Source organism: Streptomyces sp. NPDC058401, from assembly GCF_042722885.1.
In the GTDB taxonomy this organism is placed as follows: Bacteria; Actinomycetota; Actinomycetes; order Streptomycetales; family Streptomycetaceae; genus Streptomyces.
This window is the reverse complement of sequence record NZ_JBHXKA010000027.1, coordinates 1-55748: the sequence shown is the minus strand read 5'-3', so window position 1 is coordinate 55748 and position 55748 is coordinate 1. Positions and strand designations below refer to the sequence as shown.

General features: G+C 73.0%; 54 protein-coding genes (1 of these 54 running past the window's edge). 35 read left to right on the top strand and 19 right to left on the bottom strand.

Translation table 11 applies throughout. From position 1 onward, the window contains the following. On the top strand, positions 1-59 hold the 3' portion of the coding sequence (locus ACFWNV_RS13075; protein WP_383944973.1) for a DEAD/DEAH box helicase. Its footprint begins 2803 nt before the window's first position; 59 of the gene's 2862 nt are visible here — the last part of the coding sequence; its start codon lies off the left edge, out of view; its stop codon occupies positions 57-59. 90 nt (positions 60-149) lie between these two features. Next, entirely contained in the window at positions 150-800 is a 651-nt protein-coding gene (locus ACFWNV_RS13070) for a helix-turn-helix domain-containing protein (protein WP_383944970.1), read from the top strand. A 48-nt stretch (positions 801-848) separates the two neighbouring features. Here the strand turns inward: ACFWNV_RS13070 and ACFWNV_RS13065 are convergent, their stop codons facing one another. From ACFWNV_RS13065 to ACFWNV_RS13050, 4 genes are all read right to left on the bottom strand, one after another. Continuing rightward, positions 849-1811 carry an RluA family pseudouridine synthase gene (locus ACFWNV_RS13065; RefSeq protein WP_383944967.1) on the bottom strand — a complete coding sequence of 321 codons (963 nt, stop codon included), beginning with the start codon at positions 1809-1811 and terminating at the stop codon, positions 849-851. A 38-nt stretch (positions 1812-1849) separates the two neighbouring features. After that, positions 1850-3394, bottom strand: coding sequence for a serine hydrolase (locus ACFWNV_RS13060; protein ID WP_383944964.1), 1545 nt, complete (start codon positions 3392-3394; stop codon positions 1850-1852). Between the two features lie 186 nt (positions 3395-3580). Then, positions 3581-4429, bottom strand: coding sequence for a siderophore-interacting protein (locus ACFWNV_RS13055; RefSeq protein ID WP_383944961.1), 849 nt, complete (start codon positions 4427-4429; stop codon positions 3581-3583). A 61-nt stretch (positions 4430-4490) separates the two neighbouring features. After that, the gene (locus tag ACFWNV_RS13050) at positions 4491-5396 is read right to left on the bottom strand and encodes a 5'-3' exonuclease H3TH domain-containing protein (protein ID WP_383945023.1); all 906 of its coding nucleotides are present in this window, start codon (positions 5394-5396) and stop codon (positions 4491-4493) included. Positions 5397-5612: 216 nt separating this feature from the next. Here ACFWNV_RS13050 and ACFWNV_RS13045 point away from each other — a divergent pair, with 216 nt between their 5' ends. Next, positions 5613-6266: a helix-turn-helix domain-containing protein gene (locus ACFWNV_RS13045; protein ID WP_383944959.1), complete on the top strand. Its 654-nt coding sequence runs from the start codon at positions 5613-5615 to the stop codon at positions 6264-6266. A gap of 4 nt (positions 6267-6270) precedes the next feature. Then, positions 6271-6990, top strand: a complete 720-nt coding sequence (locus ACFWNV_RS13040) for a helical backbone metal receptor (RefSeq protein ID WP_383944957.1) — start codon at positions 6271-6273, stop codon at positions 6988-6990. Between the two features lie 56 nt (positions 6991-7046). Here ACFWNV_RS13040 and ACFWNV_RS13035 read toward each other — a convergent pair whose 3' ends face one another. Then, a complete protein-coding gene (locus ACFWNV_RS13035) occupies positions 7047-8180 on the bottom strand; it encodes a TDT family transporter (RefSeq protein WP_383944954.1) in 1134 nt (377 codons plus the stop codon). A 70-nt stretch (positions 8181-8250) separates the two neighbouring features. On the opposite strand from ACFWNV_RS13035, the gene ACFWNV_RS13030 reads away from it, so the two are divergent. Next, positions 8251-9192, top strand: coding sequence for a LysR family transcriptional regulator (locus ACFWNV_RS13030; protein ID WP_383944951.1), 942 nt, complete (start codon positions 8251-8253; stop codon positions 9190-9192). A gap of 152 nt (positions 9193-9344) precedes the next feature. Here ACFWNV_RS13030 and ACFWNV_RS13025 read toward each other — a convergent pair whose 3' ends face one another. The 3 genes from ACFWNV_RS13025 to ACFWNV_RS13015 form a co-directional block, all read right to left on the bottom strand. Further along, entirely contained in the window at positions 9345-10064 is a 720-nt protein-coding gene (locus tag ACFWNV_RS13025) for a gamma-glutamyl-gamma-aminobutyrate hydrolase family protein (RefSeq protein WP_383944949.1), read from the bottom strand. 31 nt (positions 10065-10095) lie between these two features. Beyond that, positions 10096-11583, bottom strand: a complete 1488-nt coding sequence (eat, locus tag ACFWNV_RS13020) for an ethanolamine permease (protein ID WP_383944946.1) — start codon at positions 11581-11583, stop codon at positions 10096-10098. Positions 11584-11797: 214 nt separating this feature from the next. Then, complete coding sequence (locus ACFWNV_RS13015; RefSeq protein WP_383944943.1) at positions 11798-12544, bottom strand: FadR/GntR family transcriptional regulator; 747 nt, start codon at positions 12542-12544, stop codon at positions 11798-11800. Positions 12545-12621: 77 nt separating this feature from the next. Between ACFWNV_RS13015 and ACFWNV_RS13010 the strand changes: the two genes are divergently transcribed. The 4 genes from ACFWNV_RS13010 (at position 12622) to ACFWNV_RS12995 (ending at position 17694) form a co-directional block, all read left to right on the top strand. Further along, on the top strand, positions 12622-14001 hold the full coding sequence (locus tag ACFWNV_RS13010; RefSeq protein ID WP_383944940.1) for a glutamine synthetase family protein: 1380 nt from the start codon (positions 12622-12624) through the stop codon (positions 13999-14001). A gap of 101 nt (positions 14002-14102) precedes the next feature. Next, on the top strand, positions 14103-15467 hold the full coding sequence (locus tag ACFWNV_RS13005; RefSeq protein WP_383944937.1) for an aldehyde dehydrogenase family protein: 1365 nt from the start codon (positions 14103-14105) through the stop codon (positions 15465-15467). 5 nt (positions 15468-15472) lie between these two features. Beyond that, complete coding sequence (locus tag ACFWNV_RS13000; RefSeq protein WP_351384580.1) at positions 15473-16267, top strand: 3-oxoacyl-ACP reductase; 795 nt, start codon at positions 15473-15475, stop codon at positions 16265-16267. 131 nt (positions 16268-16398) lie between these two features. Further along, positions 16399-17694 (top strand): haloacid dehalogenase-like hydrolase, encoded by a 1296-nt coding sequence (locus tag ACFWNV_RS12995; RefSeq protein ID WP_383944933.1) that lies wholly within the window; start codon positions 16399-16401, stop codon positions 17692-17694. Between the two features lie 41 nt (positions 17695-17735). Here the strand turns inward: ACFWNV_RS12995 and ACFWNV_RS12990 are convergent, their stop codons facing one another. After that, positions 17736-18938 (bottom strand): amino acid deaminase/aldolase, encoded by a 1203-nt coding sequence (locus ACFWNV_RS12990; protein ID WP_383944930.1) that lies wholly within the window; start codon positions 18936-18938, stop codon positions 17736-17738. Positions 18939-19201: 263 nt separating this feature from the next. Here ACFWNV_RS12990 and ACFWNV_RS12985 point away from each other — a divergent pair, with 263 nt between their 5' ends. The 3 genes from ACFWNV_RS12985 to ACFWNV_RS12975 are packed head-to-tail and all read left to right on the top strand — an operon-like array spanning position 19202 to position 22068. Then, positions 19202-20119: a hypothetical protein gene (locus tag ACFWNV_RS12985; protein ID WP_383944927.1), complete on the top strand. Its 918-nt coding sequence runs from the start codon at positions 19202-19204 to the stop codon at positions 20117-20119. After that, a complete protein-coding gene (mycP, locus tag ACFWNV_RS12980; protein ID WP_383944924.1) occupies positions 20116-21300 on the top strand; it encodes a type VII secretion-associated serine protease mycosin in 1185 nt (394 codons plus the stop codon). The genes ACFWNV_RS12985 and mycP overlap by 4 nt, the downstream gene beginning before the upstream one ends. 12 nt (positions 21301-21312) lie before the next feature. Beyond that, positions 21313-22068, top strand: coding sequence for an SseB family protein (locus ACFWNV_RS12975; protein ID WP_383944921.1), 756 nt, complete (start codon positions 21313-21315; stop codon positions 22066-22068). 82 nt (positions 22069-22150) lie between these two features. Here the strand turns inward: ACFWNV_RS12975 and ACFWNV_RS12970 are convergent, their stop codons facing one another. Continuing rightward, positions 22151-22522, bottom strand: a complete 372-nt coding sequence (locus ACFWNV_RS12970; protein WP_327251874.1) for a DUF1844 domain-containing protein — start codon at positions 22520-22522, stop codon at positions 22151-22153. A gap of 324 nt (positions 22523-22846) precedes the next feature. On the opposite strand from ACFWNV_RS12970, the gene infC reads away from it, so the two are divergent. The 9 genes from infC (at position 22847) to ACFWNV_RS12925 (ending at position 33182) form a co-directional block, all read left to right on the top strand. After that, the gene (gene infC, locus ACFWNV_RS12965; protein WP_383944917.1) at positions 22847-23629 is read left to right on the top strand and encodes a translation initiation factor IF-3; all 783 of its coding nucleotides are present in this window, start codon (positions 22847-22849) and stop codon (positions 23627-23629) included. A gap of 104 nt (positions 23630-23733) precedes the next feature. Next, a complete protein-coding gene (rpmI, locus tag ACFWNV_RS12960) occupies positions 23734-23928 on the top strand; it encodes a 50S ribosomal protein L35 (protein WP_215021864.1) in 195 nt (64 codons plus the stop codon). A 103-nt stretch (positions 23929-24031) separates the two neighbouring features. Next, positions 24032-24418 carry a 50S ribosomal protein L20 gene (rplT, locus tag ACFWNV_RS12955; protein ID WP_112446980.1) on the top strand — a complete coding sequence of 129 codons (387 nt, stop codon included), beginning with the start codon at positions 24032-24034 and terminating at the stop codon, positions 24416-24418. Between the two features lie 138 nt (positions 24419-24556). After that, on the top strand, positions 24557-25417 hold the full coding sequence (locus ACFWNV_RS12950; RefSeq protein ID WP_383944913.1) for a TrmH family RNA methyltransferase: 861 nt from the start codon (positions 24557-24559) through the stop codon (positions 25415-25417). A gap of 56 nt (positions 25418-25473) precedes the next feature. Continuing rightward, positions 25474-26778 (top strand): ATP-binding protein, encoded by a 1305-nt coding sequence (locus tag ACFWNV_RS12945; RefSeq protein ID WP_383944910.1) that lies wholly within the window; start codon positions 25474-25476, stop codon positions 26776-26778. 151 nt (positions 26779-26929) lie between these two features. Continuing rightward, positions 26930-28057, top strand: a complete 1128-nt coding sequence (pheS, locus tag ACFWNV_RS12940) for a phenylalanine--tRNA ligase subunit alpha (protein ID WP_243334093.1) — start codon at positions 26930-26932, stop codon at positions 28055-28057. Then, on the top strand, positions 28057-30585 hold the full coding sequence (gene pheT, locus ACFWNV_RS12935) for a phenylalanine--tRNA ligase subunit beta (protein ID WP_383944907.1): 2529 nt from the start codon (positions 28057-28059) through the stop codon (positions 30583-30585). Before pheS ends, pheT begins: the two co-directional genes overlap by 1 nt. Before the next feature lie 627 nt (positions 30586-31212). Next, a complete protein-coding gene (locus ACFWNV_RS12930; RefSeq protein WP_383944904.1) occupies positions 31213-32550 on the top strand; it encodes a transcriptional regulator in 1338 nt (445 codons plus the stop codon). Positions 32551-32660: 110 nt separating this feature from the next. Beyond that, positions 32661-33182, top strand: a complete 522-nt coding sequence (locus ACFWNV_RS12925; RefSeq protein ID WP_383944901.1) for an NUDIX hydrolase — start codon at positions 32661-32663, stop codon at positions 33180-33182. Between the two features lie 50 nt (positions 33183-33232). Here ACFWNV_RS12925 and ACFWNV_RS12920 read toward each other — a convergent pair whose 3' ends face one another. Next, complete coding sequence (locus tag ACFWNV_RS12920; protein WP_383944898.1) at positions 33233-34129, bottom strand: 3-hydroxybutyryl-CoA dehydrogenase; 897 nt, start codon at positions 34127-34129, stop codon at positions 33233-33235. Between the two features lie 151 nt (positions 34130-34280). Here ACFWNV_RS12920 and ACFWNV_RS12915 point away from each other — a divergent pair, with 151 nt between their 5' ends. Then, the gene (locus tag ACFWNV_RS12915; RefSeq protein ID WP_383944896.1) at positions 34281-35567 is read left to right on the top strand and encodes a glycoside hydrolase family 10 protein; all 1287 of its coding nucleotides are present in this window, start codon (positions 34281-34283) and stop codon (positions 35565-35567) included. An 82-nt stretch (positions 35568-35649) separates the two neighbouring features. Here the strand turns inward: ACFWNV_RS12915 and ACFWNV_RS12910 are convergent, their stop codons facing one another. Both ACFWNV_RS12910 and ACFWNV_RS12905 read right to left on the bottom strand, forming a co-directional pair. Beyond that, positions 35650-35847 (bottom strand): DUF1918 domain-containing protein, encoded by a 198-nt coding sequence (locus tag ACFWNV_RS12910; RefSeq protein WP_383944893.1) that lies wholly within the window; start codon positions 35845-35847, stop codon positions 35650-35652. A 50-nt stretch (positions 35848-35897) separates the two neighbouring features. Further along, on the bottom strand, positions 35898-36860 hold the full coding sequence (locus tag ACFWNV_RS12905) for a DMT family transporter (RefSeq protein WP_383944891.1): 963 nt from the start codon (positions 36858-36860) through the stop codon (positions 35898-35900). On the opposite strand from ACFWNV_RS12905, the gene ACFWNV_RS12900 reads away from it, so the two are divergent. Both ACFWNV_RS12900 and ACFWNV_RS12895 read left to right on the top strand, forming a co-directional pair. Continuing rightward, the gene (locus ACFWNV_RS12900) at positions 36859-38292 is read left to right on the top strand and encodes a PLP-dependent aminotransferase family protein (protein WP_383944888.1); all 1434 of its coding nucleotides are present in this window, start codon (positions 36859-36861) and stop codon (positions 38290-38292) included. The genes ACFWNV_RS12905 and ACFWNV_RS12900 overlap by 2 nt on opposite strands. 47 nt (positions 38293-38339) lie before the next feature. Next, entirely contained in the window at positions 38340-39113 is a 774-nt protein-coding gene (locus tag ACFWNV_RS12895; protein WP_383944885.1) for an N-acetyltransferase, read from the top strand. A 19-nt stretch (positions 39114-39132) separates the two neighbouring features. Here ACFWNV_RS12895 and ACFWNV_RS12890 read toward each other — a convergent pair whose 3' ends face one another. Continuing rightward, on the bottom strand, positions 39133-39714 hold the full coding sequence (locus ACFWNV_RS12890) for a chitin binding peritrophin-A domain-containing protein (RefSeq protein ID WP_383944882.1): 582 nt from the start codon (positions 39712-39714) through the stop codon (positions 39133-39135). 159 nt (positions 39715-39873) lie between these two features. Between ACFWNV_RS12890 and ACFWNV_RS12885 the strand changes: the two genes are divergently transcribed. Further along, positions 39874-40335 carry a hypothetical protein gene (locus ACFWNV_RS12885; protein ID WP_383944880.1) on the top strand — a complete coding sequence of 154 codons (462 nt, stop codon included), beginning with the start codon at positions 39874-39876 and terminating at the stop codon, positions 40333-40335. Positions 40336-40372: 37 nt separating this feature from the next. Here ACFWNV_RS12885 and ACFWNV_RS12880 read toward each other — a convergent pair whose 3' ends face one another. After that, positions 40373-41152 carry a LysR family substrate-binding domain-containing protein gene (locus ACFWNV_RS12880; protein ID WP_383944877.1) on the bottom strand — a complete coding sequence of 260 codons (780 nt, stop codon included), beginning with the start codon at positions 41150-41152 and terminating at the stop codon, positions 40373-40375. Between the two features lie 37 nt (positions 41153-41189). Here ACFWNV_RS12880 and ACFWNV_RS12875 point away from each other — a divergent pair, with 37 nt between their 5' ends. The 3 genes from ACFWNV_RS12875 to ACFWNV_RS12865 are packed head-to-tail and all read left to right on the top strand — an operon-like array spanning position 41190 to position 42496. Continuing rightward, positions 41190-41615, top strand: a complete 426-nt coding sequence (locus ACFWNV_RS12875; protein ID WP_383944874.1) for a DUF5997 family protein — start codon at positions 41190-41192, stop codon at positions 41613-41615. Positions 41616-41638: 23 nt separating this feature from the next. Then, the gene (locus tag ACFWNV_RS12870; RefSeq protein ID WP_383944872.1) at positions 41639-42070 is read left to right on the top strand and encodes a helix-turn-helix domain-containing protein; all 432 of its coding nucleotides are present in this window, start codon (positions 41639-41641) and stop codon (positions 42068-42070) included. A 9-nt stretch (positions 42071-42079) separates the two neighbouring features. Then, positions 42080-42496, top strand: coding sequence for a VOC family protein (locus ACFWNV_RS12865; RefSeq protein ID WP_383944869.1), 417 nt, complete (start codon positions 42080-42082; stop codon positions 42494-42496). A 109-nt stretch (positions 42497-42605) separates the two neighbouring features. Here ACFWNV_RS12865 and ACFWNV_RS12860 read toward each other — a convergent pair whose 3' ends face one another. Next, positions 42606-43310, bottom strand: coding sequence for a DUF6215 domain-containing protein (locus tag ACFWNV_RS12860; protein ID WP_383944866.1), 705 nt, complete (start codon positions 43308-43310; stop codon positions 42606-42608). A gap of 159 nt (positions 43311-43469) precedes the next feature. Between ACFWNV_RS12860 and argC the strand changes: the two genes are divergently transcribed. The 5 genes from argC (at position 43470) to ACFWNV_RS12835 (ending at position 48476) form a co-directional block, all read left to right on the top strand. Then, positions 43470-44498 carry an N-acetyl-gamma-glutamyl-phosphate reductase gene (argC, locus tag ACFWNV_RS12855; RefSeq protein ID WP_383944863.1) on the top strand — a complete coding sequence of 343 codons (1029 nt, stop codon included), beginning with the start codon at positions 43470-43472 and terminating at the stop codon, positions 44496-44498. Positions 44499-44586: 88 nt separating this feature from the next. Then, positions 44587-45759 (top strand): bifunctional glutamate N-acetyltransferase/amino-acid acetyltransferase ArgJ, encoded by a 1173-nt coding sequence (gene argJ / locus ACFWNV_RS12850; RefSeq protein ID WP_383944860.1) that lies wholly within the window; start codon positions 44587-44589, stop codon positions 45757-45759. Beyond that, positions 45756-46706 carry an acetylglutamate kinase gene (gene argB, locus ACFWNV_RS12845; protein WP_383944857.1) on the top strand — a complete coding sequence of 317 codons (951 nt, stop codon included), beginning with the start codon at positions 45756-45758 and terminating at the stop codon, positions 46704-46706. The genes argJ and argB overlap by 4 nt, the downstream gene beginning before the upstream one ends. Then, entirely contained in the window at positions 46703-47917 is a 1215-nt protein-coding gene (locus ACFWNV_RS12840) for an acetylornithine transaminase (RefSeq protein WP_383944854.1), read from the top strand. Before argB ends, ACFWNV_RS12840 begins: the two co-directional genes overlap by 4 nt. A gap of 22 nt (positions 47918-47939) precedes the next feature. Continuing rightward, positions 47940-48476, top strand: coding sequence for an arginine repressor (locus tag ACFWNV_RS12835; protein WP_250744663.1), 537 nt, complete (start codon positions 47940-47942; stop codon positions 48474-48476). Between the two features lie 7 nt (positions 48477-48483). Here the strand turns inward: ACFWNV_RS12835 and ACFWNV_RS12830 are convergent, their stop codons facing one another. The 3 genes from ACFWNV_RS12830 to ACFWNV_RS12820 are packed head-to-tail and all read right to left on the bottom strand — an operon-like array spanning position 48484 to position 52771. Beyond that, complete coding sequence (locus tag ACFWNV_RS12830) at positions 48484-49179, bottom strand: L,D-transpeptidase (RefSeq protein ID WP_383945021.1); 696 nt, start codon at positions 49177-49179, stop codon at positions 48484-48486. 6 nt (positions 49180-49185) lie between these two features. Beyond that, entirely contained in the window at positions 49186-49767 is a 582-nt protein-coding gene (locus tag ACFWNV_RS12825) for a pyridoxamine 5'-phosphate oxidase family protein (protein WP_383944851.1), read from the bottom strand. 43 nt (positions 49768-49810) lie between these two features. Beyond that, a complete protein-coding gene (locus ACFWNV_RS12820) occupies positions 49811-52771 on the bottom strand; it encodes a hypothetical protein (protein WP_383944848.1) in 2961 nt (986 codons plus the stop codon). Between the two features lie 119 nt (positions 52772-52890). On the opposite strand from ACFWNV_RS12820, the gene ACFWNV_RS12815 reads away from it, so the two are divergent. Then, positions 52891-54084, top strand: coding sequence for an argininosuccinate synthase (locus tag ACFWNV_RS12815; protein ID WP_383944846.1), 1194 nt, complete (start codon positions 52891-52893; stop codon positions 54082-54084). A gap of 108 nt (positions 54085-54192) precedes the next feature. Further along, positions 54193-55623: an argininosuccinate lyase gene (gene argH, locus ACFWNV_RS12810; protein ID WP_383944843.1), complete on the top strand. Its 1431-nt coding sequence runs from the start codon at positions 54193-54195 to the stop codon at positions 55621-55623. Positions 55624-55748: the final 125 nt, after the last annotated feature.

The following is a 55748-nucleotide window of genomic DNA, read 5'->3' as shown; positions in this document are numbered from 1 at the left end:
CGCGCAAGGCGGTGGACGCGCTGCTGCGCGGTGTGGTGGCGTACAGCTCGGTGGGATAGCCGCAGTTGTAGGTTCCTCCAGGAGCGGTCATGGCCGGATCTCATCTCTTGCCATGATCGCTTCGGCATGTCCTGTGAGAAAATCAGGCCATGACTGGGGCAGCGGACGAGGGGCCGAGACGGGTCGGTCGGCCGCGCGCCGATCAGCTGAGACCGGCGAGCGGACGGCCGCCGCGCGAGGAACTCCTCTACGCGGCGGCCGAGTTGTTCACGGTCAAGGGGTACGCGGCCACCACCACGCGGGCCGTGGCCGAACGGGCGGGAATGCGCCAGGCCACGATGTACCACTACTTCGGCGGCAAGGAGGAACTCCTCGCCGAACTCCTGGAGTCCACGGTCGCACCCTCCCTGGAGCTGGCCCGCCGGCTGGTCCGGGACGCGGAACGCTCCGCGGGACGCCGGCTCTGGGAGCTGTGCCGCTCGGACGTGATGCTGCTGTGCGGGGGGCCGTACAACCTGGGCGCCCTCTACCTGTTGCCGGAGGTCGCCGGTGCGCGCTTCGCCCGCTTCCGCCGGATGCGCCAGGAACTCAAGGACATCTACCGGGAGTTGCTCGACGGAACGTGCGTCGGAGCCGAACTCGCCGATGACCGTGCCGGGTTGGTGCTCCGCAACGACCTCGTCTTCGGCCTCATCGAAGGCGTCATGCTGATCCACCGCTCCGATCCCGCGCGCCCGGTCGCCGCCTTCGCAGAGGCCACCGCCGACGCGGCGCTGCGGATCGCGGGCGTCGACCTCTGAGCGGAGCCCTCAAGCGGATTCCTCAAACAGATCCTTCATGCGGATCCCTCAGGCGGATCCCTCTTCCCAGCCGGGCCGGTCCTCCCAGGCCCGCAGGGTGCGGCCGCTCTCGATGCGGTGCGCGATCCCGGTGACGGGATCGGTGAACTCCAGGGTGCGGGCCAGGAGCTGGAGCGGACGCCGGTAGTCGTCGGGCGCCGGATCGCGGACCACCGGGTAGACCGGGTCGCCCAGGATCGGCAGGCCCAGGCTGTTCATGTGCACCCGCAGCTGGTGGGTGCGCCCGGTGTGCGGGGTCAGCCGGTAGCGCCCGGTGTCCCCCTTGACCGCGAGGAGTTCGGCCAGGGTCTCGGCGTTCGGCTCGGCGCCCGCGACCTCCGTCGCCGCCATCACCCCGCGGACCTTCTCGATGTGGCTGCGCAGGGTCCGGGGGAACTCCACCGCCGGGTCGTGGGGCGCGAGCGCCTCGTACTCCTTGCGGATCCGCCGCTCCTGGAACATCAGCTGGTAGGCGCCCCGGTCCTCGGGGCGGATGCTGAACAGCACCAGCCCGGCGGTCATCCGGTCCAGCCGGTGCGCGGGGCTCAGCGCGGGCAGGCCGAGCTCCACCCGGAGCCGGGCCAGGGCCGTCTGGAAGACGTGGCTGCCGCGCGGGGTGGTGGCCAGGAAGTGCGGCTTGTCGGCCACCAGCAGGTGCTCGTCGCGGTAGACGACCCCGATCGGGAAGGGCACCACCGGCTCGGGCGGCATGTCCCGGTGGAACCACAGGAAGCCGCCGGGCTCGTACGGGTCCTGCGGCCGCAGCACCCGGCCGCCGGGGCCCAGCACCCGGCCTTCGCGCAGCAGGCGGGCCATGGACTCCTCGCCGCGCGTGCCCTCGTAGCGTGCCGTGAGGTAGGAGCCGAGGTCCGGCCAGGTCCCGTCCGGGTCGGGGGGCAGCCGCATGCGGACCGGGTCGATGCCGGAGACCTGGGGCAGGGGCGCGTCGGGGATGTGGGATCTGCGCTTCACCGGGTACAGGCTATGCGGCCGGGTCGACCCTCACGGCACTAGCCGCCGGTGAAGGTCCCCAGGTGGTCGCCGTCCAGGTACTCGATGCGGACCGTGCGGTCGGCGGGGGAGAAGAACACCCCGGTGCGGCCGACGGCGTTCTCCCCGGCGGTCTCGTAGCTGAAGGTGTCCCCGTCGTAGTGGGTGAGGGGGAAGACCATCGGCTCCGGGCCGAGGGACAGGGTCAGTTTGCCCTCGCTCGTGGCCGCCACGGTCGCCTTGCCGTAGTAGGGGTTCTCGTAGGTGCCGGTGTACGCGGAGTCCTCCGCGGCCGGCTTCGCACCGGTGGGCGGGCGGGCGTAGTCGGTGGGGGAGCGGCCCTCCTCGTCGATCCGGGCGTAGAGGGCGCCGGTCAGGGCCAGCCAGTCGGTGGTCGCCTTCCCGTGTTCGGCGGTGTCGAAGAAGTCGGCGGCGACGGCGTCGGGGAGGCCGACGGGGGCGCCGTTGGTGAGGACGACGATGCCGAGCTTCTCCAGCGGGAGCATGCTGACGCTGGTGTTGGCGCCGAGCGCGAAGGCGCCGGAGTGGCTCAGGCGCAGGCGGCCCGCGTCGTCGTAGCCGACGTTCCAGCCCAGCCCGTAGAAGCCGGTGCGTCCGGTGGGGGAGGCGGGCGGCTGCGAGACGATCTCGGGGAGGTGGGTACGGGCGAGGGTGTCGGCGGGGATGATGCGCTTGCCGTCGAGGGTGCCGCCGGAGAGCTGGAGCCGCAGCCAGCGGGACATGTCGCGGGCGGTGCTGCTCACCCCGCCGGCCGGGGACTGGGCGTCGGGATCGCGGACGAAGCGGGGGCTCCAGGTGCCGTCCGCGTTCTTCACGTGGGTGGCCGCGTGGTCGGGGGAGTCGACGAAGGCCTTGAACTCGGTGCTGGTGTGCGTCATGCCGGCGGGCTTGAAGAGGGTGTCGGCGCTGAGCTTCTGCCATGTGGCGCCGCGGGAGCGGGCGAGGGCCTCGGCTCCGGCGGTGAACCCGAAGTTGGTGTAGGCGTAGCTCGCGCGGAAGGGGCTCAGGGGTGCCAGGCGCAGATGGTCGAGGACGTACGCCTGGTCGTAGCCGAGGTCTTCGAGGAGGTCGCCGGCGTGGTCGGGCAGGCCGCTGCGGTGGGAGAGCAGGTCGGCGGTGGTGACGTGGGAGGTCACCCACGGGTCCTTGAGGGTGAAACCGGGCAGTTCGGCGTGCCGGTCGAAGTCGGCGGGCTCCTTGAGGACCCCGGCGGCGACCGTGGAGGAGATCGGTTTGGAGAGCGAGGCGACCTGGAAGACGGTGTCGGGGTCCACCGCGGCCGGGTCGCCGACGCGGCGCAGCCCGAAGCCCTTGAGGTAGACCACCTTGTCGTCGTGGACGACGGCCACGGAGACGCCGGGGACCCCGGTGCGGCGCATCATCTCGGCGACGGTGGCGTCGAGGCGCCGCACGGCCGTGTCGACCTGGGCGTCGGTGAGCTGGGCGGTGGGCGCGGGCGGCGGGCTCGGGGCGGCGGTCGCGGTCCCGGTCGCGGCCAGGAGGGCGGCTGCTCCGGCTGCCGTGAATGCGCGGAGCGTACGCATGGGGCCATTGTGCCGCCGAACGGGTGGCACCGCCTCGCGTGGCCGTCCGCGGGGTCCGGCTCGGCCGCGGGATTCACCCCTGCCGCGGGATTCAACCCGGGGCCGTGGGATTCACCCCGGCCCGGTGTGCCCCGCCGCCGTACGGGGCTCCGCTGCCGCGCCCCCGGACCTGCCGGGGGCGTCGCTTCAGGACGCGGCGCCGGCCAGGGTGCGTTCCTGCTCGGCTTCGACCTGGGCGTTCCAGTCCCGCTTGATCGCGCGCCAGCCCTCGTCGGTCTCGCCCAGCCGCCAGTAGCCGGAGATGGACAGGCGCTCGCGCGGGATGCCGCGCTCGATGCGCAGGTGGTGGCGCAGGGTTTTGACGAAGCCGGCCTCGCCGTGCACGAACGCGTGTACGTCGGAGGAGGGGAAGGTCAGGGCCTGGACGGCCTCGGCCAGTGCCTCGCCGACCGGGCGGGAACCGCGGTGGATCCAGACCGGGGCGATGCCGTCGGGAGTGGTGATCCGCTGCTCGTCCTGCGGGCCCTCGACCTCCACGAGCGCGTGGACCCGGGCCCCTGCGGGCATCGCCTCCATCGCCGCGCCGATCGCCGGCAGGGCGCTCTCGTCGCCGACCAGCAGGTGCCAGCCGGCGGCCGGGTCCGGGGCGTAGGCCCCGCCCGGGCCGAGGAAGCGCACGAGTTCACCCGGCTGGACGCGGGCCGCCCAGGGGCCGGCCAGTCCCTCGTCGCCGTGGACCACGAAGTCGAGGGTCAGTTCCAGCTGGGCCGGGTCCCAGGCGCGCACCGTGTACGCGCGCTGGCGCGGCCACTCCTCGCGGGGGTGGACCGCCTTGATCCGGTCCAGGTCCCAGGGGGTGGTGTAGCTGACGCCGGCCGGTGCGAAGAGCAGTTTCACGTAGTGGTCGGTGAATCTGCCCGCACCAAATCCGGCCAATCCCGCACCGCCCAGCACGATCCGCACCATGTGCGGACTCAACCGCTCGGTCCGCACGACCACTGCGGTGCCGACCTTGCGGGCGCGTCCTTCTGCCACGACGTCTCCCTGACTCTCCGACCCTGACTCCGTGAAGCTTAGGATTACCTAAGTTAGCACCTCAGGGGCGGAGTGCGCTGCCCAGACGTTCAACGGCTCCACTCAGGCCCCACCTGTGTGCGAGGGCCGCGACCAGATCCGGCTGCGCGGGAACGGCCGGGAGCGCCGGGTCGAACTGCGGAAGCGGAACGTCCGAAGCGACCTGGACCACCTTCGGGGCCACCGCCAGATAGGGCCGGGATTCGTCCAGCCGCTTGCGCTGGGTGGGGGTCAGCTTCGACTTCGGGTCCTCGATCGCCGCGATGATCCCGGCCAGGTCCCCGTAGGCGTCCAGCAGCTTCGCCGCCGTCTTCTCGCCGATCCCGGGGACGCCCGGCAGGCCGTCGCTCGGGTCCCCGCGCAGCAGCGCCAGATCGGCGTATCCGGGGCCGTCCACCCCGTACTTCTCGCGGAGCCAGGCCTCGTCGGTCACCTGGAGGGTGCCCACGCCCTTCAGCGGGTACAGCACCCGGCGCTGCTTCGCGTCGTCGACCAGCTGGTACAGGTCCCGGTCGCCCGTGACGATGTCCACGGGGCCGGTCGCGCGGCCGGTCAGGGTGCCGATCACGTCGTCGGCCTCGTACCCGGCGACCCCCACCCGGGCGATGCCGAAGGCGTCCAGGGCCGCCTCGATGATCGGGACCTGCGGGGCCAGGGTGTCCGGGGTCTCCTCGACGTCCGGGCCGGTTTCCGTCTCCTGCGCGACCCGGTGGGCCTTGTAGGACGGGATCAGTTCCACCCGCCAGTGGGGCCGCCAGTCGGCGTCCATGCAGGCCACCAGGTCGTCGGGCCGGTGGTCCTGCACGAGGCGGCCGATGAAGTCGAGCAGGCCGCGGACGGCGTTGACCGGTGTGCCGTCGGGGGCCTTCACGGAATCCGGCACGCCGAAGTACGCGCGGTAGTAGAGGGAAGCGGTGTCCAGGAGCATCAGGCGTCGTGTCGTCGTCACGGTCACGATGATGCACTGAGGGCAAACGGAAAGTGGCGCGGGTACGGCCTCCTCTGCCCGTGAGCGCGAAACCGGGGCCGGTTGCTGCGTAAGGTGCTTACAGCACACCGATGTGCGATGTGCGACGGACCGGACCACCGGGAACAAGGCCACCGGGAACAAGGCCACTGGGAACAAGGGGAGGGCAGCCCCGCCATGGACGACAGGGACGGCATCGACGGCAAGAGCGGACGCGAAGCGTCGACCGGATCGGACGACAAGGAGCGGGATCGGGACAAGGACTCCAGGGAGCCGCTCCGGGTGGGCGTCGCCGTGCGCAAGAGACGCCGGGCCCTGCACCTGACCCTGGCCGCCGTGTCCGCGCGCAGCGGGCTGTCGGTCCCCTTCCTGAGCCAGATAGAGAACGAGCGGGCCCGGCCCAGCATGCGGTCCCTCGAACGGGTCGCCGACGCGCTGGAGACCACCGCCGTCGACCTGCTGGCCGCCTCCGACACCGCGCGCACCGTGGACCTCGTACGGGCGGGCGACGAGTCCGCGCTGACTCCCGTCCCCGGCGTACGGCCCCTCGTGCGCGGGCACCACCAGTTGCACGCCCTGGAGTTCACCGGGGACCAGGACGCGGGCCGCGAGTACCAGCACCGCAACGACGAGCTGATGTACGTGGTCTCGGGCGCCTGCCAGGTGGAGGCCGAGGGGCGGGCGTACCGGCTGGAGAACGGCGACGCGCTGTTCCTGTCCGGCGGGGTGCGCCACCGCTGGCGGGCCGTCACCGAGGACACCCGGATCCTGATCGTGGCGGTCGGCGAGCACATCCACGCGACCTCCGAGCCGCCCTCGCCGGGACACTGACCGGATGCGGGTCGTATCGCTGGTGCCGTCCCTGACCGAGGCGGTGGCCGTGAGCGCGCCCGGTGCACTCGTCGGGGTGACCGACTGGTGCACGCACCCGGCCGGCCTGCGGGACGCGGCGCGCATCGGGGGGACGAAGAACCCCGATGTACGGGCGGTCGCGGAGCTGCGCCCGGATCTGGTCCTCGCCAACGAGGAGGAGAACCGGGCTGCGGACCTGGCGGCGCTGCGGGAGGCCGGGCTGGAGGTGCTGGTCACCGAGGTACGGGACCTCCCGCAGGCCTTCACCGAGCTGGACCGGGTGCTGGTGGGGGCCATGGGGCTGGAGCGGCCCCGGTGGCTGGCGGAAGCGGAGGCCGCGTGGGCCCGCGTCGAGCCGGCCGCGGAGCCGCGGACGGCCTTCGTACCGGTGTGGCGCAGGCCCTGGATGGTGCTGGGCCGCGACACCTTCGCGGGGGACCTGCTGGCCCGCCTCGGCGTACGCAACGCCTACGCCGGGCACGCGGAGCGCTACCCGAGGATCCCGGCCGCCGAACTGGCCGCCGCCGGCTGCGGGCTCGTGGTGTTCCCGGACGAGCCGTACCGCTTTGGACCCGGGGACGGGCCCGAGGCCTTCCCCGGGATCCCGGCCGCGTTCGTCGACGGCCGCCACCTGACCTGGTACGGCCCCTCGCTGGCCGAAGCCCCGGAGGTGCTGGGGGCGGCCCTGCGGGCGGCGCTCTAGCAGGGCCTGCTTTGGCGGGGCCTGCTTTGGCAGGACCTGCTCCGGCGGGCCCTGCTCTAGCGGGGTGCGGCCAGCAGGCGGCCGGACCACAGGCCGCGCAGGGTGTTCGCGGCGGCCAGGAGCCAGGCGGTGACCAGGGCCAGGAAGAGGGCCGCGGCCAGCCAGGAGAAGGCGGCGAGACCGGTGTGCCGGGCCAGTCCGGCGGCGCCGGTGACGCAGGTGCCGACGGGGAAGGTCAGCGCCCACCAGGTCATCGCGAACCCCATGCCGTTCCGGGCGGCCCGCAGCAGCATCGCCGCGGCCAGCGCCAGCCAGAGCAGGGCGAATCCCATCACGGGGACCCCGTAGACCACCGCGAAGGCGGAGAAGGCGCCGGAGTACTGGCCGGCCATCGACTGGGGCGCCATGTCCGCGAGGGAGTTCACCGCGGTGGTCGACTGGCCGAGGGGGCCCAGGACCAGGAACAGGGTCGGGGTGAGGACCAGGGGCAGGGGGCCGTGGAAGATCAGCCGGCCGAAGATCAGGGGGAGCAGCAGCAGGGTGGCGAGCAGGCTCAGGCCGAACAGCGCGTAGCAGCCGAGCAGCATGGCCTCGCGGGCCTGGCCGGCGGGGAGGTGGGGGATGAGCAGGGGGCCGAGCGCGGCGGAGACCATGGGGGCGACCACGGGCAGCAGCCAGACGGGGGTGGCCTGGTGGGCCTCGACCTTGTGGCGGACCACCATCAGGTAGGGGATGGCCACGGCGGCGAGGAGGCCTGTGGCGGTGCCGGCGGTGAACAGGACGGTGTCCACGGCGATGGCCGCGGGGAGGCCGATGAGGTCCTTGCCGACGATCAGCGCGCCGCCGCCGACGGCCAGCAGGGCCATCGAGAGACAGCCGTAGAAGGGGGCCACGGCGGGGTCCAGGAGGTGGGCGCGGGCCTGGTCGCGGTGGTGGCGCCAGTGGCCGGCCCGGGCGGTCAGCAGGACCGCGAGGGCGGTGGCGGCCAGCACCCAGAAGATCTGGCAGACCACGCGCTGGCCGGGGAGCTGGTACGGGAGGGTCGCGCCGGCATTGGCGATGATCGCCGTGCCCATGACGGAGGCGTACCAGTTGGGGCCGAGGTGCCGCAGGGACGGGGCCTTGTGGGCCGCTGCGGTGGGGAGGGTCCCGGGGGTGGTGGGGCGGGGGCGTACGAGCGTGGTGGCCATGGGTCCAGCGTCCCGCCGGGCGGGGCCGGACGGCAGAGGGTCTCTTCCTATGAGGGCATAAACTGAAGTTATGGGTAATGGGAGCGGCAATGAGGAGTGGGTCGAGGGGCAGGTTCCCCTGGCGCACCGGGTCCCCGATCTGGGAGCCATGGAACTGCTGCTCGCGGTCGCGCGCGTGGGCAGCCTGAGCGCCGCCGCGCGGCGGCTCGGGATCACTCAGCCCGCCGCCAGCAGCCGGATCCGGGCGATGGAGACCCGGCTCGGGGTCGCCCTCGTGGACCGCTCCCCGCGCGGATCGACGCTGACCGCGGAGGGCGCGCTCGTCACGGACTGGGCCCGGCGGGTCGTCGAGGCCGCCGAGGCCTTCGACGCGGGCGCGCAGGCGCTGCGGGGCCGCCGCGACTCGCGGCTGCGGGTCGCCGCCAGCATGACCATCGCGGAGTACCTGCTGCCCGGCTGGCTGATCGCGCTGCGCGGGCAGCGGCCGGACACGGCGGTGTCGCTGCACGCGGGGAACTCGGCGGTGGTCGCGGAGCGGGTGCTCGCGCACGAGGCGGACCTCGGCTTCGTCGAGGGGCTGAGCGTGCCCGAGGGACTGGACTCGGTGGTCATCGCGCAGGACCGCCTCGTGGTGGCGGTGGCCCCCGGGCACCCCTGGGCCCGGCGCTCGCGCGGGGTGGAGCCGGCGGAGCTGGCGGCGACCCCGCTGATCCTGCGGGAACGGGGGTCGGGGACCCGGCAGGTCCTCGACGCGGCGCTGGCCGGGTGCGGGGGGCTCGCCGAGCCCTTGCTCGAACTGGCCTCCACCACCGCGGTGAAGGCGGCCGCGGTGAGCGGGGCCGGGCCGTGCGTGCTGTCGGAACTGGCCGTCGGGGACGAGATGGCGGGGCGGCGGCTGGTGTCCGTGCCGGTGCTCGGGGCGGGGCTGGAGCGGGAGCTCCGCGCGGTCTGGCCCGCCGGAGCCCGCCCGGCGGGGCCCGCCCGCGACCTCCTGGCGCTGACCCGCCGCTGACGCGAAGCCCGCCTGGGGAGCTGCCCTGCGGGGCGGAGTCCCCTACCCGCCCTTCGCCCGTTCCCCGGGCAGCGCCCGGACCCCCTTCTGGGGCTCCGCCCCAGACCCCGCGCCTCAAACGCCGGCGGGGCTGGATTTCCGGATCCAGGGCCTCAAACGCCGGACGGCTGGATGGGGCGGGGTCGGCTGGCGTGTTCGGAGGCTGCGGTGATCAGGGCGGACATGACGCGGGTGTCCTTGTCCAGTTCCGGGTGCCATTGGACGCCCAGGGTCCAGGGGGTGGGGAGTTCGATGGATTCCACCGTGCCGTCGGGGGCGTGGGAGGAGGCGATGAGGCCGCGGCCCAGGCGGTCCACGGCCTGGTGGTGGTAAGTGGGGACCTCGGAGACCTCCGGGACCAGGGCCGCGTACAGGGTGCCGGGGACCGGGGTGACCGGGTGCCAGGAGACCACGCCGGGGCTCAGCACGTGGCCGTCGATGTGCTGGATCAGGGTGCCGCCCAGGGCCACGTTCAGCGCCTGCATGCCGCGGCAGATGCCGAGCAGGGGGGTGCGGGAGGCGAGGGCGGCCGAGATCAGGGAGAGCTCCCACGTGTCGCGCAGGGTGGCCGCCGGTCCGGTGCGGGGATCGCGCGCAGCCCCGTACCGGACCGGGTCCACGTCCGGGCCACCCGCGACGACCAGGCCGTCCAGCCGGCTCAGCACCTCCGCCGCCGCCTCCGGTTCGTCCGGCGGGAGCAGGACGGCGGTGCCGCCCGAGGCCTGGACGAGCTCGTAGTACCCGGTGGGGATGAGGGCCGTCGGGACGTCCCACACCCCGTACCGGGTGGACTGTTCGACGTAGGTGGTGATGCCGATGAGCGGCCTGGGCACGGGGATACCTCCGGGGGACGGCGGGTGGGGATCAGTCGCGGGAGAGCTCGGCCTCGGCTTCCGCCAGCGCCGCGAACTCCTCCTCCGGAGCGGAGGCCACCAGGTGGTGCCGACTGTAGAACGCGAAGTAGGCGAGGGCGACGGCGTACACGGCCAGCGCGATGAACGCCGCGTCCTTGTCCACCAGGAAGGTGGCGACCAGGGCCGAGAGGGCCAGGACGAAGGCCACCGTGGAGGTCACGATGCCGCCCGGAGTGCGGTACGGGCGCTCCAGGCCGGGCTCGCGGCGCCGCAGGACGATGTGGGAGAGGGCCATGAGGGCGTAAGAGATGGTCGCGCCGAAGACCGCCATGTTCAGCATGCGCGGCCCGTTGCCGGTGGCGGCGGCCAGCGCGAAGCCGATGGCGCCGGGGATGAGCAGGCCCAGGTACGGGGCCTTGCGCTTCGAGGTCAGGGACAGGAAGCGCGGGAGGTAGCCCGCCCGGGACAGGGCGAACAGCTGGCGGGAGCCGGCGTAGATGAGGGAGAAGAAGGAGGCCACCAGCCCGGCCAGGCCCGCGTAGTTGACGAAGGTCTTCAGCCAGGAGAGGCCGAGGTCGCCCTCCAGGGCGACGACCAGCGGGTTGCCCGCGTCCTTGATGGCGTCCGCGCCGCGCGCACCGGTCGAGGCGAGGAAGGTGACCAGGGCGAGCAGGACCAGGATGCCCATGGAGATCGACAGGGCGCGCGGTACCGAGCGGACCGGGTCCTTGGCCTCCTCCGCGGCCAGCGGCACGCCCTCGACCCCGAGGAAGAACCACATGCCGAAGGGGAAGGCGGCCCAGATCCCGAGGATGCCCAGCGGCAGCCAGGAGCTCGCGCCGGCGGCGGTGGTGTCGACGGCGATGTTGTCGAGGTTGGCGGGGTCGAACTGGGTGAACGCGCCGACGGCGAAGACGACCAGTGCGATCACGGCGATGGCGGTGACGACCAGGGAGAAGCTCAGGGCTTCGCCCACGCCCCAGAGGTGGATGCCTATGAAGACGACGAAGCAGGCGAGGTAGACCGGCCAGCCCGAGGTGAGGCCGAAGAGGTTCAGGGACTCCACGTAGTCGCCGATGAAGATGGCGATGGCGGCCGGGGCGAGGATGTACTCGATGAGGATCGCGGTGCCGGTGAGGAAGCCGCCCCAGGTGCCGAGCGCCCGGCGGGCGAAACCGTAACCGCCGCCCGCGGTGGGCAGGATCGCCGACAGTTCGGCGAGGGAGTAGACCAGGCACGCGTACATCGCGCCCATCAGGACGGTGGCGATGGCGAGGCCGCCGAATCCGCCCTGGGCGAGGCCGATGTTCCAGCCGGAGAAGTCGCCGGAGACCACGTAGGCGACGCCGAGACCGGTGAGCAGTAGCCAGCCGGCGCTGCCGCGGCGCAGGGTGCGGCGCTCCAGGTAGCCGTCGCCGCCGTTCTCGGGGGTCCCGTTTCCGGGAGGCGTGGTCTGTTCGGGTACGGCTGCCAGCCGTGCGCCGGTGTCGTCGGCCATGTGCGCTCCTGCTGCCTAGGGCAATGGTTGTGGGGCGTACCTTTGCTGCTCGGGCGTGGCGGGCGCAAGACCCCTGCGTTAAACGGGGGTTACGAAAGGCTCTCGGCCGCCTCCGCGGGGCCGGCCCGCAGCCTCCCCGTCGCCTCCGGGAGGCCTCCCGGCCGGCCCCACGAGGCCTCCCGGCCCCCTCCGCGGGCCCCCGGCCGCCCCGGGTTCAGGTCAGGAACCCCCGCAGCAGCGCCGCCGTGCCGCAGCAGTGCTCGCGCATCACCTCGCGGGCCGCCTGCGGGTCCCGGTCCAGGACCGCCTCCACCAGCGTGCTGTGCTGCTGCTGCGAGTGCTCCAGGTTGCGCACCAGCAGCGGGATGCAGTCCAGCAGGTCGTTCACGGTGGCGCGGACGGCCGCGTACTGGGCCGTCAGGGTGGCGGATCCGGCGAGTTCGCACAGGGTGAGGTGGAAGAGCGTGTCCTGGCGGCGGTAGTCGGGCAGCGGGGCGTCGTGGGTGGCGGTCAGCGCGCCGAGCAGCCGGTCGGTGTCCCGCTCCGACAGGCCCTGGGAGGCGCACAGGCCGGCCGCCCCCACCTCCAGGACCTCGCGGAAGCGCAGCACGTCCTCGATGTCCACGCCCGCGACCCGGCGCCGCAGTTCCTCCTCCATGCCCCCGGCCGGGGTGTCGGGGCGGGGCAGGACAAACGTTCCGCCGTACCGTCCGCGCCGGGCCTCCACCAGGCCCTGGTCCTGGAGTACCTTCAGCACCTCGCGGAGCGTCACCCGGCTGATCCCCATCCGCTCGGCCAACTCGCGCTCCGGCGGCAGCCGTTCCCCGCCCGGCACCAGTCCGAGCCGGACCACCTGGAGGATCTGCTCCAGCGCCTCCTCGAAACCGTTCCCCGCCCGCACCTGCCGCAGCACGGGATTGAGCCGCCGGGCGGCCTCGTCCTCGCTCGCCGTATCGGTCATCTCGCCTCCTCCCCTTCCCAAGCAATGGTTCTATTCAATACCTTAGGCCCCCTCGGCTCACCGAAGGAGAGAATCCCGTGGTAGACCGCAAGCCGCCGCTTTCGCCCGAAGAGCTTCGTGTTCTCGTCGCGAGCGGTGAAATCGACACAGTGGTCCTGGCCTTCCCCGACATGCAGGGGCGCCTCCAGGGCAAGCGGTTCGCCGCACAGTTCTTCCTCGACGAGGTCCTCCAGCACGGCACCGAGGGATGCAACTACCTCCTCGCCGTCGACACCGACATGAACACCGTCGACGGGTACGAGATGTCCTCCTGGGACCGGGGCTACGGCGACTTCGCCATGCACCCCGACCTCGCCACCCTGCGCCGGATCCCGTGGAACCCGGGCAGCGCCTTCCTCATCGCCGACCTCGGCTGGAACGACGGCACGCCCGTGGTCGCCGCACCCCGGCAGATCCTGCGCCGCCAGCTCGAACGCCTCGGCGAACACGGCTACAAGGCGATGGTGGGCACCGAGCTGGAGTTCATGGTCTTCCAGGACACCTACGAGCAGGCCTGGAACTCCAACTACCGGGGCCTGACCCCCGCCAACCAGTACAACATCGACTACTCCGTCCTCGGGACCGGCCGCATCGAACCCCTGCTGCGCCGCATCCGCAACGAGATGCAGGCCGCCGGGCTGGTCGTGGAGTCGGCCAAGGGGGAGTGCAACCTCGGCCAGCACGAGATCGCCTTCCGCTACGACGAGGCGCTGACCACCTGCGACCAGCACTCCGTCTACAAGACGGGGGCCAAGGAGATCGCCGCCCAGGAGGGGGTCTCGCTCACCTTCATGGCCAAGTACGACGAGCGCGAGGGCAACTCCTGTCACATCCACCTCTCGCTCTCCGATGCCGACGGACGCAACGCGATGGCCGGTGAGGGGCCGGACGCGCACGAGCACGGCGGTATGTCGCCCGTGATGCGCCACTTCCTGGCCGGCCAGCTCGCCGCGCTGCGCGACTTCTCCCTTCTCTACGCCCCGAACATCAACTCCTACAAGCGTTTCCGGCCGGGATCCTTCGCGCCGACCGCCGTCGCCTGGGGCGTGGACAACCGGACCTGCGCGCTGCGGGTGGTCGGCCACGGCCGCTCCATGCGCTTCGAGAACCGCCTGCCCGGCGGCGACGTCAACCCCTACCTCGCCGTCTCCGGCCTGGTCGCGGCCGGTATCTACGGCATCGAGAACCGCCTGGAGCTGCCCGAGCCCTGCGCCGGCAACGCCTACACGGCCGACTTCGCGCACGTTCCCACCACCTTGCGCGAGGCCGCCGAGCTCTGGGAGAACAGCGAGATCGCCAAGGCCGCCTTCGGCCCCGAAGTCGTCGCCCACTACCGGAACATGGCCCGCGTCGAACTGGACGCCTACGACTCCGCCGTGACCGACTGGGAACTGCGCCGCTCCTTCGAACGCCTCTAGGAGCCGTTCCGAGGGTCCCCGCGCACGCGCACCGCATGACCGGACCCGCCCTTACCGGACCCACCGCACCCACCGCACCCGAACGTCTGAAAGGCCACCACGTGTCCGATGCGCTGGAAGTCTTGAATCCGGCCACCGAGGAACTCGTCGCCGTCGTCCCGGCCGCCACACGGGACGACGTCGACGCCGCCGTCGCACGGGCCACCGCCGCCCAGCGGGCCTGGGCGGCGGCAGCGCCCGCCGACCGGGCCAGACTGCTGCGCCGCTTCGCCGCGGTCGTCGACGGGCACGTCGAGGAACTGGCGCTGCTGGAGGTCCGGGAGGCGGGCCACACCATCGGAAACGCCCGCTGGGAAGCCGGCAACGTCCGTGACGTGCTCGACTTCGCCGCCGGGGGAGTGGAACGGCTCTCCGGCCGCCAGATCCCCGTCGCCGGCGGCATCGACGTCACCTTCCTCGAACCCCTCGGTGTCATCGGCGTGATCGCGCCGTGGAACTTCCCCATGCCGATCGCCGCCTGGGGCCTGGCCCCGGCGCTCGCCGCCGGCAACGCGGTCATCCTCAAGCCCGCCGAGACCACCCCGCTCACCGCGCTGCGCCTCGCCGAGCTCGCCCTGGAGGCGGGACTGCCCGAGCACCTGTTCCAGGTGCTGCCCGGCCGGGGCGAGGTGGCGGGCGACGCCCTCGTCGAGCACCCGGGGGTGGCCAAGATCGTGTTCACCGGCTCCACCCGGATCGGCAAGCGGATCATGGCCAAGTGCGCCGACCGGGTGAAGCGGCTCACCCTCGAACTCGGTGGCAAGAACCCCAACATCGTCTTCGCCGACGCGGACCTGGAGGCGGCGGCGGCCGCGGCCCCGATGTCCTTCCTGGACAACACCGGGCAGGACTGCTGCGCCCGTACGCGGATCCTCGTACAGCGCTCCGCGTACGACCGGTTCATGGAGCTGCTCGCCCCCGCCGTCGAGAAGGTGGTCGTCGGGGACCCGTACGACGAGAACACGCAGCTCGGGCCGCTGATCTCGCGGGTGCAGCTGGACCGCGTACGGTCCTACGTCACCGATGACCTCACCGTCATCCGCGGCACCGCCCCCGAGGGACCCGGCTTCTGGTACCCCCCGACCCTCGTCACCGGCGTCGACCCCACCGCCGCCATCGCCACCGAGGAGGTCTTCGGACCGGTCGCCGTCGTCCTGCCCTTCGAGGACGAGGAGGACGCCGTACGCCTGGCCAACGCCACCGACTACGGCCTCGCCGGCTCCCTGTGGACCCGCGACGTGGGCCGCGCGCTGCGCGTCTCGCGCGCCGTCGCCGCGGGCAACCTGTCGGTCAACTCCCACAGCAGCGTCCGCTACTGGACCCCCTTCGGCGGCTACAAGCAGTCCGGACTCGGGCGCGAGCTCGGACCCGACTCCCTCACCGCTTTCACCGAGACCAAGAACGTCTTCATCAGCACGGAGGCCTGAACAGCATGAGCACTGAGTCCACCGAAGAGATCGTCTGCCGCCGGCTGGTCGGGCGCACCGCCGTCATCACCGGAGCCGGCAGCGGCATCGGCCTCGCCACCGCCCGCCGACTGGCCTCGGAAGGCGCCAACGTCGTCTGCGGCGACATCGACGAGACCGCGGGCAAGGCCGCGGCCGAGGAGGTCGGCGGCACGTTCGTCAAGGTCGACGTCACCAGCCCGGAGGAGGTCGAGGCCCTGTTCAAGACCGCCTTCGACACCTACGGCTCCGTGGACATCGCCTTCAACAACGCCGGCATCTCGCCCCCGGACGACGACTCGATCCTCACCACCGGCCTGGAGGCCTGGAAGCGGGTCCAGGACGTCAACCTGACCTCCGTCTACCTCTGCTGCAAGGCCGCCCTGCCCTACATGCAGCGCCAGGGCCGCGGCTCCATCATCAACACGGCCTCCTTCGTGGCCCGGATGGGCGCCGCCACCTCGCAGATCTCCTACACCGCCTCCAAGGGCGGCGTGCTCGCCATGTCCCGCGAGCTCGGCGTGCAGTTCGCCCGCGAGGGCATCCGCGTCAACGCGCTCTGCCCGGGACCCGTCAACACCCCGCTGCTGCAGGAGCTGTTCGCCAAGGACCCGGAGCGCGCCGCCCGCCGGATCGTGCACATCCCGCTGGGCCGGTTCGCCGAGCCCACCGAGATCGCCGCGGCCGTCGCCTTCCTCGCGAGCGACGACTCCTCCTTCATCAACGCCACCGACTTCCTGGTCGACGGCGGGATCTCCGGCGCGTACGTGACGCCCCTTTAACCGGCTTCGCCGGCGGGCTCTCCCAACGTTCACCTCCCCACCACCCACCCGACAGCCGGGCGTCGCACGACGCCCGGCTGTCGTGCTCTACCGTCCGAAACGATCTTGAAGAACCAGGAGAACCCACTTCAGTGACCCGACTCAGCTCCGTGCGCCGGCTCCAGGCCGTCGGCGCCGCCGCCGCGATAGCCGCCGGCACCCTCGTGGCCGCCGCCCCCGCCGCCCAGGCCCACCCCGGCGGCCACTGCACCACCCCGCAGCTCAAGGCCGCCTGGTACGGGGACAACCAGGCCCGGCTCCAGCAGCTCATCGCGGACTACGGCAGCTGCAACCCGTACCGGCCGAACCGCAACAAGCCCGTCGCGGTCTTCGACTGGGACAACACCGTCGTCAAGAACGACGTGGGCGACGCGCAGATGTTCTGGCTGCTGCGCAACGGAAAGATCCGCCAGCCCGCCGGGGGCGACTGGTCCCGCACCAGCCGCTTCCTCACCCCGGCCGCCGCACAGGCCCTGGCCGAGGCCTGCGGAGCCCTCGCCCGGCCCGGCGCCCCGCTGCCCACCGGAACCCCCGAGGGCGCCGGCTGCGCCGACGAGATCAACGCCGTCTACGGCACCGCCGCCACCCGCGCGGCCGCCCCCGCCTTCGCCGGCTGGGACCGCCGTACGACCGAACCCGCCTACGCCTGGCTGCCGCAGCTCATGCAGGGCTGGACCGCGCGCGAGATCCGCGGCTTCGCCGCCGCCGCACGGGCCGAGAACCTGGCCGCCCCGGTCGACGCCAAGCAGCAGGTCGGCTCCGCCACCGCCACCGGCTGGGTGCGCTACTACGACCAGCAGAAGGAACTCATCGGCGCCCTGCAGAAGGCCGGCTTCGACGTCTGGATCAGCTCGGCCTCGCCGCAGCCGGTCGTCGAGGTGTGGGCCGAGGGCGTGGGCATCGACGCCAAGCACGTCATCGGCATCCGCAACACCACCACGTACGGTGGGAAGTTCACCTCCCACCTGCAGGGCTGCGGGTCCGTCGCGGACGGCGCCGACACGATGATCACGTACATCGACGGCAAGCGCTGCTGGATCAACAAGGAGATCTTCGGGGTGCGCGGCGCCGCGGCCGAGAAGGTCCAGCCGGCCGCCCGCCGCCAGGTCTTCGCGGCGGGCGACTCCGACACCGACATCTCGTTCCTGCGCGACGCGACCGTGCTGCGGCTCGTCGTGAACCGCAACAAGAACGAGCTGATGTGCCGCGCCTACGACAACAGCGACGGCAAGTGGATCGTGAACCCGATGTTCATCCAGCCCAAGAAGCAGAAGGCCGCCCCGTACCCGTGCGCGACCACCGGCTTCACCGGCCGCGACGGCACCCCGGGGCCCGTGCTCCGGGGTGACACGAGCGTCATCCCGGACCAGACGGACTCCGTGTTCTGACCGGTCCGTGCGGCCGGTTCTACCGGTCCGTGCGGCCGGTTCTAAAGGAAGGTGCGGCCCTCGCCCCGGTAGGTCGGGGCGGTGGCCGTCACCCGGTCGCCCTCGACCAGGTGCAGGGTGTCGAAGCGCTCGCACAGCTCGCCGGCCTTCGCGTGCCGGAACCAGACCCGGTCGCCGATCAGTAGATCGTCGGCCGGGCTGCCGAGCAGCGGGGTCTGTACCTCGCCGGCCCCCTCCTGCGCGTCGTAGCGCAGCCCCTCGGGGAGGTACGGAACCGGCAGCCGGTCCGCGCCGGGCGCGCCGGAGGCCGGGTACCCGCCGCCGAGCACCGTGACCACCCCGACCCCGGGCCGGCGGACCACCGGCTGGGCGAAGAGCGCCGCGGGGCGGCCGGTGAACGAGGTGTAGTTGTCGAACAGTCGCGGGACGTAGAGCCCCGACCCGGCGGCGATCTCCGTGACCGCGTCCTCGGCGGCGGTCTGCTGGACGCTGCCGGTGCCGCCGCCGTTGACGAACTCCAGGTCCGGCACGACCGCGCGCACGGCCCGTACGGCCTCGGCCCGGCGGGCGGCCAGCTCCTTGCGGGCCGCGCCCTGCATCAGCCGGATGGCGCGCGACCTCAGCGGGCGGCCCGCCAGCGCGTCGCCCACCCCGGCCACGTGGCCCTCGTAGCCCATCAGTCCGACCACCCGGAAGCCGGGCCGGGCGCTCACCGCGCGGGCCAGCTCGGCGAGCTGGGCGGGCTCGCGCAGCGGGGAGCGCCGGGCGCCGACGCGGACCCTGCCGCCGAAGAGCTGCAGGGCGGTGTCCAGTTCCAGGCAGACCCGGATCTCCTGGGCTCCGCCGTCGCGGGCCCGGTCCACGAGCTCCAGCTGCGCGGGGTCGTCGATCATCACGGTGACCGCGGCGGCCAGCTTCGGATCGGCGGCGAGCTCGGCGAAGCCCGCCCGGTCGGCGGACGGGTAGGCGAGCAGCACGTCCTCGAAGCCCGAGCGGGCCAGCCAGATGGATTCGGCGAGGGTGTAGGACATGATCCCGGCGAACCCGGGCCGGGCGAGGACCCGTTCCAGGAGCGCCCGGCACCGTACGGACTTGCTCGCCACCCGGACCGGCTTCCCGCCGGCGCGGCGCACGAGGTCGTCGGCGTTCGCATCGAACGCCTCCAGATCCACGAGGGCGAGCGGAGCGTCGAGATGGGCGGTGGCCCGGTCGTAACGGGCCCGGTCGGCGGCGGGGGAGTTCATGGGCGGCAGCCTGCCAGACGGTTGTACTCGTGGGTAGGGGGTTCGTTCGGGCCGCGGGGAGCCCGGCCAGGTCAGAGGCCCGGGAGCCCGTCGCGGTCACATCTCGGTCTCGGCCGCCGGATGCCCCTTTTGGATGGCGATCGGATGTTGAGGCGACGGTTCGCATGTGTGTACCGTCGCTCTTCCCCGGTCGGCATTACGGCACTGACGGGCGCGTAAAGTAAGGGCAGGCAGCCGACGGGAACGGGGGGCTGAGCCGCCGGATGAGTACGTCCACACCGCACGGCGGGGTCCTGACCGCGCCCGACCGGGACCCGGCACCGCCACGGCGGCGCCGCGGAACGGTCCTCGCCGCCGCCCTGTGCGGCCTCCTCGGCCTCGGTCTCACCGGTGCGGCCGGTTACAAGGCCGTCAGCGACCACCGGGCCGCCAACCGGGCGCTGTCCCCGGAAGAGGCCTACCGCAAGGCCGCCTCCCTCTGGCACAGCACCCCCGTGGACACCCTGTTCCCGCCCGTCCTCGACGGGCAGGACGCCGGGCCGGGCGGCGCCGACCGCACATGGACCCGGATAGCCCCCGCCGCCGAGGCGGGCTGCTCCGAGGCGCTCGCCGCCGACTGGCAGGCCCTGTTCGCCGGGACCGGGTGCACCCGCGTGCTCCGCGCGACCTACACCGACGCCACCCGCAGTTCCCTGGTCACCGTCGGCATGGTCTTCACCCCCGCCGATGCCACCGCGATGGACTCCCTGCGCGGCCGGCTGCCCGCCCCGACCGGCTACGGGTTCCCCGACAACCGCCGGGCCGCCTGGACCGCCTCCGTGCTCGCCGAGGCCCCGGTCGTCGTCTACACCGTCTCCGCCTTCGCCGACGGCCGCCGGCTGGGTGCCCCCAGCCCCGCCGAGGACAAGATGGCCGAGGACGCCAGGGGGCGCGTGGCCAAGGCGGGCCTCGGCCACGAGGCCAAGGCCGTCGCCGACCTGGTGGAAGGGACCCTGCGCGGCCTCGCCGGCTCCCCGCAGGGCCGGCCGTCCCCGCAGGCCCCGCAGGAGGGGGAGACCTCGCAGGAGTCGCAGACACCGGACCCGCAGTCACCTGATCCGCAGTCACCGGACCCGCAGTCACCGGACCCGCAGTCACCTGATCCGCAGGCCCCGAAGGCGACCTCGGAGGCCGCTCCATGACCCGCCGCGTCCTGCTCCCGGCCGCCCTCGCGCTCGGAGCCCTGTTCGCCGTCACCGCCGCGCAGCCGGCCGCCGCCGACGCCATCCGCGACCGCCAGTGGGGGCTGACCGCCCTGCGCGCCGAGGAGGCCTGGGGCACCACCAAGGGCGACGGGGTCACCGTGGCCGTCCTCGACACCGGGGTCGACCCGACCCACCCCGACCTGGCCGGCCAGGTGCTGGAGGGAGTCGACCTCGTCGGCATGGGCGCCGGACCGGGCGACCGGGCCTGGGCCCGGCACGGCACCGCCATGGCGGGGATCATCGCCGGACACGGCCACGGCTCCCTCGGCCTCGGGGGCGTCCTCGGCATCGCCCCCCAGGCGAAGATCCTCCCGGTCCGGGTGATCCTGGAGGAGAAGGACCCCGGCAAGGACAAGGCCCGCGAGAACAAGGGCGGCGCCCTCGCCGAGGGCATCCGGTGGGCCGCCGACCACGGCGCCGACGTGATCAACCTCTCGCTCGGCGACGACAGCAGCTCCGCCCACCACGAGGCCACCGAGGACGAGGCCGTCCAGTACGCCCTGGGCAAGGGCGTGGTCGTCGTCGCCTCGGCCGGCAACGGCGGCAAGGACGGCGACCGCATCTCGTACCCGGCCGCCTACCCCGGGGTCATCGCCGTCACGGCCGTCGACCGCAAGAACAAGAAGGCCCCCTTCTCCACCCGCAACTGGTACGCCACCGTCAGCGCCCCCGGCGTGGACGTGGTCATCGCCGACCCCGACCGCTCCTACTACCAGGGCTGGGGCACGAGCGCCGCCTCCGCCTTCGTCTCCGGCGCCGTCGCCCTGGTCAAGGCCGCCCACCCCGGCCTGTCCCCGGCGCAGATCAAGAACCTGCTGGAGGACACCGCCTCCGGCTCCCCGCCCGGCGGCCGCGACGACTCCCGCGGCTTCGGCCTGGTGGACCCCGTCGCCGCGCTCCAGGCCGCGGACGGGACGGCCCCCGAACCGGTGCTGCCCGTACCCGTCGCGGCCGTGAGCCCCTACTTCGGGGCCGGCCCCGACCCGGTGCCCGACCCCGGGCCCTGGGCGCGCTTCGGCGCCCCGGCGGGCGTGGCCGCGGGGCTGGCCCTGCTCGCGGTGGGCGGGGTACTGGCCCGGCGGCCCCGGGCCGGGCGGCGCGATCCCGACGCGGGATAGGCTCGGGGAACTGTGGCGAACAATGCTGAGCTGAACAAGAACATCCCGGACCCCGGCTTCTCCGACGACGACGGTTCCGCCGACCCCCGGCTGAGCGCGGCCCTGGCCGCCTGGGCCGTGGACAGAGCCAAGGAGCCGGAGGTGCTGGCGGCCCTGAAGGACGCCCGCCTGCTGGTTCCCGTCGTCGCGGTGCTCGGCGAGGTCGAGACCGACCCCGAGACCGGGCTCAAGCGCGAGAAGACCAGCGACATGGCCGTCCCCACCCTGCGGGCGGGGGACCGGCGGGCGCTGCCCGCCTTCACCTCCATCGCCTCGCTGGCCCTGTGGGACCCGGCCGCCCGCCCGGTGGCGGTGCCGCTGCACCAGGCGCTGGCCGCCGCCGTGCACGAGAAGGCCGACACCCTCGTCCTCGACCTGTCCGGACCGGTTCCCTACCAGCTCGCGGGCCCCGCGCTGCTCGCGCTCGCCGAGGGCCGCACGGACGCCGGTCCGCTCGCCGACCCCGCCGTGCGCGAGGCCGTACGGGCCGTCGTGACCGCCGAGCCGGCCGTACTCGCCGCCCACCTGGGCCCGGGCGGCGCGGACGCCGACGGAACCCTGGCGATCGTGCTCGCGGCCGGCCCGCAGGCCGCCGCCGCGGCCCGCAGGCTGGCGGAGGCCCTGGCGGCCGACGAGACCCTGCGCGCACGCCTCGTAGGCGGACTGGACCTGGCGCTGCTCCCCGAGGGCGCCCCGGTCCCGCCGGGCGAGCCGCTCTTCACGCGCTGACCGGCACTTCACACGCCGACCCCCGGAACGCACAAGGGCGCCTCCCGACCTCGGGAGGCGCCCTTCTCGTTCCGTTCGTTCCTTATGCGTACACGGGACCCGTGAACTTCTCGCCCGGGCCCTGCCCCGGCTCGTCCTGCACCAGCGAGGCCTCGCGGAAGGCCAGCTGGAGGGACTTCAGGCCGTCGCGCAGCGGGGCGGCGTGGAAGGAGCTGATCTCGGTGGCGCTCGCGGTGACCAGGCCGGCCAGGGCGGTGATCAGCTTGCGGGCCTCGTCGAGGTCCTTGTACTCGGAGTCCGGCTTGTCCAGGCCCAGGTTGACCGCCGCAGCGCTGAGCAGGTGGACGGCCACCGTGGTGATGACCTCGACGGCCGGCACGTCCGCGATGTCGCGGGTCAGGTCGTCGTAGTCGGGAGCGTCAGTGGGGGAACCGGAGGGCGTCGCGTCAGTCATGTGCCCCACGATATGCCGTGCGGCAGGCTTGCAAGACGGGTGCTAGTATGTACTTCGACCGGCCGGACACTTATGTGCCCGGCCCACAAGTGGAGGCTCCGATTCTCCCACCCAGCCGCCCTCACGGGAGGCGGGTCACCGGTCTGGTGGTATCCATCGTTCCGTACGGACGATGGAAAGCTGCCCGATTTTGCGCCCCGCGGTTCGCACGCGACGGTGCTCCGGTTGTATTGGAGCCCCCGTCTGTGCCCGGCGGGGCTTTTTTGTTTGTCCCGCCGCGGTCGGTCTGACGGAAAAACGTCAGCGGCTGTCCTCCAGGCAGCCGTGTGGTGCTACCGAGGAGGATCCATCAGCACCGAGCCCCGCATCAACGACCGGATTCGCGTTCCCGAGGTACGACTCGTCGGCCCGAGTGGCGAGCAGGTCGGCATCGTGCCGCTTGCCAAGGCGCTCGAGCTCGCGCAGGAGTACGACCTCGACCTGGTCGAGGTCGCGGCGTCCGCACGCCCGCCGGTCTGCAAGCTCATGGACTACGGCAAGTTCAAGTACGAGTCGGCCATGAAGGCCCGTGAGGCGCGCAAGAACCAGGCGCACACGGTCATCAAGGAAATGAAGCTCCGGCCGAAGATCGACCCGCACGACTATGACACCAAGAAGGGTCACGTCGTTCGGTTCCTCAAGCAGGGCGACAAGGTCAAGATCACGATCATGTTCCGTGGTCGCGAGCAGTCCAGGCCGGAACTCGGCTACCGACTGCTGCAGCGTCTGGCTTCGGACGTCGAGGACCTCGGGTTCATCGAGTCGAACCCGAAGCAGGACGGCCGAAACATGATCATGGTTCTCGGTCCGCACAAGAAGAAGACCGAGGCGATGGCCGAAGCCCGCGAGGCGCAGGCCGCCCGCAAGGCCGAGCGCCAGGGTGCTGCGCACGGCGACGAGAGTGGTGACGAGGCCCTGGCCGCCGACGCCGCGCTCGAGGCGGAGAACGCCGCACTCGAAGCCGAGGACGTGGACGCGGAGGACGCTTCCGACGAAGCGGACGACGCGGCGGCCGAGGTCGGCACCGACGAGGCAGCCGCCTCGGACGAGGCCTCTGCCCAGGCCTGATTCCGAGGCAGCCCGTCTCGGATCACCGATACAACATGACGCTCCCGCGAGCCGGCCCCCACCAGGGCCGGTGGGGGCGCCACCGACGAGGAGATAACGGCGCCATGCCGAAGAACAAGACGCACTCCGGGACCAAGAAGCGCTTCAAGATCACCGGCTCCGGCAAGGTGCTCCGCGAGCGCGCCGGCAAGCGCCACCTGCTCGAGCACAAGTCGTCCCGTGTCACCCGCCGCCTGACCGGCACCGCGGAGATGGCCCCCGGCGACGCCAAGAAGATCAAGAAGCTTCTCGGCAAGTGACGTCCTCCGCTCCCCTTCCGGGAGCGGGAGCACGTCAAGACCGGGACCCCATCGAATTCGGGCCGTGTGAAGTCATCCGCGGCCCCGCTACAAGGAGTACACAGTGGCACGCGTCAAGCGGGCAGTAAACGCGCACAAGAAGCGTCGGGCAATCCTCGAGGCGGCGAAGGGTTACCGCGGTCAGCGTTCGCGCCTGTACCGCAAGGCCAAGGAGCAGGTCACCCACTCCCTGGTCTACAACTTCAACGACCGCAAGAAGCGCAAGGGCGACTTCCGTCGGCTCTGGATCCAGCGCATCAACGCGGCTGCCCGTCAGAACGGCATGACGTACAACCGCCTCATCCAGGGTCTGAACGCCGCCAACATCGAGGTGGACCGCAAGATCCTCGCCGAGCTGGCCGTCAACGACCCCAACGCGTTCGCCGCGCTGGTCGAGGTCGCGCAGAAGGCCCTCCCGGCCGATGTCAACGCCCCGAAGGTCGCTGCCTAAGCAGCACGCCCTCAAGGCTGCAGTAACTTGTCCCGGACCCGCAGGCCACGCGCCTGCGGGTCCGGTGCGTTGATCACCGATTTCGACCGGGTCCGACCCAGTTCCACCCGCTGTACGTACGGAAGCGAGCCGACCGCCATGGGCACCCCCGCCGAGCTGATCTCCCCCCGGTCCACCCGGGTGGCCGCCGCCAGGCGCCTGGCGCGGCGCAATTTCCGCACCAAGGAGCGCCGCTTCATCGCCGAGGGCCCGCAGGCCGTGCGCGAGGCCGCGGAACACCGCGGCGCCGGTGGTGAGTCCACGCTGATCGAGCTGTTCGCGACCGCGGAGGCCGCCGAGCGCTACGCCGACATCGTCGACGCCGCGTACGCCGCCGGGGCCCGCGTCCACTACGCCTCCGACGAGGTCCTCGCCGAGGTCTCTCAAACCGTCACCCCGCAGGGCCTGGTCGGCGTCTGCCACTTCCTGGACTCCCCGTTCGAGGAGATCCTGAAGGCCCGGCCCAAGCTCGTCGCCGTCCTCGCGCACGTCCGCGACCCCGGCAACGCCGGTACGGTGCTGCGCTGCGCGGACGCCGCCGGAGCCGACGCCGTCGTGCTGACCGACGCCTCCGTGGACCTGTACAACCCCAAGTCGGTACGCGCCTCCGTGGGCTCCCTCTTCCACCTCCCGGTGGCCGTCGGCGTGCCCGTGGAGCAGGCCGTCGAAGGGCTGCGCGCGGCCGGCGTACGGATCCTCGCCGCCGACGGGGCCGGCACGGACGACCTCGACGCCGAGCTCGACGCGGGCACCATGGGCACCCCCTCGGCCTGGATCTTCGGCAACGAGGCCTGGGGCCTGCCCGAGGAGACCAGGGCGCTCGCCGACGCCGTCGTACGGGTCCCGATCCACGGAAAGGCCGAGAGCCTGAACCTCGCCACGGCCGCCGCCGTGTGCCTGTACGCCTCCGCGCGTGCACAGCGGGCGCCCGGAGGGTGCCGCTCCGTGACCCCCAGCTAGTAATGTGGCGGCCCGGGGGGCCCACTGTGGTACTCGGAGATGTGGGGTACGGGGACATGACCGTCGGTACGAACAGCTCGCCAGGTGCCGCCAAGGCGGCCGGCGCACAGGTCCTGGCGACCGTGTCCCAGCTGGCCGGCCCCGCCGCCCGGGTGCCCGTACAGCAGCCCCAGGGCGCCTGCGCCCCGCCCCCGCAGGCCCGTACCGCTCCCACGGGCCCCGCAGGCCCCGCCGCGGCGGCTCCGGAGCTCTCGGACGGGCTGGAGCTCTCGGACGGGCCCGGAGACCACGCCGGCCTCGGGATCGACCCCGACGACCTGCCCGACGGGCTGGTCGTCGCCGACGCCACCGGCCGGGTCATCTGCTTCAACTCCGCCGCCGCCCGGATCACCGCCCTCGTGGCGGGCGAGGCACTCGGGCTGGGCATCGAGCACGCACTCCCGCTGGAGGACCTCGAAGGCCGCCGCTGGTGGGCGCTGACCGACCCCTACGGAGGCCTCGCCACCCGGCGCGGACAGCCCGAGCGCAACCTGCTCCTCCCCGGCGGCCGCGAGGTGCTCGTCTCCGCCCGGTACGTGCGCACCCACCCCAAGGGCCCCGTGCGCCGGCTCGTGGTCACCCTGCGCGGCACCGAGGCCCGGCGGCGCACCGAGCGCAGCCACGCCGAGCTGATCGCCACCGTCGCGCACGAGCTCCGCTCCCCGCTCACCTCCGTGAAGGGGTTCACGGCGACCCTGCTCGCCAAGTGGGAGCGGTTCACCGACGACCAGAAGCGGCTGATGCTGGAGACCGTCGACGCCGACGCGAACCGCGTCACCCGGCTCATCGCCGAGCTCCTGGACATCTCCCGCATCGACTCCGGCCGCCTGGAGGTGCGCCGCCAGCCGGTCGACATCTCCACCGCCGTGGGCCGCCACGTCCAGGCGCTCACCGCGAACGGGCAGGCCCCGGAGCGGTTCCTCGTCAGCGTGAGCAGGCCGCTGCCCGACCTGTGGGCGGACCCGGACAAGATCGACCAGATCCTCGGCAACCTGCTCGAAAATGCGGTGCGCCACGGCGAGGGAACCGTCACCATCGACGTGACGCCGACCAGCTTCGCGAACGCCGCGGGGAAGACCGAGAAGGGAACCGCCGTCACCGTGACCGATGAAGGCCCCGGTATCCCCGAGGAGTCGATGGGCCGCGTCTTCACCCGTTTCTGGCGGGGCAGCAAGCGCGGCGGCACCGGGCTGGGCCTCTACATCGTCAAGGGCATCGTGGAAGCCCACGGCGGCACCATCAAGGTCGGCCGCGGCCCCGGCGGCGGCGCCGAGTTCCGATTTATCCTGCCCGTCGGCGCCCCGGCGTACCTCACGCAGTAGCCCTGCGGAGCGTCTCGCCAGGCGGCCCACGGGCTCCTTCACCCCCAGCGACCTTTAGACTCGACCTTTGGCACCTTTGTGTCCTAGTGCCGAGCGCGTCCTGCGCGTCGCGCGGGGGACCACCAGCCAGCCATCGGAAGTACGGGAAGAGATGTCGGCACCGAACAAGTCGTACGACCCTGTCGAGGTCGAGGCACTGAAACCGGAAGAGATCGAGCGCATGCGGGACGAGGCGCTCGCCGCCTTCGCCGCCGCCGGCGACCTCGACGAACTTCGCGAGGCGAAGACCGCGCACATGGGCGACCGCTCGCCCCTGGCGCTCGCCAACCGCGAGATCGGCGCGCTGCCCCCGCAGGCCAAGGCCACCGCGGGCAAGCTCGTGGGCCAGGCCCGCGGCGCCGTGAACAAGGCGTTCGGGGCCCGCACGGTCGCGCTCGAAGCCGAGCGCGACGAGCGGGTGCTGGTCGAGGAGGCGGTGGACGTCACGCTGCCCTACGACCGCGTGCCCGCCGGCGCCCGGCACCCCCTGACCACGCTGATGGACCGCATCGCGGACATCTTCGTGGCCATGGGGTACGAGGTCGCGGAGGGCCCCGAGGTCGAGGCGGAGTGGTTCAACTTCGACGCCCTCAACTTCACGCCCGACCACCCCGCGCGCCAGATGCAGGACACCTTCTTCGTCCGGGGGCCGGAAGGCACCGAGGGCGACGAGTCCGGAGTCGTGCTGCGCACCCACACCTCCCCGGTGCAGGCGCGCTCGCTGCTGGAGCGCAAGCCCCCCGTCTACATCGTGTGCCCGGGGCGGGTGTACCGCACCGACGAGCTCGATGCGACGCACACCCCGGTCTTCCACCAGGTCGAGCTGCTCGCCGTGGACGAGGGCCTGACCATGGCGGACCTCAAGGGCACCATGGACCACATGGTCCAGGAGCTGTTCGGCGAGGGCACCACCACGCGCCTGCGCCCGCACTTCTTCCCCTTCACCGAGCCGTCCGCCGAGATGGACATGCAGTGCTACGTGTGCCGCGGCGCGTCGGTGGGCAACCCCGACCGCCCGTGCCGCACCTGCTCCAGCGAGGGCTGGATCGAGCTCGGCGGCTGTGGCATGGTCAACCCGAAGGTGCTCATCGCCTGCGGCGTCGACCCGGAGAAGTACAGCGGGTTCGCCTTCGGCTTCGGCATCGAGCGGATGCTGATGTTCCGCCACAACGTAGAAGACATGCGAGACATGGTCGAGGGTGACGTTCGTTTCACCCGGCCGTTCGGGAGTGAGATCTGATGCGCGTCCCGCTTTCTTGGCTGCGGGAGTACGTCGACCTCCCCGCGGGTGAAACCGGTCGCGACGTGGCCCACAAGCTCGTCGACGCCGGCCTCGAGGTCGAGACCGTCGAGCAGCTCGGCGGCGGGCTCAAGGGCCCGCTCGTCGTCGGCCGGGTGCTGACCATCGAGGAGCTCGAAGGCTTCCGCAAGCCGATCCGCTTCTGCACGGTCGACGTCGGCAGCGCCAACGGCACCGGCGAACCGCAGGAGATCGTCTGCGGCGCCCGGAACTTCTCCGTCGGCGACAAGGTCGTCGTGGTGCTGCCCGGCGCGGTGCTGCCCGGCGACTTCGCGATCGCCGCGCGCGAGACCTACGGCCGCACCTCCCACGGCATGATCTGCTCCGGCGACGAGCTGGGCATGGGCGACGACGGCACGCACGGCATCATCGTGCTGCCGCACGAGCACGAGGTCGGCTCCGACGCGATCAAGCTCCTGGAGCTGGTCGACGAGGTCCTCGACATCGACATCACCCCGGACCGCGGCTACTGCATGTCCATGCGCGGTGTGGCCCGCGAGGCCGCCACCGCGTACGGCCTGCCGCTGCGCGACCCGGCGCTGCTCGACGTGCCCGCGCCGAACTCGTACGGCTACGCCGTCAAGATCGACGACCCGCAGGGCTGCGACCGCTTCACCGCCCGCACGGTGACCGGTCTCGACCCCGAGGCGCGCTCCCCGATCTGGCTCACGCGCCGCCTCCAGAAGGCGGGCATGCGCCCGATCTCGCTCGCCGTCGACATCACCAACTACGTGATGCTCGAACTCGGCCAGCCGCTGCACGCCTACGACCGCTCGCGGATCGACGGCGCCATCGGCGTCCGCCGGGCCGAGCAGGGCGAGAAGTTCACCACCCTCGACGGAGTCAAGCGCACGCTCGACTCCGAGGACCTGGTGATCACCGACAACAGCGGCCCGATCGGGCTCGCCGGTGTCATGGGCGGCGCCAACACCGAGATCGCCGACTCCGTCACCGACCCCGAGACGGGCGCCGTCACCGGCACCACCGAGGTCGTCGTGGAGGCCGCGCACTTCGACGCCGTGTCGATCTCGCGCACCGCCCGCCGCCTCAAGCTGTCCTCGGAGGCCTCCAAGCGCTTCGAGCGCGGCGTCGACCCGCAGGCCGCCGCCGCCGCCGCGCAGCGCACCGTCGACCTGCTCGTGCTGCTCGCGGGCGGCACCGCCGAGGCCGGCGTCACCGAGCTCACCGCACCGGGCGCCCCGCGCACCATCGCGATGAGCGCGGACCACCCCGACAAGGTCGCGGGCATGGACTACGGCCGGGAGACCGTCGTACGCCGCCTGCAGGAGGTCGGCTGCGACGTCTACGGCCAGGACGAGCTCGTCGTCACCACGCCCTCGTGGCGGCCCGACCTCGCCGAGCCCAACGACCTCGCCGAGGAAGTCATCCGGCTGGAGGGCTACGGGAACCTTCCCTCCACCCTCCCGCAGGTGCCCTCCGGCCGCGGTCTGACCGCCCGGCAGCAGCTGCACCGCCGGGTCGGCCGCGCGCTGGCCGGCGCGGGCTACGTCGAGGCGCTCAGCTACCCGTTCCTGGGCGAGGGCGTCTTCGACCAGCTCCAGCTGTCCGCGCACGACGCCACCCGCCAGGTCGTCAAGCTGGTCAACCCGATCTCCGACGAGGAGCCGGCGCTGCGCACCACGCTGCTGCCGGGTCTGCTCGGCGCACTGCGCCGCAACGACAGCCGGGGCAGCCACGACCTCGCCCTCTTCGAGACCGGCTCGGTCTTCCGGGCCGCCGCGCAGCCGGGCGTCGCCGTACGCCTCGGCGTCGACCGGCGTCCCACCGACGAGGAGATCGCCACCCTGAACGCGGCCCTGCCCGCGCAGCCGCGCTACGCCGCGGTCGTGCTGGCCGGGGCCCGCGAGCAGGCCGGCTGGTGGGGCAAGGGCCGTCCGGCCGACTGGGCCGACGCGGTGCAGGCGGCGCGTTCGCTGGCCGTCGAGGCCGGTGCGGAGCTCGTCGTGCGCCAGGGCCAGTACGGTCCCTGGCACCCGGGCCGCTGCGCCGAGCTGCTCGTCACCCTGGACGGGGTGGAGACGGTCATCGGCCACGCCGGTGAGCTGCACCCGCGCGTGGTCAAGGCGATGGGCCTGCCGGCCCGCACCAGCGCCATGGAGCTCGACCTGGACCGCCTCGCGGCGGCCGGCGGCGAGGCCCTCCAGGCGCCCCGGATCTCCTCCTTCCCGGTGGCGACCCAGGACGTCGCGCTGATCGTGGACGCGTCGGTGCCGGCTTCGGCCGTCGAGGACGCGCTGCACAAGGGGGCCGGTGAACTGCTGGAGTCCCTGCGGCTGTTCGACGTCTTCGAGGGCGAGCAGGTGGGCGAGGGCAAGAAGTCCCTCGCGTACGCGCTGCGCTTCCGCGCGGCCGACCGGACGCTGACCGCCGAGGAGTCCACGGCGGCCCGTGACGCGGCGGTCGCCCTGGCGGGCGAGCGCACGGGCGCGGTGCTGCGCGGCGCGTAGCCGCTGCCGCTCTGTGCTGAGGGGGTGCGTCCCGGTTCCGTCCGGGGTGTGCCCCCTCACCCGTACCCGGGCCGTGCGGGGCGGTGGGCCGGCCCTGCGGGGCTGTCCCCTACCCGCCCTTCGCCCGTTCCCCGGGCTGCGCCCGGACCCCCTCGGGGCTCCGCCCCGGACCCTGCGCCTCGAACGCCGGCGGGGCTGATGAGGCGCCCGGCCCCCTCGGGGCTCCGCCCCGGAGCCCGCGCCTCAAATGCCGGCGGGGCTGACGATTTCAGTCCGTCCGGCGTTCCGGGGACCACGCGGGCCGGGCCCGGTGGGTGGGCCCGGCGCGCGCTCGGTCCGGCCCGGCCGGGTCCCGGCGACCAACCAGGACCCGGCGGAGCCGAAACGCGCCGCCCGCCTGCCGTGGAGTGTCGGGCAGACAACAGGACGGGCGGCGCGGTGTGCGGGTCGTCGCACTGTACGAGGGGGAGCCGACGACCCGGGCTACCTCTTGGCGAGGCCCTTAAGTGAAGCGCTCGGACGGACTCCCGCGGGAGGGTGCGTATCGCATTTATGCGCGTACGCCGTTCACACCCCGTGTGAACCCCGCACCCACTAGCCTGGATGCGACGAGCCCTTGGAGGGGCCATGCAGCCCAATGCACTGCTCGATGCCCTCCTCGCAGAGGCGGGCATGTCCCACGCAGGACTCGCCGCGTACGTGAACCAGGCGGGCCGCACCCGCGGACTCGCGCTGCGGTACGAACACACGGCCGTGGCACGGTGGTTGAAGGGGCAGCGCCCGCGCGGTCAGGTCCCGGACCTGATCTGCGAGGTGATCGGGGGACGGCTGCGGCGGCCGCTCTCCCTCGACGACGTAGGGCTCGGGCTGCCCGGGCAGCCCGCCGATCCCCACGGGTCTGCGCTCAGCGGCTTCGTGGACCGCGCCGCCGCACTGTGGCGCTCCGACGGCAACGGCCGCCAGCCCCTCGACGCCGGGGCCCTGACCGGCACCCCCGCGGTGATGCCCGTGTGGGAGTGGGAGAACCCGCCGGAGGATGCCGACGTGTCCCGCGAGGGTCCGACCCGGGTCGGACCCGAGCACGTGGAGATCCTCAAGGCGGCCCGCGCGCACTACGAGCTGATGTACCGCAGGGCCGGCGGCGTGGCCACCCGCGACCGGGTGGTCCGCTTCCTCGGCACCGAGACCGCCCCCATGCTGCGCGGCAGTTACTCCGACGGCCTCGGCCGCAGCCTGCACCGGGCGGGCGGTTCCCTGGTGGCCGTGGCGGGGATCTGCGCGTACGACTCGGACGCGCACGGGCTGGCCCAGCGCTACTTCCACCAGGCGCTGAGGCTGGCCAAGGCGAGCGGGGACCGGGGGCTCGGGGCCTACGTGATCGCGCTGATCGTCAACCAGTCCCTGCATCTACGGGAGTTCCGCCAGGCCGTGGCCTTCGCCGAGGCCGCCCTGCGCGCCGCGGGCCGGCACACCACCCCGGCCCTGGCCGCCGACCTGTACGCCATGCAGGCCAAGGCCTACGCCCAACTCGGTGATGCCTCAGCCGCGTTGGCCTGCATCCGCAAGGCCGAGGCGGCGGCGGAACGGATCCGGCCCGGCACGGAGCCGGACGAGACGGGGTACGTCCAGCCCGGGCTGGTCAACGTACAGGTGGCGGAGGCGCTGCTCGGCATGGGTGATCTGCGGGCGGCCCGGGAGCAGGCTTCGGCGGCCGTCGGCACCCCCGCGCACGACCGGGGCCGGGTGCACCGGCTCGCGATGCTGTGCGAGATCCAGCTGCGCCAGGGCGAGGCCGACCAGGCGGTGGCCTCGGCGGCCGAAATGGCCGAGCGGGCCAAGGGGATGGAATCGCTGCGCCTGCGCGACCGGCTGCGGGCGGTCCGGGAACAGCTGCTGACCAGCGGTTGTTCGGGGGCCGAGGACACGGCCGAACTCATCGACGGGGCGCTGCGCGTTCCGCTGTGACATCCCCCGTGGCGTTCTCTGCGCCGCCCTTTGCGCGTTCCCCTGGGCCGGGGGGAACTGCTGCCATGTTGCCACCTACTCGATCGGAAGGTGGCAGAACCGTGCAGTGGATGAACCTGAGTGAGCAAACCGTGTACACGAACCGCTGGTTCGATGTGAATCTCGCCGATGTGGAGCTCCCCGACGGCCGGCACCTGGACCATTTCGTGATCCGGCTGCGCCCGGTCGCCGTCGCCACGGCCGTCAACGAGGCCAACGAGGTGCTGCTGTTGTGGCGCCACCGCTTCATCACCGACAGCTGGGGCTGGGAGCTGCCCGCCGGGGTCGTCGAGGACGGCGAGTCGGTGGAGCGGGCGGCCGCCCGCGAGATGGAGGAGGAGTCGGGCTGGCGGCCCGGCCCCCTGCACCACCTGATGACCGTCGAGCCGTCCAACGGGCTGACCGACGCCCGCCACCACCTCTACTGGGCGGACGGGGCCACGTACACGGGCCACCCCGAGGACGACTTCGAATCCTCGCGCCGCGAGTGGGTCCCGCTCAAGCTGGTCCCCGACATGATCGCGCGCGGCGAGATCCCGGCCGCCAACATGGCGGCCGGGCTGCTCTTGCTGCACCACCTGCGGCTCGGCTGAGCCGTACGCGGCCGGCTGTGCGGGCCGGCCGTGCGGCTCGGCCGTGCGGATCAGCTGTACGGGTAGAAGCCCGAGCCGGTCTTGCGGCCGAGCCGGCCGGCGTCGACCATGCGCTGGAGCAGCGGGGGAGCCGCGTACAGGGGCTCCTTGAACTCCGCGTACATCGAGTCGGCCACCGAGGCCACCGTGTCCAGGCCGATGAGGTCCGCGAGCTTCAGCGGGCCCATCGGGTGGGCGCAGCCCAGCTCCATGCCGTTGTCGATGTCCTCGCGGCTCGCGATGCCCGACTCGAACATCCGGATCGCGGACAGCAGGTACGGGATGAGGAGCGCGTTGACGACGAAGCCGGACCGGTCCTGGGCGCGGATCGCGTGCTTGCCCAGCGCCTGGCCGACCAGCGCCTCGGCACGCTTGATCGTCTCGTCGCTGGTGGTCAGCGCCGGGATCAGCTCGACGAGCTGCTGCACCGGGGCCGGGTTGAAGAAGTGGATGCCGATGACCTGGTCGGGACGCGAGGTCGCGACGGCCAGCTTGACCAGCGGGATCGAGGAGGTGTTGGAGGCGAGGATCGCGTCCGGGCGGGTGACCACCTGGTCGAGGACCTGGAAGATCTCCGTCTTGACCTGCTCGTTCTCGACGACCGCCTCGATGACGAGGTCGCGGTCGGCGAACTCGCCGAGATCGGTGGTGAACGACAGGCGGGCCAGGGTCGCGTCCCGCTCCTCCTCGCTGATCTTGCCGCGTTCGGCGGCCCTGGTCAGGGAGGTGTGCAGCCGGGTCCGCCCGAGTTCGAGTGCCTCGCCGGTGGTTTCGGCGACCATCACCTCGAGCCCGCTCCGGGCGAACACCTCCGCGATGCCCGCGCCCATCTGGCCACAGCCCACTACGCCGACGCGTGCGATGTCGTCTGGGAGGTCCGTCACATCGTGCCTTTCGCTGCTCTCCATCGCGGGTCCCCCGTACTCGTGCAGTGGTAACTGCGTTCCGGCGCCCGCCACGCCCCCCGACGTTACCCCCGTCCTTGCCCGGCGTGTCGGGCCGGGGCGGGCATGCTGGGCGGACACGAGGCAATGTCACGGAGCGGAACGGAGTCGTCACATGGCGTCCATCGGGAGGCGGGGAGTGTTGGCCGGCGCGGCGGGGGTGCTGGCGGCGGTGGCGGCGGCCCCCGCGCGGGCGGCCGGGCAGTCGCGGGCGGCCGGGCGGCCGGAGACGGGCCGGGCCGGTGCGGGGGAGCGGGTGGAGGAGGCGGGCAAGCCGGCGTTCCGCGGCATGTGGGTCGCCTCCGTGGAGAACGTGGACTGGCCCTCGCGGAGCGGGCTTTCCGCGCGGGAGCAGCGCGCCGAGCTGCTGGCCCTCCTCGACACCGCCGTCGCCCGCCGCCTCAACGCGGTGATCCTCCAGGTCCGGCCGACCGCCGACGCGATGTGGCCCTCGGCGCGCGAGCCGTGGTCGCAGTGGCTCACCGGCGAGCAGGGGGTCGACCCCGGCTGGGACCCGCTCGGCACGGCGGTCACCGAAGCGCACGCCCGGGGGCTGGAGCTGCACGCCTGGTTCAACCCGTACCGGGTGGCCAACCACACCGACCGGAGCCTGCTCGTCCCCGAGCATCCGGCCCGGCGCAACCGGGGCTGGACCGTGCCCTACGGCGGCAAGCTCTACTACAACCCCGGGCTGCCGGAAGTGCGCCGCTTCGTGCAGGACGCCATGCTCGACGCCGTCGCCCGCTACCCCCTCGACGGGGTGCACTGGGACGACTACTTCTACCCGTACCCCGTCGAGGGCCGCGATTTCGACGACGACGCCGCCTACGAGCAGTACGGCCGGTCCTTCGCGACCCGCGCCGACTGGCGGCGCCACAACACCGACACCCTGGTCCGCGAGATGTCCGAGCGGCTGCGGGCGCTGCGCCCCGCGACGCGCTTCGGCATCAGCCCCTTCGCCGTCTGGCGCAACTCCGACCGCGATCCGCTCGGTTCGCCGACCCAGGCGGGCGTCGGCACGTACGACGACCTGTACGCGGACACCCGCAAGTGGGTGCGCGAGGGCTGGATCGACTACATCGTGCCGCAGGCGTACTGGCAGATCGGCCACCCGTCCGCCGACTACGCCGCCATCGTCCCCTGGTGGGCGCGGACCGTCGCCGGCACCCGCGTCCAGCTCTACGTGGGGGAGGCGCTGTACCGCTGCGACGCGGAGAGCTCCACCGCCGCCTGGCGCGATCCGCGCGAGCTGTCCCGGCACCTGCGGTTCGCCGCCGGACACCCGGAGGTCCGCGGCCACGTCTACTTCTCCGCGAAGCAGGTGGACGCGGACCCCAACGGGGCGATGGCCCAGGTGGTCGCCGATCACTATCCGACGGCGGTGGCCGTGCCGCCGCGCTGACCCGCCCGTCTGTCGCCCGGGCCGTCTGCGGGCCCTTCAGGGGCAGCCCGTCAGTGGTCGTGGTCGCCAGTGGTCCTGGTCGTCAGTGGTCTTGGTCGGCGGGGTGCTTCACAATGCAGTCGGGGCCGGGGGACATGACGGCCTCGTGTCCGTCCGTGAAGCGGACGCGGTAGGGAGGGGTGCCGTTCTCTCCCAGGACCTGGGTGATCTCACCGACCTTGTCGTGCTGGCCCACGATCCTGCCGTGCTGAACCAGCTGGTCGCCCTCGGTCGCGCGCATGCTGACCTCCTAGGTGGCGGTCCGATCCGGTGCTAGCAGTTTAGGTCGTTTCACTGCTGTTTGACCTGTTCGGTCTGTCGGGCCGGCCGGTCCGGCCGCTGCGTTACCGCGATGCAGACGAGCACCGCGCACGCGGCGACGGGCGCGGCCGGGGACAGGGTCTCGCCGAGCAGCAGCACCGACCACAGCAGGGTCAGCAGCGGCTGTGCGAGCTGGAGCTGGCTGGCGCGGGCGGCGCCGATCTCGGCCATGCCCTTGTACCAGACGAAGAGGCCGAGGAAGGAGGAGCCGACCGCCACCCAGACCAGCCCGGCCACCCCGCGGCCGGTCGGCTCGACCGGTTCGTACGCGAGCCCGAGCAGGGAGCCGGCCAGGCCGATGGGCAGGCACAGCACCAGCGCCCAGGCGATCACCTGCCAGCCCGGCAGCAGCCGGGCCAGGCGCCCGCCCTCGGTGTACCCGGCCGCGCACACCAGCAGCGCGGCGAAGAGGAAGGCGTCGCCGGCCGAGAGGGCGCCGCCGCTCTGGGCCACGGTGAAGCCGAGGACGACGACCGCGCCGGCCACGGCCGCGGCCCAGAACCTCCGCGAGGGCCGGGCACCGGTGCGCAGCGAGGAGACGACCGCCGTGGTGAGCGGGAGCAGGCCGACCACCACGGCGGCGTGCGAGGTGGTGGAGGTCTGCAGGGCCAGGGTGGTCAGCAGCGGGAAGCCGACGACCACGCCGCCGGCGACGACCGCCAGCCCCGCCCAGTGGGCGCGGGCCGGTACCGGGACGCGCAGGGCCAGCAGGAAGGCGCCGGCCGTCAGGCCCGCGAGCAGACAGCGCAGGCCGAACAGGGACCACGGGCCGAAGCTCTCCAGGCCCCAGGCGGTGCCGGGGAAGGTCAGCGAGAAGGTGACGACTCCGGCCGCGGCGAGGGTGGTGCCGCCGAGGGCGGGCCGGGAGCGGCCGGCTTCGGTGCCTCGAACTGCTATCGCGTTGGGGAGAGTAGCGCTATTCTGTGCTGTCATGTACGAGCGTAGCAGCGTGGCGGAACTGGCGGAATCCCTTCGAGTCGAGCTGAACCGCTACTCGGTGGGTGGAAAGCTCCCGTCGAGCAGGGCCCTGGTCGAGCAGTACCGGGTCAGTCCCGTCACCGTCTCCCGGGCCCTCGCCCAGCTCGCCGCCGAAGGTTTGGTGATCACCCGCCCCGGAGCCGGGGTCTACCGCGCGCAGCCCCGTACGCACGCCCCCGCGCCCGGCGACACCTCCTGGCAGGCCGTCGCCCTGAGCGCCGAGGACGCGGGCGAGGTGGTCCCGCGGTCCGTGGACGCCTCCGGGGTGCTGGTCACCCTGGCCGCCCCGCCGGCCGGGGTCATCGCCCTGCACAGCGGCTACCTGCACGAGGCGCTCCAGCCCGAGCGGGCCATGGCGGCGGCCCTCGCCCGGGCCGGCCGGCGGCCCGGGGTGTGGGGGCGGCCACCCGTGGAGGGGCTGCTCGAGCTTCGGGACTGGTTCGCGCGGGAGATCGGCGGGGCGGTCGCGGCCTCGGACGTCCTGGTGACCGCGGGCGGCCAGAGCGCGCTGGCCACCGCGCTGCGGGCGCTCGCCCCGCCGGGGGCGCCGATCCTCGTCGAATCCCCGACCTACCCGGGGCTGCTGGCCCTCGCGCGGGCCGCCGGCTGCCGGCCCGTCCCCGTCCCGGTGGACGCGGACGGGGTCCGGCCGGAGCTGCTGGCCGCCGCCTTCGAAGCGACCGGGGCGCGGGTGTTCGTATGCCAGCCGCTGTTCCAGAACCCGACCGGGTCCGTCCTGTCCGGCGAGCGGCGGGGCGAGGTGCTGCGGATCGCGCGCGCCGCCGGGGCGTTCGTGCTGGAGGACGACTACGCGCGCTCCCTGGCCCACGAGGACGCGGGCCCGCTGCCCGCGCCGCTCGCCGCCGAGGACCCGGACGGGGTGGTCGTCCACGTGCGCTCCCTGACCAAAGTCACCTCGCCCAGCCTGCGCGTGGGCGCCCTCGCGGCCCGGGGCCCGGTCTTCGACCGGCTGCGCGCCATCCAGGTCGTCGACAGCTTCTTCGTGCCCCGGCCCCTCCAGGAGGCCGCCCTGGAACTGGTGGGCGCACCCGCCTGGCCGCGCCACCTCAAGACCGTGGCCGCCGAACTGCGCCACCGCCGGGACGTCCTCACGGGGGCGCTGCGCCGGGAGCTGCCGGAGCTGGAGGTGCCCCATCCGCCGCGCGGCGGCTACCAGGTGTGGGCGCGGCCCGGCGGGGGCGGCGACGACGCGGCCTTCGTGGCGGCCGCTCTGCGCGCCGGGGTCGCGGTCGCCCCGGGCCGCCCCTACTTCTGCGCGGAACCGCCCGGCCCGTTCGTCCGGCTGAGCTTCGCCGGGGTGTCCGGCGCGGGCGAACTGACCGAGGCCGTCCGACGGCTGAGGGCCGGACTCGGTACGGACGCCTGACCCCGAAATCGGTTGAAGCGCAGGTGGGGCGTGCCTAGCCTGCGGGCATGGACGACACCACAGACACCGGCGGCACGGGCATCCGGATCACCACGCTCGCGGAGCGGCCCGAACTGGCGGCCCGGCTCTGGGACATGAAGGACTCGTGGCCCGAGTTCGCCCAGCACGACGCGCTGGCCTGGCTGCTGTACCCGCGGATGGTGGCCGAGTTCCCGGAGTACGTCCTGATCGCCACCGACGGCGACGCGGTGGTCGCCCGGGGCTTCAGCGTGCCCTTCGCGCAGCACGCGCCGGGCCGCGACGGGGCGCTGCCCGCACAGGGCTGGGACCGGATCCTGATGTGGGCCTTCTCCGACCGGCGGCGCGGGGCCGAGGCCGACACCGTGAGCGCGATCGAGATCAGCATCGCCGTCGGCCGGCAGGGCGAGGGCCTGTCCGGCCGGATGCTCGCCGCGATGCGGGAGAACGCCCGGGCGCGCGGTTTCACCGAGGTGGTGGCGCCGGTCCGGCCCAGCGGAAAGCCCGCCGAGCCGGACACCTCGATCCACGAGTACGCGTACCGCACCCGCGAGGACGGGCTCCCGCACGACCCGTGGCTACGGGTCCACGTGCGGGCGGGCGGGGTCATCGACTCGGTGGCCCCGCTGTCGATGACGATCACCGGCTCCGTCGCCGAGTGGCGGCAGTGGACCGGCCTGCCCTTCGACACGGCCGGCCCGGTCCGCGTGCCGGGCGCCCTCTCCCCGGTCCACTGCGAACCGGAGCAGGGCTTCGCGGTCTACGTGGAGCCGAACGTCTGGGTCCGGCACGCCCTCTCCTAGGCCGTCGCTTTCGGACGGCCTAGAGGAGCGCGATGGAGGCCGTGGCGGAGGAGGGGAGGTAGATCCCTCCGATGCCCGCGTAGGTGACCCGGTAGCCGCGCAGGAGTTCGTCCAGCGGGATCGTCAGCCGGGCCGGTGTGTCGCAGCGGGCGGCTCCGAACTGGTCGGTGACGGCCGTGCAGAGGGTCCGGCCGCCGACGGTGGTGAAGGTGACCGGCACGCCGTCCAGCCCGGCCGGGGCGTCCGCGATCCGCACGGTGGTGCTGAGGTTCTTGACCCCGAACAGCAGCCCGTTCAGCTTCGCCGGACCGGCCGTGGCGAGCGTGGCCACGGCGGGCCGGACCAGCTCGGGCGCCTCGCAGAGCTGGGCGGCGTGAGCGTAGACCTGCCCGGTGGGGCAGGCCACGACGGTGGCGACCCCGCCCGCGCACTGCACGTAGAACCGCTGGTCCTGCAGGCGCGGCAGCCGCCCGGTGACGCCGCCGGCGCACGAGCCCTCGGCGGCGCCCGCGGGTGCGGTCCCCATTCCCAGCGCGAGGACCGCCCCGGCGGCCAGCGCGGTGAGGCCCTTGGAGACCAGTCCCTTGCCGATACGTAACACCCTTGCCCCCAGATCACTCAGTGTGACGAAATGAATACGAAGTGACTATAGGGACGGGTGTGTGGCGGGCGCAACGCTCTCGGGGCATCGCCAGGGAGTACGAATATCCGCTAGGTTGAACGCGTTCAAGTCGAGTGGGCGCGGCCGGAGGGGGCGGGCATGGCGGAGATCTCGTTGCACGGCCGGGGAGCGGCGGGCGGCGTCCTGGGGGCGCGCCGGGCATGGGCCGCCCACCCGTGGCAGCGGCGGATCGCACTGGTCGCGCTGTTCCTCCCGGTGCCGCCCGTGGTGGAGCTGCTCACGGAAGGGCTGTCGCCGTTCCTGCCGGTCGCGCCGGTCCTTCTGCTCGCGGCGCCCACCGCCCTGCGCGGGCACCGGGCCCGGTTCGCGGGCACGTGCGCGGCCCTGGCGGTCGTGCTGCTCGGGTGGTCGCTCTTCGGCACCCTGGAGTCGGGCGCGTGGCTCTTCCTGCCGTCGGCGCTCCTCCTGCTGTGCGCGAACTTCGCCGACCCGCGCGGGCACGCCACCCGGGCCGCGGTCTCCAGCTTCGCCGCCGTGGCCGTCGCGGTGCTGCCCGCGGTCGGCTCGCTGGGAGCCCTGGTCCGTCTGCTCGGCGGCTGAACCGGCTGAACCAGTTGAACCGGCTGAACCGGCTGACCTAGCGGCCCCGGGGCTTTCCGCGCTTGCCGGTGGACTTGGCCGTGGCCTTGCCGCCCTTGGGGGCCCCGGACCGCGGGTTCCTGGCGGCCGGCTTGCCGCCCGACTTGGGGGCGGGCTTACGGGCCGGCTTCGCCTTCTTCTGCTCCGGCTCGGGCTGCGTACGGCCGCGCCCGCGCGAGCTGTTCACGGTCCGCCCGCGCACGATCCCGATGAACTCCTCGACCAGCTCGGGAGTCTCGTCCGCCTCGGGCCACGACAGCGCGACGCGCGACTCGGGGGCGTCGAGCAGGGTCCGGTAGGTGAGGTCCTTGCGGTGGTGCAGCCGCGCGAGCGACTGGGGCACGATCAGGACCCCGATGCCCGCGGCCACCAGCTCGATCGCGTCGGCCGTGGTCTCCGGGCGCTGGAGCGCGGCCTTGCCCGGCAGCTGCTCCCACTCGAGGGTGTCGTCCAGCGGGTGGAGCACGATGTCGTCGGCCAGGTCCGCGAGCGACAGCTCCTCGGCCGCGGCCATGAGGTGGTCCTTCGGGATCACGACGACCGTGGTCTCGGTGTAGAGCGGGATCGCGCTGAGGTCCGTACGGTCGATCGGCAGCCGCACGAACCCGGCGTCGGCGCCGCCGCCGCGCAGCAGTGCGGGGGCCTCGCCCGGAGTGACCTGGACGAGGGTCAGCGGAACGTCGGGCAGGCGCTCCTTCCAGATCCGGACCCACTTCGTGGGAGTCACCCCGGGGACGTATGCGAGCTGGAACGACGGGGGTGTCCGGGAGTCTGTCACCCGGCCAGATTACCGGCCGTGGTCGGAGGTGGCGCACATGCTCGATACCCTTGACCTCATGACGTCGCACCAGACCACCCAGACCATGAAGCCCGCCACTGCGGCGAAGAAGCTGGGTGTGTACCTCGAGGCCACCCCCGCAGAGTTCCAGGAGGGTGTCGTCTCGCGCACCGAGCTGACCGCCCTCCAGGCCGAGCCGCCCCAGTGGCTGCAGGACCTCCGCAACAACGGTCCGCACCCCCGTCCGGTGGTCGCGGGGAAGCTCGGCATCTCCATCGCCGGTCTGGCGCGCGGCGGTGTCACCGAGCCGCTCACCACGGAGCAGATCGAGGCCCTGAAGCAGGAAATGCCCGAGTGGCTCGCGAAGGAGCGCGCCACCCAGGCCGACGTCCGCAAGGAGACCGTCCGCATCAAGCAGATGCAGGCGGAGAAGGCCGAGAAGGCCGAGAAGACCGGGAAGTAACCGCGAGGCGGCCGGGAGGCGGCGTGACGATCGAGGACCTGGTGCGGCTGCGCCGCGCCCGGGACGTGATGGACCGCGACTACGCCGAGCCCCTGGACGTACCGGCCCTGGCGGCCGTCGCCCTCATGTCGCCCGGCCACTTCTCCCGCAGCTTCCGCGCGGCCTTCGGGGAGACCCCGTACAGCTACCTGATGACCCGCCGAGTCGAGCGGGCGAAGGCGCTGCTGCGCCGGGGCGACCTGAGCGTGACCGAGGTCTGCTTCGCGGTCGGATGCACCTCGCTGGGCTCCTTCAGCTCGCGCTTCACGGAGCTGGTCGGCGAGACGCCCAGCGCCTACCGGGCCCGCCGCCACGAGGCCGGCGCCGCCATCCCGGCGTGCGTCGCCAAGGTCTTCACCCGGCCCGTCCGGAACTCCGCGGCCGGCAGGGGAGCGGGATCCACGGCCGCGTCGTAGCGTCGGGGCATGACCATCAAGCTTTCGCAGTGCTTCATCGCCGTCGACGACCACGACAAGGCGCTCGCCTTCTACCGTGACGCCCTCGGCATGGAAGTGCGCAACGACGTCGCCTTCGAGGGGATGCGCTGGGTGACCGTCGGCTCGCCCGAGCAGCCCGACGTGGAGATCGTCCTCGAACCGCCGCTCGCCGACCCCGGCGCCTCGCCGGCCGACCGGCAGGCGATGGCGGAACTGCTGGCCAAGGGCGTGCTCCGCGGGGTGATCTTCTCCACGGACGACGTGGACGCCACCTTCGAACGCATCCGGGCCGCCGGCGCCGAGGTGCTCCAGGAGCCCGTCGACCAGCCGTACGGGGTCCGCGACTGCGCCTTCCGCGACCCGGCCGGCAACATGCTCCGCTTCAACCAGCCCCGGAGCCACTGACCCCGGAGCCACTGACCCCGGAGCCACTGACCCCGGAGCCACTGACCCCGGAGCCACTGACCCCGGAGTCGCCGTCCCCGGGGCCGCTGCCCAGCGCTCCCGCGGGTCCTCACCCGGCGGCGGCGGACCACCCCGGGATCGTCGGCAGCACCGTCTCGGCCACGCGCAGCACCACCGCGTCGTCGGGCACCCCGCCGTCGGAGCGCCACACGTTCAGCTCGTAGGAGCCGCCGCCGTCCTGCGGGTCCAGGGCCACCACGAGGCCGCGGGTGGGGACGCCGGTGCCGGTGCCGGCGCCGCCGCCCGGGCTGAAGCTGAAGGTGATGGTGCGGTCCGAGTAGAAGATGGCCGGACGCCCCAGGACCGTCCGCGGCGGGGTGGTGTTCCACAGGAGCGGGGCCATGGTGGCGACCGTGAGCTGTCCGTAGGAGACCCTCAGGTGCGCGGTGTAGGTCTCGAACTCGACCGAGGCGGTCGGGGCGTGGACCTCCGTGTCGCTGCCGACGGGCTTGGAGGTGTTCCCGCCGCCGTTCGCGTTCTTGGCGGTCTCCCCCGGAGTGCCCAGCAGCTCGGGGAGATCGGGACGGTGCAGTGCCGCGCACAACTGCGCCCCGGTCACCTGCCCGGCCTCGGCCGGTGCGGCCGTCTCCTCGGGGAGTCCGTGCGAGCACGTGGCGGGCTTCGGCCCGCTGGTCGAATTCACCGATTCCCCGGCCACCCAGAGGCCGATTCCCATGGCCCCGATCAAGGCCACGGCCGTGAGCCCCTGCCCTATCGCGGCGCCCTTCGTGATCGTCCCGACGTCCTGGCTCATGTCCCCCACCTGCTGTGATCCCCCGATATGTGCCCGGGGAACGTAACCCGTGATCATCGGGCGGGCAAGGGAGTGACACTGGGGGTGGCGAGGCCGGATGACTGCTTTGCATAAACGTGCGGTCGTACGTATAGTCATGCCATCGAGGAGGAGGGTCCGATGGTGGTACGTGTAGCGGTGGCCGGTGCGAGCGGATACGCGGGCGGGGAAGTGCTGCGCCTGCTGCTCGCCCACCCCGAGGTCGAGATCGGCGCGCTGACCGCCAACTCCAACGCCGGGCAGCCGCTCGGTGCGCTCCAGCCGCACCTGGTGCCGCTGGCCGGACGCGTACTGGAGGCGACCACCCCCGAGGTGCTCTCCGGCCATGATGTCGTGTTCCTGGCCCTGCCGCACGGTCAGTCCGCCGCGGTGGCCGCCCAGCTCGGCGAGGAGGTCCTCGTCGTCGACATGGGCGCCGACCACCGGCTCCAGGACTCCGCCGACTGGGACAAGTTCTACGGCGCCCCGCACGCCGGTACCTGGCCCTACGGCCTCCCCGAGCTGCCGGGAGCCCGCGCGGCCCTGGCCGGCTCCAAGCGCATCGCCGTACCCGGCTGCTACCCGACCGCCGTCTCGCTCGCACTGTTCCCGGCCTACGCCGCGCAGCTCGCCGAGCCCGAGGCCGTGATCGTCGCCGCCTCCGGCACCTCCGGCGCGGGCAAGGCGCTCAAGCCGAACCTGCTCGGCTCCGAGGTCATGGGCTCCATGAGCCCGTACGGGGTCGGCGGCGGCCACCGCCACACGCCCGAGATGGTGCAAAACCTCAGCCCCGTCGCCGGACAGCGGGTCTCCGTCTCCTTCACGCCCACGCTGGCGCCGATGCCCCGCGGCATCCTGGCCACCTGCACCGCCAAGGCGCTGCCGGGCACCACGGCCGACGCGGTCCGCGCCGCGTACGAGAAGGCGTACGCGGACGAGCCCTTCGTCCACCTGCTGCCCGAGGGCCAGTGGCCGGCGACGGCCTCCGTCTACGGTTCCAACGCCGTTCAGATCCAGGTCGCGTACGACGAGGCCGCGCAGCGGATCATCGCGATCAGCGCCATCGACAACCTGACCAAGGGCACCGCCGGCGGCGCGGTCCAGAGCATGAACATCGCGCTCGGGCTTCCCGAGGCGCTGGGTCTTTCCACGATCGGAGTCGCACCGTGAGCGACGCCCGGGCAGCCACCGGGCTGCAGAGGACGACGATGGCCGCAGGGGCGCGCTGCCCGGGCGGAGAAGCGAACGAGGAGATGCAGTGAGCGTCACGGCAGCACAGGGGTTCACGGCGGCCGGCATCGCCGCCGGGATCAAGGCGAACGGCAATCCCGACCTGGCCCTCGTGGTCAACAACGGGCCGCGCCTGGCCGCGGCGGGCGTCTTCACCTCCAACCGGGTCAAGGCCGCCCCCGTCCACTGGTCCGAGCAGGTCCTGCGGGGCGCCACCGTCAGCGCGGTGGTCCTCAACTCCGGCGGCGCCAACGCGTGCACCGGGCCCAAGGGCTTCCAGGACACCCACGCCACCGCGGAGAAGGTCGCCGCCGTCCTGAACCAGCAGGGTCTCGGGAACGGCGTCAACGCCGGCGAGGTCGCCGTCGCGTCCACCGGCCTGATCGGCGTCCTGCTCCCCATGGACAAGCTGCTCCCCGGCATCGGGACCGCGGCCGCCGCGCTCTCCGCCGACGGCGGCGAGGCCGCCGCCATCGCCATCAAGACCACCGACACCGTGCACAAGACGGCCACCGTCTCCCAGGACGGCTGGACGGTCGGCGGCATGGCCAAGGGCGCGGGCATGCTCGCCCCGGGCCTGGCCACGATGCTCGTCGTCCTCACCACCGACGCCGATCTGGACAGCGCCACCCTCGACAAGGCGCTGCGCTCCGCGACCCGCACCACCTTCGACCGGATCGACTCGGACGGCTGCATGTCCACCAACGACACGGTGCTGCTGCTCGCCTCCGGCGCGTCCGGCCGGGTGCCGGCGTACGAGGCGTTCGCGGAGGCCGTACGGACCGTCTGCGACGACCTGGCCCGCCAGCTGATCGGCGACGCCGAGGGCGCCAGCAAGGACATCCGCATCGAGGTCGTCGGTGCGGCCACCGAGGAGGACGCGGTCGAGGTCGGCCGGTCCATCGCCCGGAACAACCTGCTCAAGTGCGCCATCCACGGCGAGGACCCGAACTGGGGCCGCGTTCTGTCCGCGATCGGCACCACGAAGGCCGCCTTCGACCCGGACCGGCTGAACGTCGCCATCAACGACGTCTGGGTCTGCAAGAACGGCTCGGTCGGCGAGGACCGCGACCTGGTCAGCATGAAGGGCCGCGAGGTCCGCATCACCGCGGACCTGTCCACCGGTGCGCAGTCCGCGGTCATCTGGGCCAACGACCTCACCGCCGAGTACGTCCACGAGAACAGCGCGTACTCCTCATGAGCACGGCAGGCAAGCACACCGCACGCAGGCACACCGCCCTGCCCAAGGCCGAGATCCTCATCGAGGCCCTGCCCTGGCTGACCCGGCACAACGGGAAGGTCGTCGTCATCAAGTTCGGCGGCAACGCCATGATCGACGAGGACCTGAAGGCCGCCTTCGCCCAGGACGTCGTCTTCCTGCGCCAGGCCGGTCTCAAGCCGGTCGTCGTGCACGGCGGCGGCCCGCAGATCAACGCCCAGCTGGACAAGCAGGGCCTGGTCAGCGAGTTCAAGGCGGGTCTGCGCGTCACCACGCCCGAGGCGATGGACGTCGTACGGATGGTCCTGGCCGGGCAGGTCCAGCGCGAGCTGGTCGGGCTGCTCAACCAGCACGGGCCGCTGGCCGTCGGCATGACCGGCGAGGACGCGCACACCATCACCGCCACCAAGCACCTGCCCGAGATCGACGGCGAGAGCGTCGACATCGGGCGGGTCGGCGAGATCACCGCGATCGACACCGGCGCGATCGAAGCGCTGCTGGCGGACGGCCGGATCCCGGTCATCTCCTCCATCGCGCGCAGCGCCGACGACCACCACGTGTACAACGTGAACGCCGATACGGCCGCAGCGGCGCTCGCCGCCGCGCTCGGCGCCGAGACGCTGATGGTGCTCACCGACGTGGAGGGGCTCTACGCGGACTGGCCCAACAGCGACGAGGTCATCAGCCGGCTCACCGTCAGCCAGCTGGAGAAGCTGCTGCCCGAGCTGTCCAGCGGCATGGTCCCGAAGATGGAGGGCTGCCTGCACGCCGTCCGCAACGGGGTGACCACCGCCCGGGTGATCGACGGGCGGGTCCAGCACTCGATCCTGCTGGAGATCTTCACCGACGAGGGCATCGGCACGATGGTCGTGCCCGACGCACAGGCGGCAGCACAGGCCGCCGACACCCAGGGAGGGGACCCCGCATGACCGGCAACCAGGCCACCGGCAACCAGCACTTCGCCGCCCGCTGGCAGGGCGCGCTGACCAACAACTACGGCACCCCCGCGCTGGCGCTCGTACGCGGCGAGGGCGCGCAGGTCTGGGACGCGGACGGCAAGCAGTACACCGACTTCGTCGGCGGCATCGCGGTCAACGCCCTCGGCCACGCGCACCCGGCGATCGTCACCGCCGTGACCGAGCAGATCTCCACGCTGGGCCACGTCTCCAACCTCTACGCCTCCGAGCCGGTCCTCGCGCTCGGCGAGCGGCTGCTCCAGCTCTTCGGCCGCCCCGGCAAGGTCTTCTTCTGCAACTCCGGTGCCGAGGCCGTCGAGGCCGCCTTCAAGATCGGCCGGCTGACCGGGCGGACCCACATGGTCGCCACCGACGGCGGCTTCCACGGCCGCACCATGGGCGCCCTGGCGCTCACCGGCCAGCCGAAGAAGCAGGGCCCGTTCCTGCCGCTCCCCGGAGACGTCACGCACGTTCCCTACGGCGACGTGGAGGCCCTGCGGGCCGCCGTCACCGAGGAGACGGCGCTCGTGATCATCGAGCCGATCCAGGGCGAGAACGGCGTGGTCGTTCCCCCGGCCGGATACCTGACCGCGGCCCGCGAGATCACCCGGGCCACCGGCACCCTGCTCGTCCTCGACGAGGTGCAGACCGGCATCGGGCGCTGCGGCCAGTGGTTCGAGCACCAGGCGCACGAGGGCGTCGAGCCCGACGTCGTCACGCTCGCGAAGGGCCTCGGCGGCGGTCTGCCGATCGGCGCCGTCGCCGCCTTCGGGCCCGCGGCCGACCTGCTCCAGCCCGGCCAGCACGGCACCACCTTCGGCGGCAACCCGGTCGCGTGCGCCGCCGGCCTCGCCGTGATCGACACCATCGCCGCCGACGGGCTCCTCGGTCAGGTCAAGGAGCGCGGCGAGCACCTGCGGGGCGGAATCGAAGGATTCGCACACCCGCTCGTCTCGCACGTCCGCGGCGCGGGCCTTCTGCTGGGTATCGTGCTGACCGAGCCGCTCGCACCGCAGGTGCAGGCCGCGGCTCAGGACGCCGGCTTCCTGGTCAACGCGCCCGCCCCCGACGTCGTACGGCTCATGCCTCCGTACGTGCTGTCCGAGGCCGAGGCGGACGCGTTCCTCCAGGCCCTGCCCGGCGTGCTGGACGCAGCGAAGTCCGCCGCGGACGTGGACGGATGATCAATCGGGGAATGGGACGACGATGAGTCAGGCGCAGGAACACGAGCCGAACGGGCAGTCCGTTCCGCAGACCCGCACCGCCCGCCACCGCCGGATCGTGGACATCCTCAACCGGCAGCCGGTCCGCTCCCAGAGCCAGCTGGCCAAGCTGCTCGCCGACGACGGGCTGAGCGTCACCCAGGCGACGCTCAGCCGCGACCTCGACGAGCTCGGCGCGGTGAAGATCCGCAACACCGGCGGCGAGCTGATCTACGCGGTTCCCAGCGAGGGCGGCTTCCGCACCCCGCAGGCGCCGCTCGGCGAGTCGGCGAAGGAGGAGCGCATGCGGCGCCTCTCCGGCGAACTGCTGATCTCGGCGGAGGCCTCCGCGAACCTCGTGGTCCTGCGCACCCCGCCGGGTGCCGCCCAGTTCCTCGCCTCCGCGATCGACCAGGCCGAGCTCCAGGCCATCCTCGGCACGATCGCGGGCGACGACACCCTGATGCTGATCAGCCGCGACCCGGCGGGCGGCCAGGCCCTCGCCGACCACCTGCTGAGGCTGGCCCAGAAGGAGGGCTGACCCCTCCTCAGTACCGGGTGACGGCCAGGTCGCCCGACTCCGTGCCGATCGCGATGTGCGGGTGCCTGCGCGGGTTCGCCCAGCGCAGTACCGCGCGCATCGCGTCCTCGGGGACCGACACGCAGCCGGCCGTCGCACCCTTGCCGTTCACGTGCAGGAAGATGCCCGCGCCCCGGCCCCGTACCGGGTGCTCGTAGTTGAAGGCGACGACCAGGGCGTGCGCGTACTGCTGCGCGTACGTGGTCAGGTGCTCCGCCTCGCCGGGCGCGCAGTCCGCGGGCAGCGGTTCCACCCAGCGGTTGTAGCTCGCCGAGGCGTTGTCCTGGCACCACCAGGCATCGGGGGTCACCCGCCGGTAGGGGTGCGCCGTACCGGCCGGGGCGCGCGCGATGCCGAAGGCGTAGGGGAGGGCGTACAGGCCGGCCGGGGTGGTGTTCGTGCCCTGGGTCCGGGTCGTGCCCTCGGTCAGCCCGTTCGCGCCGAAGCGGGCGGGCGCGCTCCCCACCGCGTGCCAGCGCCCCGCCCACCGGTTCCACCAGGTCAGGCGCCCGGTCGTGGAGCCGGGGGCCGGAGCCACGGCGGTGATCAGCTGACTGCCGCCGCCGGTGTCGGCGAGCCGGGCGGGCAGCGGCGGGTCGCCGTGGGGGCCCTGTACCAGCAGGCTGGTGACGATCAGTGAGGCGGCGAGGAGCGTGGTACGCAGCACACGTCAGACGGTACGGGGCGGAAGGGGCAGCGGCAGCGCAGGCAGGCCGTCGACGCTCACTCCGATGAACTCCTTCTTCTCGCAGTAGGCGTTGAACTCCTCGTCCGTCTTGCGGCCGAAGTACTCCGCGTGGAGCGTGCGCTCGCCCTGGTACTCCATGAAGGGGATGGCGTACCCGCACACGTCCGCGATCCGGCGGGCCTTGACGAGGATGACCGCGCGCGCCGCGGGTCCGTCGGCGTTCCCGAACAGCTCGACGAGCCCGTCCCAGCGCGGGTCGTCGCGGAAGACCGCCTCGCCGTCGCCGTGGATGCGCACGATGTTCGGCGGCCCGCTGAACGCGCACCACATCAGCGTGATGCGGCCGTTCTCGCGGACGTGCGCGATGGTCTCGGCGCCGCTGCCGCCGAAGTCCAGGTAGGCGAGGGTCTGCTCGTCGATGACGACGAGCGTCCCGGCGCGGCCCTTGGGGGAGAGGTTGACGTGGCCGTCGCCGGACAGCGGGGCGGTGGCCGTGAAGAAGATCGGCTGTTCCTCGATGAAGGTGCGGAGCCTGCCGTCAATGCGATCGTAGAGCTTTCCCATGGTTCGATTATCGGTGCGGCGGGGGCGGCGTGGGACGGCGTTTTCACCAGATGAGACGGGCCCTGCGCATCTCGCTCCGGTCGAGCTCGCCGAAGTACCGCTTGTAGAGCGCCCGCAGCCGGGCCGGTTCGAAGGCCTCCCGGCGGGCCGTCGCCTGCCAGTCCCACCTCCGCAGCAGGTCCAGGGCGATGCGCCGCAGCGCCGGGTCGGGGTCGTCCAGCGCGGCGGTCAGCGCCGGCAGCCCCTCGTCGGCCTGCCGGGCGGCCAGCAGCCGCAGGGCGGCCCGGCGGACGTGCGCCGGCCGGTCCGGCCGGGTGCGTGCCACCAGCGGGCCCGCCGGTATCCGGCCGGCCGTCGGGCGCAGCGAGCGGGCCGCCTCCCGGACCACCGCCGGCGCCGGGTCGTCCAGCAGCGCGGTCAGCACCTCCGGGCCGGGGCCGGCGTCGAGCAGCCGCAGCCCCGCGAGGGCCGCCGCCCGGATCCGGGCGTCCCGGTGGCCGAGCAGGCCGGTCAGCACGGCGGAGTCCGCCCGTACGTCGCATTCCGCGAGCCCGAGCACGGCCCCGGCCGACGGGGAATCGGCGCACAGCCGCAGGTACGCGGCGTGCGCATCGGCCCCGTCCTGGCGGAGCAGCCACCGGGCGCAGGCCCGTACCGTCCCCGACGGGTCGGCGAGGTGCCGGGGGGCCTCAGCGGCCCGGCCGGCCGCGCGCAGGGCGGTGACGCCCGCCGCCCGGACGAATCCGGCACGGGAGCCCAGCAGCGCGTCCACGGCGGAGTCCTCGGAGCCGTGCGCGGCCAGGGAGGCCAGCGCTGCCTCCGTCCACAGGCGCCGCAGGACGGCGTCCGGCTCCCCGGCTGCGCGCCGGGCCAGTTCGGGGGCCGTGAAGGAGCCCGCGGCCTCCAGGGTGATCCGTACGGCCGCCCGGCGCGTCCGCAGGTCGCGGTGGGTGCACAGCTCCGCCCGGACTCCGGCGTACCGGGGCTCGCGCAGCGCGGCCTCGAACGCGGCGACGGCCCAGCGGCCCTCGCGGCGCTCCGCGAGGTGCATCACCATCGGGGTCAGGGCGCGCAGGGTGTCCGCCCCGGCATCCCGCAGCGCATCGGCGACGAGGCTCCGGGCGGCCTCCCGGACCTGCCGGGTCCAGTCGGCGCAGCGCAGCACGGCCAGCGGCAGCAGCCCGGGGACGCCCGCGGCCCCGGCGAGGGCGCGCTCCCGGATCCGCCCGTCCCAGTGGCACAGGGCGGTCGCGGGGTGCGAGCCGAGGGCCTCGCCGTGCTGGGGGGCCATGTACCGCACCCCGAGGTCCAGCGCGGTCCAGGCGGCCGGGTCCTCGGTGTCGAGCACCTCGTCGAGCGGCGGCTCCGTACCGTCGGCGAGCTTCAGTGCCGCGTCGCGGCCCGCGGCCAGCCCCCACTCCGCGGGCTGCTGCAGCAACCGGCGGGCCCAGCCGCGTACGGCGGGGTCGCGGTGCGAGGTCAGGGACCGGGCGATCCGGCGCCGGACCGGGAGCGGGCGCTGCTCCAGCAGGGCCAGTGCCACGACCCGCACGGGGGCGGGCCGGCCGGCCGCGAACAGCTCCAGCAGCCAGGACTCCGGCCGGGTGCGGGCGTACGGGAGCACCAGCGAGCGGGCCTCGCGGGCGACGGGCGGATGCGGATCGGCCAGGTACGCCAGCAGCTCTTCCGCGGTGGCGGCGCCGTGCCTGCGCAGGCCGGAGACGGCCGCGGCCCGCACGCGTCCGTCGGGGGCCCGGGCGAGGACCCGCAGGAGCGGCAGGTCCGAGGCGTCGCCGGCCTCGGCCAGCCCGAACACCGCCCCGGGCACCGGGGATTCCGCGCACAGCCCGCGGTAGTGGGCCGCCGGGTCCTGCCCGGCGGCGCGCAGCTCCCGGCGGGCCGCCTCGCGCATCCGCGGCGCGGGGTCCGTCAGGTGGGCGGCCACCTCGCCGGCCCGCCCGGCGCGGCGCAGCTCGCCGACGGCGGTGACCCGCAGGGAGGTGCGGTCCTGGGCGAGCAGGAAGTCGAGGAGGGGGCCGGGGAGGGGGTCGGTGAGGGCGTCGGGCCGGGCGTCCAGGGCGGCCCGGGCGGCCTCCTCGCAGCGGGCGCGCACCACCCGGTCCCGGCTCGCGGCGGCTGTTTCCAGGAGCCGCCCGGGTGTCAGGCTGCCCGCCTCCAGGGCCAGTTCGAGGGCGGCCCGCCGGGTGTCGGGGGCCGGTCCGGTGAGGACGAGCCCGGCCACCTGCTCGGTGCCGAGCATCCCGGAGTGCAGCGCGGCGTGGCGGATCCGTGAGGCGGGGTCCGCGGCGAGTTCCGCGACGCGGTCCGCCGGGAGCAGTCCGTGGGCCAGGGCGGCCCGGACGGCGGCGCAGCGGGTCTCCCGGTCGGGGTCGTCCGTCAGCCCGGTGATCAGGCCGGCGGGGACCGCCCCGAGCCGGTCCAGGCACAGCCCCCAGCCCCAGGCTCCGTACCGGCGCAGGCTCAGCAGCAGGGCGAGCGGCGCCAGGGCGGGTACGAGATCGGCCGCACCTCCACCGGCCGCCGCATCCAGTTCCGCGGTCAGCACCGCCCGCGCCCGCTCCCGTACGGGCTCCTCCGCGTCGGCGCACCGGATCAGCACCAGCTCCAGGACCTCGGGCCGGCCGCCCGCCCGCCCGAGGGCGGCCTCCCGCACCCGGGGGTCGGCGTGGCACAGGCAGAGGGCGAGCTCGGCGGCGGCCGGGGGCGTGGCCGCCCAGGTCGCCCCGTGTCCGTCGTGCCAGTGCGGGGCGGTGCTCCAGTCGGCGATCTCCCGCTGGTCGAACCAGTGCGGGCCCACCCGGACGGTGCCGGAGGACTTCCAGCCCATGTGGCGGGAGAAGGTGGCCCAGTAGACGCCCCCGTCGAGTTCCGCCCATGCCCGCGGGCCGTCGCCGTCTAGGGCGCGGGCGGGGTCCTTGCCGTGCAGCAGCCGGGCGGCGGGTGAGCGGAATTGGGTCCGGGACAGGGGCGGGAGCATCTCCATGCGCGCACTCTAGGTGGTTGGCATGCCCGCTGACCTCCTGTTATTCCCTCGATTGACGAATCATGCAGACCAGTGCATAGTTATGCCTATCGCTGGATGCACCGTGTAAGGAGAACCCCGTGGCCGAGCGCGTCGTACTCGCCTATTCAGGCGGTCTGGACACCTCCGTCGCCATCGGCTGGATCGCCGAGGAGACGGGCGCCGAGGTCATCGCCGTCGCGGTGGACGTCGGCCAGGGCGGCGAGGACCTGGACGTCATCCGCAAGCGGGCGCTCGCCTGCGGCGCGGTCGAGGCCGAGGTCGCCGACGCCCGGGACGAGTTCGCCGACGAGTACTGCCTCCCGGCGATCAAGGCGAACGCCCTCTACATGGACCGCTACCCGCTGGTCTCGGCCCTCTCGCGGCCGGCCATCGTCAAGCACCTCGTGGCCGCCGCCCGCAAGCACGGCGCCACCACCGTCGCCCACGGCTGCACCGGCAAGGGCAACGACCAGGTCCGCTTCGAGGCCGGCATCGCCGCCCTCGGCCCCGACCTCACGTGCATCGCCCCGGTCCGCGACTACGCGATGACCCGAGACAAGGCCATCGCCTTCGCGGAGAAGGCGGACCTGCCGATCGCGACCACCAAGAAGTCCCCGTACTCCATCGACCAGAACGTCTTCGGACGCGCCGTCGAGACGGGCTTCCTGGAGGACATCTGGAACGCGCCGATCGAGGACATCTACGAGTACACCGCGGACCCCGCCCTGCCGCGCGAGGCCGACGAGGTCGTCATCTCCTTCAAGGAGGGCGTCCCGGTCGCCATCGACGGCAAGCCCGTCACCGTGCTCCAGGCCATCCAGCAGCTCAACGAGCGCGCCGGGGCCCAGGGCATCGGCCGGATCGACATCGTCGAGGACCGGCTCGTGGGCATCAAGTCCCGCGAGGTGTACGAGGCTCCGGGCGCGATCGCGCTGATCACCGCCCACCAGGAGCTGGAGAACGTCACCGTCGAGCGCGAGCTGGCCCGCTACAAGCGGCAGGTCGAGCAGCGCTGGGGCGAGATGGTCTACGACGGCCTGTGGTTCTCCCCGCTCAAGCGCGCACTGGACGGGTTCATCAACGAGGCCAACCAGCACGTCAGCGGTGACATCCGGATGACCCTGCACGGCGGCCGCGCCGTGGTCACCGGCCGGAAGTCGGACGAATCGCTCTACGACTTCAACCTCGCCACCTACGACTCGGGCGACACCTTCGACCAGTCGAAGGCCCAGGGCTTCATCGAGATCTTCGGGCTCTCCTCGAAGATCGCGGCCCGTCGCGACCTCGCCTGATCTGGCACCGTAGTACGACACCGCAGTACGAACTGTCTCCCCGTTACCTCCGCGACGGGGAGGCGGTTGCACATCCGAAGCCATGCACGTTCTTGAGGAGCAGTAGCTGTGAGCAGCAACAACGGTGGTGACGTCCGGCTCTGGGGCGCCCGGTTCGCCGACGGTCCCGCCGAGGCCCTCGCGAAGCTGTCCGCGTCGGTCCACTTCGACTGGCGCCTGGCCCCGTACGACATCGCGGGCTCCAAGGCCCACGCCCGCGTGCTCGCCAAGGCGGGCCTGCTCACGGCCGACGAACTCGACCGCATGATCGCCGGGCTGGACCAGCTCGCGGTCGACGTGGAGAACGGCTCCTTCACCGGCACCATCGCCGACGAGGACGTCCACACCGCACTGGAGCGGGGCCTGCTGGAGCGGCTCGGCGCCGACCTCGGCGGCAAGCTGCGCGCCGGCCGGTCGCGCAACGACCAGATCGCCACCCTCTTCCGCATGTACCTGCGCGACCACGCCCGGATCGTCGGCGGCCTGATCGCCGACCTCCAGGACGCGCTCGTCGGTCTCGCCGAGGCGCACGCCGACGTGGCCATGCCGGGCCGGACCCACCTGCAGCACGCGCAGCCGGTGCTCTTCGCCCACCACGTACTGGCCCACGTGCAGGCCCTGACCCGGGACGCGGAGCGGCTGCGCCAGTGGGACACCCGCACCGCGGTGTCCCCGTACGGTTCCGGCGCCCTGGCGGGCTCCTCGCTCGGCCTGGACCCGGAGGCGGTCGCCGCCGATCTCGGCTTCGAGCGCGGCTCGGTCGGCAACTCCATCGACGGCACGGCCTCGCGCGACTTCGTCGCCGAGTTCGCCTTCGTCACCGCGATGATCGGGATCAACCTGTCCCGGATCGCGGAGGAGATCATCATCTGGAACACGAAGGAGTTCTCCTTCGTGACCCTGCACGACGCCTTCTCCACCGGGTCGTCGATCATGCCGCAGAAGAAGAACCCGGACATCGCGGAGCTGGCGCGCGGCAAGTCGGGCCGCCTCATCGGCAACCTGACGGGTCTGCTGGCCACCCTGAAGGCCCTTCCCCTGGCCTACAACCGGGACCTCCAGGAGGACAAGGAGCCGGTCTTCGACTCCTGCGACACCCTCGAAGTCCTGCTGCCGGCCTTCACCGGCATGATGGCCACCCTCACGATCAACCGGGAGCGGATGGAGGCGCTGGCCCCGGCCGGCTTCTCCCTCGCCACCGACATCGCGGAGTGGCTGGTCAAGCAGGGCGTGCCGTTCCGGGTGGCGCACGAGGTGGCCGGCGAGTGCGTCAAGGAGTGCGAGGGGCTCGGCATCGAGCTCGACGAGCTCACGGACGAGCAGTTCGCGAAGATCTCGGAGCACCTGACCCCGGAGGTCCGTACGGTCCTCAACGTCAAGGGCGCGCTGGCCTCCCGGGACGGCCGCGGCGGCACCGCCCCGTCGGCGGTGGCGATCCAGCTCACGGAGCTGAAGGCCGACCTGGTCATCCAGCACGCCTGGGCCACGCACAAGAACTGACCGCCGAGAGCAACCGCGGTGCCCGCAGGGGCGGGGGGGGGGCCCCCCGGGCCCGCGCCCCCCCCCGCGGGGGTGGGCCCCCCCCGGCCCCGCCCCCCAGAAGGCCCGCCCCCCCCCCGCCCCCC

What these genes read in the sequence shown, in the direction of transcription:
- ACFWNV_RS13070 (WP_383944970.1), top strand. Translation starts at nt 150, where the DNA reads ATGACTGGGGCAGCGGACGAGGGGCCGAGACGGGTCGGTCGGCCGCGC.
- ACFWNV_RS13060 (WP_383944964.1), bottom strand. Translation starts at nt 3,394, where the DNA reads ATGCGTACGCTCCGCGCATTCACGGCAGCCGGAGCAGCCGCCCTCCTG.
- ACFWNV_RS13050 (WP_383945023.1), bottom strand. Translation starts at nt 5,396, where the DNA reads ATGCTCCTGGACACCGCTTCCCTCTACTACCGCGCGTACTTCGGCGTG.
- ACFWNV_RS13045 (WP_383944959.1), top strand. Translation starts at nt 5,613, where the DNA reads ATGGACGACAGGGACGGCATCGACGGCAAGAGCGGACGCGAAGCGTCG.
- ACFWNV_RS13040 (WP_383944957.1), top strand. Translation starts at nt 6,271, where the DNA reads ATGCGGGTCGTATCGCTGGTGCCGTCCCTGACCGAGGCGGTGGCCGTG.
- ACFWNV_RS13035 (WP_383944954.1), bottom strand. Translation starts at nt 8,180, where the DNA reads ATGGCCACCACGCTCGTACGCCCCCGCCCCACCACCCCCGGGACCCTC.
- ACFWNV_RS13030 (WP_383944951.1), top strand. Translation starts at nt 8,251, where the DNA reads ATGGGTAATGGGAGCGGCAATGAGGAGTGGGTCGAGGGGCAGGTTCCC.
- eat (WP_383944946.1), bottom strand. Translation starts at nt 11,583, where the DNA reads ATGGCCGACGACACCGGCGCACGGCTGGCAGCCGTACCCGAACAGACC.
- ACFWNV_RS13015 (WP_383944943.1), bottom strand. Translation starts at nt 12,544, where the DNA reads ATGACCGATACGGCGAGCGAGGACGAGGCCGCCCGGCGGCTCAATCCC.
- ACFWNV_RS13000 (WP_351384580.1), top strand. Translation starts at nt 15,473, where the DNA reads ATGAGCACTGAGTCCACCGAAGAGATCGTCTGCCGCCGGCTGGTCGGG.
- ACFWNV_RS12990 (WP_383944930.1), bottom strand. Translation starts at nt 18,938, where the DNA reads ATGAACTCCCCCGCCGCCGACCGGGCCCGTTACGACCGGGCCACCGCC.
- ACFWNV_RS12985 (WP_383944927.1), top strand. Translation starts at nt 19,202, where the DNA reads ATGAGTACGTCCACACCGCACGGCGGGGTCCTGACCGCGCCCGACCGG.
- mycP (WP_383944924.1), top strand. Translation starts at nt 20,116, where the DNA reads ATGACCCGCCGCGTCCTGCTCCCGGCCGCCCTCGCGCTCGGAGCCCTG.
- ACFWNV_RS12970 (WP_327251874.1), bottom strand. Translation starts at nt 22,522, where the DNA reads ATGACTGACGCGACGCCCTCCGGTTCCCCCACTGACGCTCCCGACTAC.
- rpmI (WP_215021864.1), top strand. Translation starts at nt 23,734, where the DNA reads ATGCCGAAGAACAAGACGCACTCCGGGACCAAGAAGCGCTTCAAGATC.
- ACFWNV_RS12950 (WP_383944913.1), top strand. Translation starts at nt 24,557, where the DNA reads ATGGGCACCCCCGCCGAGCTGATCTCCCCCCGGTCCACCCGGGTGGCC.
- ACFWNV_RS12945 (WP_383944910.1), top strand. Translation starts at nt 25,474, where the DNA reads ATGACCGTCGGTACGAACAGCTCGCCAGGTGCCGCCAAGGCGGCCGGC.
- pheS (WP_243334093.1), top strand. Translation starts at nt 26,930, where the DNA reads ATGTCGGCACCGAACAAGTCGTACGACCCTGTCGAGGTCGAGGCACTG.
- pheT (WP_383944907.1), top strand. Translation starts at nt 28,057, where the DNA reads ATGCGCGTCCCGCTTTCTTGGCTGCGGGAGTACGTCGACCTCCCCGCG.
- ACFWNV_RS12930 (WP_383944904.1), top strand. Translation starts at nt 31,213, where the DNA reads ATGCAGCCCAATGCACTGCTCGATGCCCTCCTCGCAGAGGCGGGCATG.
- ACFWNV_RS12925 (WP_383944901.1), top strand. Translation starts at nt 32,661, where the DNA reads ATGAACCTGAGTGAGCAAACCGTGTACACGAACCGCTGGTTCGATGTG.
- ACFWNV_RS12920 (WP_383944898.1), bottom strand. Translation starts at nt 34,129, where the DNA reads ATGGAGAGCAGCGAAAGGCACGATGTGACGGACCTCCCAGACGACATC.
- ACFWNV_RS12915 (WP_383944896.1), top strand. Translation starts at nt 34,281, where the DNA reads ATGGCGTCCATCGGGAGGCGGGGAGTGTTGGCCGGCGCGGCGGGGGTG.
- ACFWNV_RS12910 (WP_383944893.1), bottom strand. Translation starts at nt 35,847, where the DNA reads ATGCGCGCGACCGAGGGCGACCAGCTGGTTCAGCACGGCAGGATCGTG.
- ACFWNV_RS12900 (WP_383944888.1), top strand. Translation starts at nt 36,859, where the DNA reads ATGTACGAGCGTAGCAGCGTGGCGGAACTGGCGGAATCCCTTCGAGTC.
- ACFWNV_RS12905 (WP_383944891.1), bottom strand. Translation starts at nt 36,860, where the DNA reads ATGACAGCACAGAATAGCGCTACTCTCCCCAACGCGATAGCAGTTCGA.
- ACFWNV_RS12895 (WP_383944885.1), top strand. Translation starts at nt 38,340, where the DNA reads ATGGACGACACCACAGACACCGGCGGCACGGGCATCCGGATCACCACG.
- ACFWNV_RS12885 (WP_383944880.1), top strand. Translation starts at nt 39,874, where the DNA reads ATGGCGGAGATCTCGTTGCACGGCCGGGGAGCGGCGGGCGGCGTCCTG.
- ACFWNV_RS12875 (WP_383944874.1), top strand. Translation starts at nt 41,190, where the DNA reads ATGCTCGATACCCTTGACCTCATGACGTCGCACCAGACCACCCAGACC.
- ACFWNV_RS12865 (WP_383944869.1), top strand. Translation starts at nt 42,080, where the DNA reads ATGACCATCAAGCTTTCGCAGTGCTTCATCGCCGTCGACGACCACGAC.
- ACFWNV_RS12860 (WP_383944866.1), bottom strand. Translation starts at nt 43,310, where the DNA reads ATGAGCCAGGACGTCGGGACGATCACGAAGGGCGCCGCGATAGGGCAG.
- argC (WP_383944863.1), top strand. Translation starts at nt 43,470, where the DNA reads ATGGTGGTACGTGTAGCGGTGGCCGGTGCGAGCGGATACGCGGGCGGG.
- argB (WP_383944857.1), top strand. Translation starts at nt 45,756, where the DNA reads ATGAGCACGGCAGGCAAGCACACCGCACGCAGGCACACCGCCCTGCCC.
- ACFWNV_RS12840 (WP_383944854.1), top strand. Translation starts at nt 46,703, where the DNA reads ATGACCGGCAACCAGGCCACCGGCAACCAGCACTTCGCCGCCCGCTGG.
- ACFWNV_RS12835 (WP_250744663.1), top strand. Translation starts at nt 47,940, where the DNA reads ATGAGTCAGGCGCAGGAACACGAGCCGAACGGGCAGTCCGTTCCGCAG.
- ACFWNV_RS12825 (WP_383944851.1), bottom strand. Translation starts at nt 49,767, where the DNA reads ATGGGAAAGCTCTACGATCGCATTGACGGCAGGCTCCGCACCTTCATC.
- ACFWNV_RS12820 (WP_383944848.1), bottom strand. Translation starts at nt 52,771, where the DNA reads ATGGAGATGCTCCCGCCCCTGTCCCGGACCCAATTCCGCTCACCCGCC.